The 57,671-nt window shown below is 36.8% G+C and carries 52 protein-coding genes, 2 other RNA genes and 1 pseudogene (1 of these 55 running past the window's edge); 29 read left to right on the top strand and 26 right to left on the bottom strand.

The genetic code is table 11. From position 1 onward, the window contains the following. The first annotated feature begins 1,201 nt into the window (after positions 1-1,201). A complete protein-coding gene (trhA, locus tag BXY75_RS04905) occupies positions 1,202-1,828 on the top strand; it encodes a PAQR family membrane homeostasis protein TrhA (RefSeq protein WP_121906615.1) in 627 nt (208 codons plus the stop codon). Positions 1,829-2,028: 200 nt separating this feature from the next. Here the strand turns inward: trhA and BXY75_RS04910 are convergent, their stop codons facing one another. After that, the gene (locus BXY75_RS04910; protein ID WP_121906616.1) at positions 2,029-2,697 is read right to left on the bottom strand and encodes a ZIP family metal transporter; all 669 of its coding nucleotides are present in this window, start codon (positions 2,695-2,697) and stop codon (positions 2,029-2,031) included. Further along, on the bottom strand, positions 2,697-3,428 hold the full coding sequence (locus BXY75_RS04915) for a class I SAM-dependent methyltransferase (RefSeq protein ID WP_121906617.1): 732 nt from the start codon (positions 3,426-3,428) through the stop codon (positions 2,697-2,699). The genes BXY75_RS04910 and BXY75_RS04915 overlap by 1 nt, the downstream gene beginning before the upstream one ends. A gap of 58 nt (positions 3,429-3,486) precedes the next feature. Between BXY75_RS04915 and BXY75_RS04920 the strand changes: the two genes are divergently transcribed. Next, positions 3,487-4,644, top strand: a complete 1,158-nt coding sequence (locus BXY75_RS04920; RefSeq protein WP_121906618.1) for a THUMP domain-containing class I SAM-dependent RNA methyltransferase — start codon at positions 3,487-3,489, stop codon at positions 4,642-4,644. Positions 4,645-4,786: 142 nt separating this feature from the next. On the opposite strand, the gene BXY75_RS04925 is transcribed toward BXY75_RS04920, so the two are convergent. The 3 genes from BXY75_RS04925 to rlmD are packed head-to-tail and all read right to left on the bottom strand — an operon-like array spanning position 4,787 to position 7,391. Continuing rightward, a complete protein-coding gene (locus tag BXY75_RS04925) occupies positions 4,787-5,494 on the bottom strand; it encodes a DUF6048 family protein (RefSeq protein ID WP_121906619.1) in 708 nt (235 codons plus the stop codon). Next, entirely contained in the window at positions 5,460-5,948 is a 489-nt protein-coding gene (locus BXY75_RS04930; protein WP_121906620.1) for a DUF6452 family protein, read from the bottom strand. The genes BXY75_RS04925 and BXY75_RS04930 overlap by 35 nt, the downstream gene beginning before the upstream one ends. Positions 5,949-5,978: 30 nt before the next feature. Beyond that, the gene (gene rlmD / locus BXY75_RS04935; protein ID WP_121907353.1) at positions 5,979-7,391 is read right to left on the bottom strand and encodes a 23S rRNA (uracil(1939)-C(5))-methyltransferase RlmD; all 1,413 of its coding nucleotides are present in this window, start codon (positions 7,389-7,391) and stop codon (positions 5,979-5,981) included. A gap of 179 nt (positions 7,392-7,570) precedes the next feature. Between rlmD and rocD the strand changes: the two genes are divergently transcribed. After that, entirely contained in the window at positions 7,571-8,815 is a 1,245-nt protein-coding gene (rocD, locus tag BXY75_RS04940; RefSeq protein WP_121906621.1) for an ornithine--oxo-acid transaminase, read from the top strand. Between the two features lie 149 nt (positions 8,816-8,964). Here rocD and BXY75_RS04945 read toward each other — a convergent pair whose 3' ends face one another. Next, positions 8,965-10,815 carry a T9SS type A sorting domain-containing protein gene (locus BXY75_RS04945; protein WP_121906622.1) on the bottom strand — a complete coding sequence of 617 codons (1,851 nt, stop codon included), beginning with the start codon at positions 10,813-10,815 and terminating at the stop codon, positions 8,965-8,967. A gap of 175 nt (positions 10,816-10,990) precedes the next feature. Here BXY75_RS04945 and BXY75_RS04950 point away from each other — a divergent pair, with 175 nt between their 5' ends. Next, positions 10,991-11,539 carry a Smr/MutS family protein gene (locus tag BXY75_RS04950; RefSeq protein WP_121906623.1) on the top strand — a complete coding sequence of 183 codons (549 nt, stop codon included), beginning with the start codon at positions 10,991-10,993 and terminating at the stop codon, positions 11,537-11,539. Positions 11,540-11,551: 12 nt separating this feature from the next. Here BXY75_RS04950 and BXY75_RS04955 read toward each other — a convergent pair whose 3' ends face one another. Then, positions 11,552-12,448, bottom strand: coding sequence for a hypothetical protein (locus BXY75_RS04955; RefSeq protein WP_121906624.1), 897 nt, complete (start codon positions 12,446-12,448; stop codon positions 11,552-11,554). Between the two features lie 92 nt (positions 12,449-12,540). Here BXY75_RS04955 and BXY75_RS04960 point away from each other — a divergent pair, with 92 nt between their 5' ends. After that, positions 12,541-13,689 (top strand): cysteine desulfurase family protein, encoded by a 1,149-nt coding sequence (locus tag BXY75_RS04960; protein ID WP_121907354.1) that lies wholly within the window; start codon positions 12,541-12,543, stop codon positions 13,687-13,689. A 135-nt stretch (positions 13,690-13,824) separates the two neighbouring features. Here the strand turns inward: BXY75_RS04960 and BXY75_RS04965 are convergent, their stop codons facing one another. Both BXY75_RS04965 and BXY75_RS04970 read right to left on the bottom strand, forming a co-directional pair. Then, positions 13,825-16,287: a TonB-dependent receptor gene (locus BXY75_RS04965; protein WP_121906625.1), complete on the bottom strand. Its 2,463-nt coding sequence runs from the start codon at positions 16,285-16,287 to the stop codon at positions 13,825-13,827. Positions 16,288-16,296: 9 nt separating this feature from the next. Continuing rightward, a complete protein-coding gene (locus BXY75_RS04970) occupies positions 16,297-17,988 on the bottom strand; it encodes a M23 family metallopeptidase (RefSeq protein ID WP_121906626.1) in 1,692 nt (563 codons plus the stop codon). Positions 17,989-18,140: 152 nt separating this feature from the next. Here BXY75_RS04970 and BXY75_RS04975 point away from each other — a divergent pair, with 152 nt between their 5' ends. The 4 genes from BXY75_RS04975 (at position 18,141) to rny (ending at position 20,513) form a co-directional block, all read left to right on the top strand. Beyond that, on the top strand, positions 18,141-18,431 hold the full coding sequence (locus BXY75_RS04975) for a hypothetical protein (RefSeq protein ID WP_121906627.1): 291 nt from the start codon (positions 18,141-18,143) through the stop codon (positions 18,429-18,431). 8 nt (positions 18,432-18,439) lie between these two features. Further along, positions 18,440-18,730 (top strand): cell division protein ZapA, encoded by a 291-nt coding sequence (locus BXY75_RS04980; protein WP_121906628.1) that lies wholly within the window; start codon positions 18,440-18,442, stop codon positions 18,728-18,730. A 53-nt stretch (positions 18,731-18,783) separates the two neighbouring features. After that, a non-coding RNA gene (gene ssrS / locus BXY75_RS04985) (6S RNA) lies at positions 18,784-18,891 on the top strand. Positions 18,892-18,947: 56 nt separating this feature from the next. Further along, positions 18,948-20,513: a ribonuclease Y gene (gene rny / locus BXY75_RS04990; RefSeq protein WP_121906629.1), complete on the top strand. Its 1,566-nt coding sequence runs from the start codon at positions 18,948-18,950 to the stop codon at positions 20,511-20,513. 74 nt (positions 20,514-20,587) lie between these two features. On the opposite strand, the gene BXY75_RS04995 is transcribed toward rny, so the two are convergent. Together BXY75_RS04995 and xerD are read right to left on the bottom strand one after the other, a co-directional pair. Beyond that, on the bottom strand, positions 20,588-21,685 hold the full coding sequence (locus tag BXY75_RS04995; RefSeq protein WP_121906630.1) for a T9SS type A sorting domain-containing protein: 1,098 nt from the start codon (positions 21,683-21,685) through the stop codon (positions 20,588-20,590). Positions 21,686-21,728: 43 nt separating this feature from the next. Then, positions 21,729-22,625 carry a site-specific tyrosine recombinase XerD gene (gene xerD / locus BXY75_RS05000; RefSeq protein ID WP_121906631.1) on the bottom strand — a complete coding sequence of 299 codons (897 nt, stop codon included), beginning with the start codon at positions 22,623-22,625 and terminating at the stop codon, positions 21,729-21,731. Between the two features lie 112 nt (positions 22,626-22,737). Here xerD and BXY75_RS05005 point away from each other — a divergent pair, with 112 nt between their 5' ends. The 4 genes from BXY75_RS05005 (at position 22,738) to aroQ (ending at position 25,376) form a co-directional block, all read left to right on the top strand. After that, the gene (locus tag BXY75_RS05005; RefSeq protein WP_121906632.1) at positions 22,738-23,283 is read left to right on the top strand and encodes a porin family protein; all 546 of its coding nucleotides are present in this window, start codon (positions 22,738-22,740) and stop codon (positions 23,281-23,283) included. Between the two features lie 168 nt (positions 23,284-23,451). Next, on the top strand, positions 23,452-24,021 hold the full coding sequence (locus tag BXY75_RS05010; RefSeq protein WP_121906633.1) for a porin family protein: 570 nt from the start codon (positions 23,452-23,454) through the stop codon (positions 24,019-24,021). Between the two features lie 157 nt (positions 24,022-24,178). After that, entirely contained in the window at positions 24,179-24,784 is a 606-nt protein-coding gene (locus BXY75_RS05015; RefSeq protein WP_121906634.1) for a porin family protein, read from the top strand. 172 nt (positions 24,785-24,956) lie between these two features. After that, a complete protein-coding gene (gene aroQ / locus BXY75_RS05020) occupies positions 24,957-25,376 on the top strand; it encodes a type II 3-dehydroquinate dehydratase (protein ID WP_121906635.1) in 420 nt (139 codons plus the stop codon). 161 nt (positions 25,377-25,537) lie between these two features. Here the strand turns inward: aroQ and lpdA are convergent, their stop codons facing one another. The 3 genes from lpdA to BXY75_RS05040 form a co-directional block, all read right to left on the bottom strand. Then, a complete protein-coding gene (gene lpdA, locus BXY75_RS05025; RefSeq protein ID WP_121906636.1) occupies positions 25,538-26,914 on the bottom strand; it encodes a dihydrolipoyl dehydrogenase in 1,377 nt (458 codons plus the stop codon). Between the two features lie 423 nt (positions 26,915-27,337). Next, positions 27,338-27,823: a peptide-methionine (R)-S-oxide reductase MsrB gene (msrB, locus tag BXY75_RS05035; RefSeq protein ID WP_121906638.1), complete on the bottom strand. Its 486-nt coding sequence runs from the start codon at positions 27,821-27,823 to the stop codon at positions 27,338-27,340. 3 nt (positions 27,824-27,826) lie between these two features. Beyond that, the gene (locus tag BXY75_RS05040; protein ID WP_121906639.1) at positions 27,827-28,354 is read right to left on the bottom strand and encodes a collagen-like protein; all 528 of its coding nucleotides are present in this window, start codon (positions 28,352-28,354) and stop codon (positions 27,827-27,829) included. 179 nt (positions 28,355-28,533) lie between these two features. Here BXY75_RS05040 and BXY75_RS05045 point away from each other — a divergent pair, with 179 nt between their 5' ends. From BXY75_RS05045 to BXY75_RS05055, 3 genes are all read left to right on the top strand, one after another. Continuing rightward, the gene (locus tag BXY75_RS05045) at positions 28,534-29,352 is read left to right on the top strand and encodes a M48 family metallopeptidase (protein WP_121906640.1); all 819 of its coding nucleotides are present in this window, start codon (positions 28,534-28,536) and stop codon (positions 29,350-29,352) included. Positions 29,353-29,464: 112 nt separating this feature from the next. After that, on the top strand, positions 29,465-30,787 hold the full coding sequence (locus BXY75_RS05050; protein WP_121906641.1) for an MFS transporter: 1,323 nt from the start codon (positions 29,465-29,467) through the stop codon (positions 30,785-30,787). A gap of 52 nt (positions 30,788-30,839) precedes the next feature. After that, positions 30,840-32,258 carry a DUF6252 family protein gene (locus BXY75_RS05055; protein WP_121906642.1) on the top strand — a complete coding sequence of 473 codons (1,419 nt, stop codon included), beginning with the start codon at positions 30,840-30,842 and terminating at the stop codon, positions 32,256-32,258. A gap of 80 nt (positions 32,259-32,338) precedes the next feature. Here BXY75_RS05055 and BXY75_RS05060 read toward each other — a convergent pair whose 3' ends face one another. The 4 genes from BXY75_RS05060 to BXY75_RS05075 are packed head-to-tail and all read right to left on the bottom strand — an operon-like array spanning position 32,339 to position 35,285. Continuing rightward, positions 32,339-33,067, bottom strand: coding sequence for a head GIN domain-containing protein (locus BXY75_RS05060; RefSeq protein WP_121906643.1), 729 nt, complete (start codon positions 33,065-33,067; stop codon positions 32,339-32,341). A gap of 55 nt (positions 33,068-33,122) precedes the next feature. Next, positions 33,123-34,205, bottom strand: a complete 1,083-nt coding sequence (locus BXY75_RS05065; RefSeq protein WP_121906644.1) for a hypothetical protein — start codon at positions 34,203-34,205, stop codon at positions 33,123-33,125. Continuing rightward, a complete protein-coding gene (locus tag BXY75_RS05070; protein ID WP_121906645.1) occupies positions 34,189-34,734 on the bottom strand; it encodes a hypothetical protein in 546 nt (181 codons plus the stop codon). The genes BXY75_RS05065 and BXY75_RS05070 overlap by 17 nt, the downstream gene beginning before the upstream one ends. Next, complete coding sequence (locus tag BXY75_RS05075; protein WP_121906646.1) at positions 34,731-35,285, bottom strand: RNA polymerase sigma factor; 555 nt, start codon at positions 35,283-35,285, stop codon at positions 34,731-34,733. The genes BXY75_RS05070 and BXY75_RS05075 overlap by 4 nt, the downstream gene beginning before the upstream one ends. 392 nt (positions 35,286-35,677) lie before the next feature. On the opposite strand from BXY75_RS05075, the gene lon reads away from it, so the two are divergent. From lon to cmk, 3 genes are all read left to right on the top strand, one after another. Beyond that, positions 35,678-38,128, top strand: a complete 2,451-nt coding sequence (gene lon / locus BXY75_RS05080; protein ID WP_121906647.1) for an endopeptidase La — start codon at positions 35,678-35,680, stop codon at positions 38,126-38,128. 246 nt (positions 38,129-38,374) lie between these two features. Then, positions 38,375-39,397 carry a type IX secretion system protein PorQ gene (porQ, locus tag BXY75_RS05085; protein ID WP_121906648.1) on the top strand — a complete coding sequence of 341 codons (1,023 nt, stop codon included), beginning with the start codon at positions 38,375-38,377 and terminating at the stop codon, positions 39,395-39,397. Next, the gene (gene cmk, locus BXY75_RS05090) at positions 39,397-40,089 is read left to right on the top strand and encodes a (d)CMP kinase (protein WP_121906649.1); all 693 of its coding nucleotides are present in this window, start codon (positions 39,397-39,399) and stop codon (positions 40,087-40,089) included. The genes porQ and cmk overlap by 1 nt, the downstream gene beginning before the upstream one ends. Before the next feature lie 396 nt (positions 40,090-40,485). Here cmk and BXY75_RS05095 read toward each other — a convergent pair whose 3' ends face one another. Further along, positions 40,486-40,935, bottom strand: a complete 450-nt coding sequence (locus tag BXY75_RS05095; RefSeq protein ID WP_121906650.1) for an META domain-containing protein — start codon at positions 40,933-40,935, stop codon at positions 40,486-40,488. A 307-nt stretch (positions 40,936-41,242) separates the two neighbouring features. Here BXY75_RS05095 and rpsA point away from each other — a divergent pair, with 307 nt between their 5' ends. From rpsA to BXY75_RS05140, 9 genes are all read left to right on the top strand, one after another. Beyond that, positions 41,243-43,270, top strand: a complete 2,028-nt coding sequence (gene rpsA, locus BXY75_RS05100; protein WP_121906651.1) for a 30S ribosomal protein S1 — start codon at positions 41,243-41,245, stop codon at positions 43,268-43,270. A gap of 399 nt (positions 43,271-43,669) precedes the next feature. After that, positions 43,670-44,209: a bifunctional pyr operon transcriptional regulator/uracil phosphoribosyltransferase PyrR gene (gene pyrR / locus BXY75_RS05105; protein WP_121906652.1), complete on the top strand. Its 540-nt coding sequence runs from the start codon at positions 43,670-43,672 to the stop codon at positions 44,207-44,209. Positions 44,210-44,297: 88 nt separating this feature from the next. Next, positions 44,298-45,236, top strand: coding sequence for an aspartate carbamoyltransferase catalytic subunit (locus tag BXY75_RS05110; protein WP_121906653.1), 939 nt, complete (start codon positions 44,298-44,300; stop codon positions 45,234-45,236). Then, positions 45,226-45,561, top strand: coding sequence for a ribonuclease Z (locus tag BXY75_RS05115; protein WP_121906654.1), 336 nt, complete (start codon positions 45,226-45,228; stop codon positions 45,559-45,561). Before BXY75_RS05110 ends, BXY75_RS05115 begins: the two co-directional genes overlap by 11 nt. Positions 45,562-45,710: 149 nt before the next feature. Continuing rightward, positions 45,711-46,616, top strand: a complete 906-nt coding sequence (locus BXY75_RS05120; RefSeq protein WP_121906655.1) for a ribonuclease Z — start codon at positions 45,711-45,713, stop codon at positions 46,614-46,616. A gap of 140 nt (positions 46,617-46,756) precedes the next feature. Beyond that, entirely contained in the window at positions 46,757-47,401 is a 645-nt protein-coding gene (gene pdxH / locus BXY75_RS05125; protein ID WP_121906656.1) for a pyridoxamine 5'-phosphate oxidase, read from the top strand. Between the two features lie 68 nt (positions 47,402-47,469). Continuing rightward, entirely contained in the window at positions 47,470-47,955 is a 486-nt protein-coding gene (locus tag BXY75_RS05130; protein WP_121906657.1) for a SixA phosphatase family protein, read from the top strand. Then, positions 47,955-50,066, top strand: coding sequence for a polyphosphate kinase 1 (gene ppk1 / locus BXY75_RS05135; RefSeq protein ID WP_121906658.1), 2,112 nt, complete (start codon positions 47,955-47,957; stop codon positions 50,064-50,066). Before BXY75_RS05130 ends, ppk1 begins: the two co-directional genes overlap by 1 nt. Further along, positions 50,053-50,964: a Ppx/GppA phosphatase family protein gene (locus BXY75_RS05140; protein ID WP_121906659.1), complete on the top strand. Its 912-nt coding sequence runs from the start codon at positions 50,053-50,055 to the stop codon at positions 50,962-50,964. The genes ppk1 and BXY75_RS05140 overlap by 14 nt, the downstream gene beginning before the upstream one ends. Here the strand turns inward: BXY75_RS05140 and BXY75_RS05145 are convergent. The 4 genes and pseudogenes from BXY75_RS05145 to BXY75_RS05160 all read right to left on the bottom strand — a co-directional run bounded on the left by BXY75_RS05145 (position 50,948) and on the right by BXY75_RS05160 (position 55,374). Next, positions 50,948-51,889: a sterol desaturase family protein gene (locus BXY75_RS05145; RefSeq protein ID WP_121906660.1), complete on the bottom strand. Its 942-nt coding sequence runs from the start codon at positions 51,887-51,889 to the stop codon at positions 50,948-50,950. The two genes, BXY75_RS05140 and BXY75_RS05145, sit on opposite strands and share 17 nt — an antisense overlap. 125 nt (positions 51,890-52,014) lie before the next feature. After that, positions 52,015-52,875, bottom strand: a complete 861-nt coding sequence (locus tag BXY75_RS05150) for an RluA family pseudouridine synthase (protein ID WP_121906661.1) — start codon at positions 52,873-52,875, stop codon at positions 52,015-52,017. A 26-nt stretch (positions 52,876-52,901) separates the two neighbouring features. Continuing rightward, on the bottom strand, positions 52,902-53,483 hold the full coding sequence (miaE, locus tag BXY75_RS05155) for a tRNA-(ms[2]io[6]A)-hydroxylase (protein ID WP_121906662.1): 582 nt from the start codon (positions 53,481-53,483) through the stop codon (positions 52,902-52,904). A gap of 104 nt (positions 53,484-53,587) precedes the next feature. After that, positions 53,588-55,374: pseudogene (locus tag BXY75_RS05160) on the bottom strand (DNA polymerase III subunit gamma/tau). 92 nt (positions 55,375-55,466) lie between these two features. Here BXY75_RS05160 and rnpB point away from each other — a divergent pair. Continuing rightward, an RNA gene (gene rnpB / locus BXY75_RS05165) (RNase P RNA component class A) lies at positions 55,467-55,794 on the top strand. A 263-nt stretch (positions 55,795-56,057) separates the two neighbouring features. On the opposite strand, the gene BXY75_RS05170 is transcribed toward rnpB, so the two are convergent. The 3 genes in view from BXY75_RS05170 to BXY75_RS05180 are tightly spaced (at most 2 nt apart) and all read right to left on the bottom strand, a layout consistent with a single transcriptional unit that may run on beyond the window. Beyond that, the gene (locus BXY75_RS05170; protein ID WP_121906663.1) at positions 56,058-56,450 is read right to left on the bottom strand and encodes a hypothetical protein; all 393 of its coding nucleotides are present in this window, start codon (positions 56,448-56,450) and stop codon (positions 56,058-56,060) included. Between the two features lie 2 nt (positions 56,451-56,452). After that, the gene (rsmD, locus tag BXY75_RS05175) at positions 56,453-56,989 is read right to left on the bottom strand and encodes a 16S rRNA (guanine(966)-N(2))-methyltransferase RsmD (RefSeq protein WP_121906664.1); all 537 of its coding nucleotides are present in this window, start codon (positions 56,987-56,989) and stop codon (positions 56,453-56,455) included. Next, positions 56,989-57,671, bottom strand: the 3' portion of a protein-coding gene (locus BXY75_RS05180) for a DUF3822 family protein (RefSeq protein WP_121906665.1). It continues 142 nt past the right edge of the window; the window shows 683 of its 825 coding nt (coding positions 143-825); its start codon lies beyond the right edge, outside the window — the gene reads right to left on this strand; the stop codon is at positions 56,989-56,991. The genes rsmD and BXY75_RS05180 overlap by 1 nt, the downstream gene beginning before the upstream one ends.

Genomic DNA, 57,671 nt, shown 5'->3' on the forward strand with positions numbered 1-57,671 from the left:
GTGGAAGAGTAGGTCGCCGCCTTCTTTAAGTCCCAATTCGAAAGAGTTGGGACTTTTTTTATGCCCTAAACTTAAATAACACAAGTGATCGTGGTAATAAAAACCGACAAAATTGTACATTTTAGTATACCGTTTTGGTGGTTTTTGTTGTTCCATAACTATTTATGCGTTTTTTCCCTCACCCCAGCCCTCTCCCAGAGGGAGAGGGAGGCAGATTGGAAAGTGCAATAATGAAGTTTACCATAAATGAAGTGGTATCAAAACTTCTAGCTACCTTCTTTAAGACTCGATACATTTATTTGAATCGAGTCTTTTTTTATGCCCTAAACTTAAATGCCACAAGTGATCGTGGTAATAAAAACCGCCAAAATTGTACATTTTAGTATACAGTTTTGGCGGTTTTTGTTGTTCCATTACTATTTATGCGTTTTTGCCCACACCCCAGCCCTCTCCCAGAGGGAGTGGGAGGCAGATTGGAAAGTGCAATAATGAAGTTTAACATAAATGAAGTGGTATCAAAACTTCTAGCTACCTTCTTTAAGACTCGATACATTTATTTGAATCGAGTCTTTTTTTTGCCCTAACCTTAAATGCCACAAGTGATCGTGGTAATAAAAACCGACAAAATTGTACATTTTAGTATACAGTTTTGGCGGTTTTTGTTGTTCCATTACTATCTATGCGTTTTTGCCCACACCCCAGCCCTCTCCCAGAGGGAGAGGGAGGCAGATTGGAAAGTGCAATAATGAAGTTTAACATAAATGAAGTGGTATCAAAACTTCTAGCTACCTTCTTTAAGTCCCAATTCTTTATAGAGAAAGGACTTTTTTTTTCCTCACCCCAACCCTCTCACAGAAGGAGGAAGACTAATAGTATATGAATCAATTATAACCGCAAGGGCCATGGTAACCAAAAAATCCAAAATGTACATTTCAGTATACAGTTTTGGCGGTTTTGGATGTTGTTTACTTTATAGCCGCCTTTTTTATTCCCACACCCCAGCCCAGTCCCTGAGGGAAATGGAGAAATGTAAGCAAATGTTACATTGGAGTTTTTTACAAATTTCTGTGTTTTGCCCATGTTTAGTTTTAAGCTGCTGGTTTGAAGTGGTATTCATAAATGAACCAAATTATTAATGAACTTGAGTCCTTTAACTGTCATTTTTTGACTTATTTTGAGGCAATTTAATAGTATTAAGAAGATGCGATCACAAACTCCCAAAGAAGAATTTTATAATGCACTTACTCATGGAATTGGGTTTTTACTTACTCTCTTAGGCTTTGCACTTTTAATTGTATTTCATAGCTATGAAGCTCCCTTCGGAATACTGGCCATTGTTTTATACGGATTATCTCTTTCAGTATTATATTTTGTTTCCACGCTGTATCATTTTGAGAAAAATGAAAGAAGGAAACAAATCTATAGAAAGCTAGATCATATAAGTATTTATTTGTTGATCGCCGGAACTTATTCACCTGTAGTTTTAATTGCATTACCCGAAAGTCTAGGATGGATCTTGTTCTGGGTTGTATGGGGAATCGCAATTTTTGGAACTATTCTTAAAGTGTTTTTCACCGGTCGTTTCGAAATTCTATCTGTTTTATTGTATCTGGTGATGGGTTGGCTAATCGTTTTTGATTTTAGCGCCTTGCAAGAAAGTGTTGATACCACGGGAATTGTTTTACTAATGGGCGGTGGTTTGTTCTATACCATCGGAATTATTTTTTATGCATTAGATCGTGTTAAATATAGCCATGTGATTTGGCATCTCTTTGTTCTCGGTGGAAGTATTCTGCACTATTTATTTATTTTTCTGAAAATTCTTTAGTCTGAAAAGTGTTGCTTTAATTGATAGGGTCACTTCTGAAGCATATGTTTCTAGTCTACTCAGGTAGCGATAGCAGCGGCATCCCTAAAGTAGTCATGTAGTGAGCCGCGCTCTACTTCATGGCACTACACGACTACTACGGGGATATAGCGGATAGCGCGGACACCAGCGCCCAAAGCGGTGGGGTACCTGCCAAATATTTAAAGAAAATAGGCTATTACTATTGCCATTATAATGGTGAGTAATTTTGTAAGATTGAATTTATGATCTTTACTACTTTCGAATAGAATCGTGGTGGAAACATGTAAAAAGATACCGATTACAACTGCGTTGATTTCCGTTTTATAGGTATGAATTTCTGAATAGTGATTCGCGATCCAATTTCCGAGTGGCGTCATAATCGCAAATAAGGTAAGGAATAGGAGGGTAGTGGTTCTAGGATAATGTGCCTTTATGAAAAATATAGATAAGATAATCGCAATTGGAATTTTGTGGACAATTACACCTATAAGCAGGTTGTTTTCTTCTGAAATAGGGAATCCCTCAAGCAAGGCGTGGATCGATAAGCTAATGAACAGTAACCATGGAAATGCCTTATCGTGTTGGTGAAGATGAACGTGGCCATGCTCTGCGCCCTTTGAGAAAAATTCAAGAACAATCTGAAGCATGATACCTGCCATAATGTAAATTCCAATCTCTTTTGTAGAAGAGGTAAATACTTCTGGTAGGAGCTCGAAAATCGTGAGTGCTAATAAAAACGCACCACTAAACGCTAGAAACAAGGACATTTGCTTCAACTCCTTTTTATTGAGAAGCAAAGCAATAACATAACCAATTGCAACAGCGAGAAAGAGGAGGATATAGATCATTAGTCGAATACCAAAATTAAACGTTCAGATGTTTTAGCATTGAAATTATTTAAATGATAATCACCAAAGCAATGATTTAAAGTCACCCCGGCTTTATCAAAATAAGAATTAAAGTCAGCTAGTGTAAGCGCTTTTACTTTTTCGGTAAAGGAATGTTTTTTAGAATTGACTTCGAAACTTATATTTTTAATAATGTAATTATCTTCAATATAGCGCTCAATTTCGAAATCGATGCCTTCTACAGTTTTAATTTCTGAAGGGACTAAATGCGTTCTAACATAATCGGCATTTAAAAAATCAATTACGCCGTGCCCATTGGGTTTAAGTTCCTGTTTAATTGCCTTTATTGTCCTTAGATTATCGTTTTCACTTTCAAAATATCCAAAACTCGTGAAGAGGTTGAACACTGCATCGAACTTTTTTGGATATGGAAGACACATATCATGTACGGCAAAATGTAGCCTATTATTTTCGTATTGTTTGGCATATGCGATACTCGCCGGAGAAAGATCTACTCCTGTGACATCATAGCCAAGACCATTGAGGTACTTGGAGTGTCTTCCTTTGCCACATGCCAAATCTAGTATTTCGGCATCATTAGAAAGTTCCAGAAAGGAAGTAAGAGCATTCATAAAATAAGCGGCTTCTTGGTAGTCTCTATCCTTATATAAAATATGATAGTAAGGAGTATCGAACCACGAAGCGAACCAATTATCTGTTTCTTTTTGCATTTACAAGATTTTGCAGCACAAAAATACTGTATTTTTGCAGGACTTTAAGAGTGATTGAATGGATAATAATTTTAAAATGGTCGCCAAAACCTTATTTGGCATGGAGGAATTACTAGCACGTGAATTACGGTCGCTTGGTGCTTCAAATGTTGAGATAGGTACGCGAAACGTTTCCTTTGAAGGGGATAAAGGTTTTATGTATAAGGCCAACCTATGTTGTAGAACAGCAATAAAAATTCTCAAGCCTATTACTTCTTTTAATATTTTCAATGAAGATGATCTTTATAAAAAGGTTTATGAGATAAAATGGGAAGACTTTATGGAGGTTGACGGAAGTCTTGCTGTCAACGCTACAGTATTTTCAGATTATTTTACACATTCACAATATATAGCTCTAAAAACTAAAGATGCAATCGTAGATAGGTTTAGGGATAAAGAGGGTAGAAGACCTGATGTAGATTTGGACCACCCAACCTTGCGAATCAATGTGCATATCGATCGTAATATTTGTACCATTTCTTTGGATAGTTCGGGAGAATCATTGCACAAAAGAGGATATAAAGTTGCAAACACAATAGCTCCAATCAACGAGGTATTGGCTGCCGGATTGATTATGCTTTCCGGATGGGATGGACAATGTGATTTTCTGGATCCTATGTGTGGTAGTGGTACTTTTTTGACTGAGGCAGCAATGATTGCATGTAGGATACCACCAAATCTTAATAGAGATGAATTTGGCTTCGAAACATGGCCCGATTTTGATGTTGATCTTTATGAGCTTATTGAAAATGCAGCTTTAAAAAAGATTCGTGAGTTTCATTTTAAAATCTACGGATTTGACAATGATAGTGAAGCAATTTCAAAAGCAAAGGAAAACGTGAAAAGTGCCAATCTGGAAGAGTTTATAGAAATTACGCAAAAGGATTTCTTTGAAAGTGAAAAAGAGAAGGAACGACCTATGTATATAGTTTTTAATCCTCCTTATGACGAGCGGATATCTGTAAATGATATTGAAGAGTTCTACGGAAATATTGGAACAACCTTGAAACATAAATACCCTGATTCAAATGCATGGATGATTACTTCGAATATGGAAGCATTGAAATGTGTTGGACTGAGACCTTCCAGAAAAATCAAAGTTTTTAACGGAAAGTTGGAGAGTCGGTTTGTTCGCTATGAAATGTATGCCGGGAGTAAGAAGGCCAAGAAAAATTAAAATTTAAAAGATCAAAATAGTAGTTGTTATTGGTGTGTAGGTGAATTCTCGATCTTTAATGAACAAATAATTTGGACTCAACGAATTGATAAATAATAATTCTCAATACTTTTAAACCTATTGGCGGGGAAAATCCAAGTAACTAGAACTTTCTTTTATAGATAGGTATTAGATATGAAACTGTATACCCATAACCAACTCCATAAACACTAAAATCATAAGTCCGATTAAAGCCCGGCACATAAAGATTGTCGAAATTTTCTGGCTTGGTGTCGCTAATCATACGCTTTAACTGAAGATTTATTGATAGATAAAGATTGGTAAGCACTTCGGTCTTAACGCCTACAATGAGTTCTGCCCAATGCGCAGATAAGCCAGAATATTCTACAGGATCCACTACAGTAAAAGGAGGGAAGCTTTGGTTGGTAGAATATACTTCATATGCTATAAGTTCTTGTTTAAAACTTGAAAACCCGTATCGCAAACCAGTGAAAATGGCATTATTGAGACCAAACCAATTATTGTAGGCATTGTAGTCGGCACCTAATTTTGCATAACTTCCGGCTGCTCTGGAGTTCAAGTTACTTTCAAATCTATCTTTTTTTTCGTTACCAATTTCAGCAGCCAAATAGATTTTTTTTGAAATCCTAAAATCTCCCATAACTTCAAAACCTGAGTACCCATCCTCCAAAAGCGATCTCATAGGCTTGGCCAGGTCGGCACCCAACCTAAATCCATATTTAGTGAATTTTGGAATGCTGTCGGTGGCTGTAGTGTTTTCCTGAGCGTTCAGAGACACAAACACGAGCTGTAGACTAATGAAAAATAGTAATATGTGCTTGTGTTTCATCTGCAACAGTAGTATTAATTTGTTCAATGCTTTGTATCCAGTTTTCGGGGTTATCGTTTTCCAGTTCTAATGAAAGTGAGTTATACACCGTCTTAAAGCTACAGGCACGATTTATATAGATGTTTTCGCGCGTATAAATAAAGGAATAGACATCAATAAGTTCATTTGTGGTACCAGCGTTTTTAATAAGTCTATATCTCACCGTATCTGCAGCAGGACGTAACGGAATACCTATAGAATCTGTCGTTGTTGTCGTCAACACTGTAGTTCTTGTAAGATAATCTGTTTCTATTTTTAGATTGGTTACTTGTTTTGCTTCGGAAGGGTTCGTAATGTCTTTAAAAGTTATAACAAGTAGGGGTGTAGTTTGGGTTTCGCCCGAGCATAAATCATCTCGAGTACAGCCATTCAGACTTAACACAACAACTAATAGTAAGATCAGTTTCTTTATCATTTAAGGGTAATGGGAATTAATTCAGAAAAACTATCGCTTTTCCAAAAGTACAACATTTTCTACATGGTGCGTTTGTGGAAACATATCGACCGCTTGCACTTTGGTCACTTTATACATTTCGTCTAACAATGCGAGATCCCGAGCCTGTGTAGCACTATTACAGCTTACATATACAATTTTTGGTGCAGCAATGCGCAGAAGTTGTGCAACTACATCTCCGTGCATTCCGTCTCTGGGCGGATCGGTAATGATTACATCCGGAAGCCCATGAGTCTCAGTAAAAGTATCGTTAAACACTTTTTTCATGTCTCCCACATAGAAATCAACGTTATCTATTCCGTTTAATTGTGCATTTTCCTTTGCAGCATCAATTGCTTCAGGAACAGACTCAACTCCAATTACTTTCCCTGCCTTTTTTGCAACAAACTGTGCAATTGTACCTGTTCCTGTGTAGAGATCATAAACCGTTTCATTTCCCGAAAGCCCTGCAAAGTCTCTGGTAATTTTATACAATTCGTGCGCTTGTTCACTATTTGTTTGATAGAATGATTTCGCATTGATTTTAAATCGAAGTCCTTCCATTTCCTCAAAAATATGGTCTGAACCATGATAGCAAATTACATCCTGGTCGTAAATAGTATCGTTTCCTTTGGAATTAATTACGTAGAGAAGAGAAGTGATGGCAGGAAATTCTGAAGCGACTGCATCAAGTAATTCTTTTCGTTTTACTTCGTCTTCTTTAAACAATTGAAGCAATACCATTAAGTCTCCTGTGCTGGAAGTACGAATCATAAGTGTGCGTAAAACTCCTTGTTGCGCTCTGGTGTTGAAGAAAGCTATGTCCAATTCCTGTGCCTTCATCTTTATAAAATCCCTGATTGCATTACTAGGGTCCCTTTGAAGATGACATTTCTTCAAGTCTAAAATCTTGTCCCACATCCCTGGAATGTGAAATCCTAATGCATTACGATTCTCAATTATTTTGTCACTTTTAATTTGGTCTAAAGTCAGCCATTTATTATCACTAAATGAAAACTCCATTTTATTTCGATAAAAGTACTGTTCTTTGGAGCCTAATATTGGTATTATTTCAGGCAGTTCTACTTTACCAATGCGTATAAGATTGTTTTCAACCTCCTTCTGTTTAAAGAAGAGTTGATGATCGTAGCCCATAAATTGCCATTTACAGCCACCGCAGGTTCCGAAGTGTTCGCAAACAGGATCTACACGTCTCTCAGACAATTTAGAAAAAGAAATAGCACTTCCTTCATAATAAGCTTTGCGTTTTTTTGTGGTTTGAATCGTAGCTACATCACCTGGAACGGCATTGTTTATAAATACCACGCGTCCATCTTCGGCTCTAGCGACCGCCTTCCCTTTAGCTCCTGCGTCTATTACTTCAAGATTCTCTAAGATAACTCTGTTCGTCTTACTTCTTCCCATAGGCGCAAAAATAGTATAATTCGCACTCATATTTCTGTGCCTAGCTTCAAAAAAATGTAATTTTTAATTCGTAATTTTGCGCCCGAAGGATGATTTCTCTCCTCCGCTGAATTTTCGAGTCTTCGGAAAAATAAAGGTATAGAAGGAATTTTATATTTTTTCACTTTAAATTTTATTTTATGTCAGTTTTAGAAAAAACAGCTTCGCAGAAAGCGATAGAATTAGAAAATAAGTACGGCGCTCATAATTACCACCCATTACCGGTGGTTTTGAATAAGGGAGAAGGTGTTTATGTTTGGGACGTGGAAGGAAAGAAGTATTATGATTTCTTATCCGCATACTCGGCAGTGAATCAAGGTCATTGTCATCCAAAGATCGTTGCGGCTTTGGTAAAACAGTCGGAAACACTCGCCTTAACCTCAAGGGCTTTTCATAATGATATGCTTGGAAAGTATGAGAAATTTGCCTGTGAATTTTTCGGATTCGACAAACTTTTACCAATGAATACAGGTGCTGAGGCAGTCGAAACGGCTTTAAAACTATGTAGAAAATGGGCGTATGAAGTAAAAGGAATCGAAGAAAACGCGGCTGAGATTGTGGTTTGTGAAAATAATTTCCATGGTAGAACGACAACTATCATTTCTTTTTCGAACGACCCTGTCGCACGAAAGAACTTTGGACCATATACTGCCGGATTTATAAAAATTGCATATGATGATTTGAATGCTTTGGAAGATGTGCTTAAATCTAATAAGAATATTGCAGGGTTTATGGCCGAGCCTATTCAAGGAGAAGCTGGGGTATACGTACCAACTGAAGGATATTTAAAAAAGGCAAAAGCCTTATGCGAAAAGTACAACGTATTGTTTATTGCAGACGAGGTTCAAACAGGAATAGCGAGAACAGGGAAGCTTTTAGCGGTTGATCACGAAGATGTAAAGCCGGATGTGTTAATCCTAGGAAAAGCTATGAGTGGGGGAGCGTACCCAATTTCTGCCGTACTAGCAGATGATGCAATTATGAACGTAATCAAGCCAGGAAATCACGGTTCAACCTTTGGAGGAAATCCGGTGGCTGCAGCAGTAGCCATTGCCGCTTTAGAAGTTGTAAGAGATGAAAAGTTAGCAGAAAATGCTGAGCGTCTAGGAAAAATTTTCCGAAGCGAAATAAATAAATTTATTGAAACTTCATCTATCGCAAATTTGGTAAGGGGTAAAGGGCTTCTAAATGCTATAGTGATAAATGATTCCGAAGAAAGTGATACCGCGTGGAATATCTGTTTAAAGATGCGTGATAACGGACTTTTAGCCAAGCCTACTCACGGTAATATTATTCGTTTTGCACCTCCATTGGTTATTAATGAAGAGCAATTAAGAGATTGTGTGTCCATCATTATAAACACTCTTAAAGAATTTGAAGTTTAGATATACGATTATAAAAGAATTAAAAAAAGGTATTCTATTAAGGGTACCTTTTTTAAGTCTTAACCAATAAAAATGCCGCAACTTTTAAAGTTGCGGCATTTTATGTTTTCTTAAACCTATTGTAAAAGCATTACACTTTTCTATATGTATTAGTTCTTTACTGTAATTTTATAATTTACAGCAATGTTTTCTTTAGTTGTAAGCATCACTAAGTAGATACCATCACTAAGATTTCCAGTTGGAAAAGTGAATCTAGTATTGTTTCCAATGTTACTAGCGCTATATACTAGTTTACCTGACATTCCAAAGATGTTAGCCGATTGGATATCATAAGCTTCTGGGTTACCAACTTCTAATTGTTGTGCTACATTATTTTGGAAGAAGTCAACATTCTCAATAACTTTATTCTTAAGTTCATCATTCGCAATTGCATCACGAGTTTGAAGATCACGGAATCTGATATAGAATCGGTCACTGTATTCTCCTGCTGGTAATAATATTGAAGCAGTTTGGCCATCTGTAATTTGTTGGTGTGCACCTGTAGTATTATCGTATAGATAAGCGTTGCGATCCATCTTAACTTCCTCGATTGCAGTTAGTACAACTTGCGTCTCAATGTCTAATGTAAAGGTTAATGGAATATCCTTTGAAGTTTCAAAAGGAACCGTTTGAATTACATATGGTAACTTATAATCTTGTCCAATAGGGAAGAAAGCCTCAGATGATGCATCCATTGGGCTTCTTGCGTCCAATCCTCTGTCAAATAAGTCTGTAGACTCATCAGAAAAAGCCAATACAAGCTGTCTCATATGTGTCTCATTGAAGAATGTATTCAATCGCAATTGTGGTAGTCTGTTATCTTCAGCAGCTATTTCATTAACACTCGCGGCAGCAAAATGTGCGTCGCTTGGATCGTTCGTGGTAGTTGTTGTCGTAGCACCTTTGTGAAAAATAGATAAGTTAGCAAGACCTTCTTTTACGTATTTTCTATGAGAGTTTTTCATAACAATTGTACTTGATGCAGGAATGCCCATATCACCCCAGATCATAAAACCTTGGCCAATTGGTGAAAATCTTCTTGGAATATCGAAACCAGTTCCGGTATTACCACCAGAAGCAGTACCATTATTGTCATAATTTAGGTACATGGCTTGTGTGTAAATCCCAGGCGTACTTCCACCCGGATCTTCCGGTCCTGGAACCCAAGTACCGTAACCTCCTTTGTTATCAACATAAAAGTGTGAATCTACATTTCTATCTTCATCCCAATACTGGAATTCAAGAATTTCTTCATTTCCCGGTTCGTAAAAGACTGCATTTAAGTCTAAGGCAGAAGGGTAAGGGTTACCAGCTAATGTGTATCCGTCATCGTAAATAGGTACAGATACGTCACCATTATGGGGTCTTCCTCTAAAATCATAAATCTGATCTAATGTTCCAAGACCTAGCCCTTTCATGGTAAATCCTCTACCAGCCGGTAATCCGTCTGTTTCATTCAATCTAACCCATCCCGATGCATCATTATACTTATACAGCCATCTTCTTGAGATTGTCATCGGAGTAGTTAAACCATTATAAGCACCTGTTGTAAGTGTCTGATTTGATTCTGTAAGTGAAGACGCAACTACATCATGTACTCTTAGAATACCGGCGTTCTTATTTCCAATTCCAGAAATATCCTGATTACCTACTGGAGAAGACCAATACGTATAATCGAAAGCATCAGAACCTCCATTGTTACGGTATACTGAAATATATCCATCACCGGTGTTCAGTGAAGAAGCAGCTCCCTGTATTAACTGTGATCCATCTCTTAAATAAATACTCGCTCTAGTTGTACCTGGATTGTTTTCAGCTAAATTAATTGCCTGATTTACATATAATATCTGATCCTTTACATAAATGTAAGAATCTGTTGCGCCGTTAGGTTGAACATATAATTGCGCCAAAGAAGCAAAAGAAACTAACGCCAATGCCACTGGAAGTAGTAGGTTTTTCATAATTTTACGGTTTAAGAAACATCATTTTTTGGGGTTGAAATGCTATAAATTCTGGGATAAAGATAAAAGTTTTTTTTAAAATACATACATTTTTGTAGGAAAAAACACATAAATTAATAATTAAGTGCCTAATTTCTAGGGAAACACTGTTAATGTACGAATAAAATAATTGATTATGAAAATTGGAGATAAAGTTGCAGTACTGGATGATGACATTGCGGGAGTGGTAATAAAAATAAAAGGGATTACTGTGACCATAGATACCAATGAGGATTTCGAGATGGAATTTCAGAAGAACGAACTTGTGGTTATGAATAATGAAGTTTCAAAAAAAGCATTCCTGCCCGAAGATATGACTACAATACTTTCAGAAAAAGCACAGAAAAAAAATAAGCAAACTCAAAGAATAAAACCCAAGGACAGAACTTTGCCACCAATGGAAGTTGATTTACATATTCATCAACTTGTACCACATAGCAAGAAATTATCCAATCATGAAATGCTAAGCATTCAAATAGACACCGCTAAAAGGCAATTGGATTTTGCTATAAACAAGAAGATTCAAAGGGTGGTATTTATTCATGGCGTTGGAGAAGGGGTACTGAGGGCCGAATTGGAATATCTATTCAGGCAATACGGGAATATTTCGCACGACGATGCAAATTTTCAGAAGTATGGTCGAGGTGCGACCGAAATCTATATTTTTCAGAATAAAACAGAATAAAATACGCTGCCTCTAAAATTGAGGTGTAACATTTATTGTTCCAGTACTTACACTTGTCTTCTCTCCAAGATTTATAGATTGCTGCGTAATTTGTTCATTGGATCCAGTAAGTACTAAATTTGTTATTATAAGATTTGCATTACTGGTATAACTGTAAGTATGTTCACGATATGCATCAACAACGTTCGTTATTGCCACATCTCCATTTAAATAGTTTGCAGTTAATCCATCCGTTTTATCATTGGTAGGGTTTCGATCTCCATTAAGGTCTTCATTTCTGGTTAAGACGCCATCTCCATCATCATCTGGGTCCAAATAATCTGGAATCCCGTCACCATCCGTATCTTGAGGATTGGTTGGATCTAGTCCTAATTCGGCCGAAGTAAGCACATTGTCACCATCATCGTCAAAATCGTAATAATTCGGAATTCCATCTTCGTCATTATCTGCGGTTCCTTCAACATTAATTTCATCACTAATATTACCATTGCTGTCGAATATGGTTGGAAGATTGTCACTATCACTTAATGTAGCCTCTATCGTTAAGGAAGCTGTCCCGGAATTACCAAGATAATTTATTACAATTTCCGGATCGGTAGGGGGGACACTACTGCAAAAATAGGAGCTGGTGAGGCTAGCTGTGTAAATCCTGTAATTGGCAAAGTTAGTCGTTCCATCAAAATTATACTCAGTAGTGCCGTTTTCATAGAAAATCGTTTGAGGCAAATTGAGTTGTACAGAAAGGCTTTCTAAGGCATCATTGTTAATCTTAAAAAAAACATAGGTATCCTCTGTATTACAGACTTCGAGATTAATATCATCAAAATTAAATGAAGTCACAATAATATCGCCATCATCACAAGCCGAAAAAGCAATCAACGCACACAAAAGCCACAATAGTTTTTTCATTTTTTTCTGAAATTAATTCTATGCTGCAAAGTAACATAATTCTTTAGTATTGAATTACAATTGAAACGGATATTATGCTTATTTTTGGGCCTATGAAAAAAGTATATTTCGATAACGCTGCGACGACTCAGCTAAGAAGTGAGGTGATTCATTGTATTTCTGAAGTGCTAAGAACAGAATATGGAAATCCTTCTTCTACACATTCTTACGGTAGATCATCTAAATCTTTACTTGAAAATGCAAGAAAAGAAATTGCAGGACATTTAAACGTATCAGCCTCCGAAATTATATTTACTTCCGGTGGAACAGAAGCAGATAATTTAATACTAAATAGTTGCGTTCGTGATTTAGGTGTTACCAGAATAATTTCAAGTAAAATCGAGCATCATGCAGTATTGTATACAATAAATGAACTACAAAAATCACATGGAATACAAATAGATTTTGTTGATTTAGATGAGTTTGGTCATGTCGATTACGGTCATCTTGAATCATTAGTAAGAGATACTACTCAGAAAACGCTTGTTAGTTTAATGCATGTTAATAACGAAGTTGGTTGCATTTTAGATATTGATAGAGTTGCCAAACTTTGTAAAGCTAATAACGCCTTGTTTCACAGTGACACCGTACAATCTGTAGGACATTATAAACTAGATTTTTCTGAAATTCCAATAGATTTCGCCTGTGTAGCAGCTCATAAATTTCATGGTCCTAAGGGGGCCGGTTTTGCCTTTGTGAGGAAATCCAGCGGATTGCAACCTTTAATCTTTGGAGGTGAACAGGAGCGAGGACTAAGAGCCGGGACGGAAGCAGTTTATGCAATTGCAGGAATGGCTGAAGCATTGAAGATTTCTTATCAAAATCTAGATAAAGAAAAGGCTTATATATCGTCAATAAAATCCTATTTCAAAGATGAAATTTCTAAAGCTATTCCAGGTGTTAAGTTTAACGCTAGTTGTGGTGATCTTGAAAAAAGCACTTACACTGTTTTAAACATATGTCTTCCAATGCCTCCCGAAAAGGCACTAATGCTTTTGTTTCAATTAGATCTCAATGGTATTGCTTGTTCACGCGGAAGTGCCTGTCAGAGTGGTAGCTCCAAAGGATCGCATGTTCTTAGCGAAATCCTTTCCGAAGAAGATCTTCAAAAACCATCTATTCGATTCTCTTTTAGTATTTTTAATACTAAAGAAGAAGTAGATTATGTCGTGGAATTTCTTAAAGATTTTATTGAAAAATAGTAGCTAAATGGCTATTTGTTTGGTTGACTTCGGAAAAATCTGATTGTCGTGTCTCGTGTTTGTATATTAAACCAATTAAGAACGAATTGTATTCTATATATTGCGGTTATGTCTTAAAAGTTTAATCTGAAGTATTTAAAACCGCATCGTTGCTCTCACATTAAACACTCTTGGCGTCAAGTAATTTGGAATCGAGTATTGCACCTTCGTATAGATATCTCTTACAAATGTATTCGTGATTGAATTTTGCACATCAAAAATATTGAAGATCTCTGCGCCAATTGTTAGTTCGTTAAAGGCACTAAGCCAACCACTTTCTCTAAGGTTGTTTTCGTCAACAATAACATACGAAACCCCAAGATCGGCTCTTTTGTAGTCTGGAAGCCGCTGCTGATAATCGTATGGATCTGCATAACTCGGTGATCCTCCTGGTAGTCCTGTGTTATAAGTAAGATTTAGGTATCCCTTAAGATTCGGAATTACCTTTACATAATCCTGAATTAATACTCCAAATTTTAATCGTTGATCTGTTGGCCTAAATATGTTTCCGCGATTATCTATGTTCTCTTCAGTTTTCAAATACCCAAAACTCACCCAACTTTCAGTTCCAGTAACAAATTCTCCTGCCATTCGAAGATCCAATCCATAGGCGTATGCTTCAGCATTATTACGCGCTCTATAACGAATACGTACGTTTTCGAGCGTATATGGATTTACATCAGTAAGTTTTTTATAATAGGCTTCAGAATTAAGTGTAAATGGACGATCCCATAGTTTAAAACTGTAATCATTTCCGAAGACAATATGCACAGATTGCTGGGCCTTCACTTCAGGTCGGACAGCGCCGGTAGAATCTCGTAGTTCGCGATAGAAAGGCGGCTGATGATAAACTCCACCAGAAAGACGGAATAACATATCCATCTCCCAATTCGGTTTCAATGAAACTTGTGCTCTAGGGCTAAAAACAGTCTGAGTGGTACTTGTTATTCCCTTTCCGCTTACATTCCAATTATGTGCTCTAACACCTGCATTTGCCCACAATTTACTGTTTGAAAGTTCGAATTGTCTACTTACTTGCGCGAAACCGGAAATCCTGTTGATCTGCACATCATTAATAGCTCTTATATCTGTATACGGAACTATAGGTGAAGCATAAGGCTCGTAAGGTTGATTGTTAACATAATCAATAATTGGAGGGCGAATTGAAAATCCTGCCGAATCGATAATTTCATATTCTTGAACACGATCGCGAATATCTTCACGGGTGTATTTTAAACCGTATTCGATGGTGTTTTCTTCTAAAGTCAGAGTTCCTTTATGCTCCAGATTAATAATAAGCGCATCCAGATCATTACGGGCATGTGTTAGTTGCCCACCAATTCCTTCAGTAAATTCAACTTCACCAAGATCTTCATCACCAATGTTAGTGTTTACCTCACCAAGCCTGTACTGTGCAAGAATATCGAAGTGTTCCTGTTCCTGAGTCTGATAAATAGATCCAATTAATTTTGCAGTATAGTTTTCGGAAAGTACATAGGTTCCCTTTAATGCTCCGAAATACGTATTGTAACGGTCTTCTTCCTGTCCTTCATAAAATACTAATAAAGCGATAGGGTCGGCAAGAGTACCAAAATTAGTTTGACGTGTTAGTGGCTGATAGCTATAATCATTGATCGATACGTTTCCTAAAAAGCTAAGCTCAAACTTATTGTTAAACTTATAAGTTAAATAGGTCTGCGCATCGGCAAAAGTTGGTTTGAAATTGGTTTCCGTTTGTTTTGAATTTACAAACAGACTATTGTTTCTATAACGAAGTCCTAAAACTCCCGTTAGTTTTCCATCATTAGAGATTCCTTCAACAGATCCACTAGCACCTAATAAGCTAAGATCCAGACTAGCACCAAACTTTACAGGCTGCCTATAAGTAATATCCAAAACTGACGATAATTTATCCCCGTATTTAGCTTGAAACCCTCCGGCAGAGAAATCTACATTAGATGTTAAGTCACTGTTTACAAAGCTTAATCCTTCCTGCTGACCACTTCGAATTAAGAATGGACGATATACTTCTACTTCATTTACATAGACTAGGTTTTCGTCATAATTTCCGCCTCGAACTGCGTATTGCGTACTCAATTCGTTGTTTCCGTTGATTCCGGGAAGTGATTTTAATAGATTTTCGACACCTGCATTGGCGCCGGGCATTTTACGAATAACTTCTGGGCTTATAGAAACGATTCCTTCAACTTGTTTGTTTCTTCTGGTAGATAATTCGATAGTACCAATTTGAACAACATCCACTTTCATTACAGGATTAAACTCATAATCAGCATTTGGCTTTAGTGTAATGTCAATTTCAACATTTTCTAAGCCAATATAAGAATAGACAACCTTCACACTTTGATTTGAAGGGATTTCAATAAGATAATATCCATTGAGATCAGATTGCACACCTTCGTTCCCGGTGGTGACATTCACTCCTGCTAAAGGTTGGTTGGATGAATCGAGTAAAACTCCTCTTACGGTAGCTTTTTGCGCGAACAAGAGACTCGATGTTATAAAAAAGAAGATAATGAAGGGTAAAGTTGTTGTTTTCAAAAGCCGTTTTTAAGTGTTTTTTCTGAAAAAGGTCGCTTCAAATGTAGCACTATTTCCTACATTATCGATAACAATTAATTTCAAATTATTTTCGCCTTCTTCTGAAATGTTGTCATCAAAATCATAAGTTAGAACGTCTGTTTTGTAATTATATTCCATCAGAATAAATTTTCCATTCACTGTAGCTCGATAGGATTTTATACCGCTTAGGTCGTCTTCAATTTTAAGCTGAAGGGTCTCATTTTTCGATATCCACTTGTCCGAGCTAAAATTAAATGGCTTTATGGTAGGTACAATGGTATCCACAACAAGTGCGTAATCACCAAAAGTTCTCGTTCTGGCAGTGAGCTTATCTCCCTTACGACTGGTACTATTATAGTAGGGTTCTCCTCGATAATTAAGTCTTCCGAGGAAAAGCTTATCCTTATCACTTTCATTATAATTTGAAGCATCCACACTTAAGGTAATGTTTCTATGAATAGGTATTACGTCTTCATGGAAGGTTAAAGTATCACCTTTGGCTTCAATTTTTAAAAAAGTATCTTCATACAGGCTATTCGCCGGAATATAAATACTGAATTTCCCTTTGGTAATAGAAGTAGCGTGATCTGCGTAAATGAAATCTTCGGTAGTTGCGTCTATCTTCGGCTCCAGAATCTCTAAATTTTTTCCTTCGATTGGGATAGAAATAATAACGGTATTTCCTTTATAATCTTTGACTTCAATGGAGTAAGTAGAAGTGAAGCCATCCTGAACATCTAAATAACCACTGTCGTTTTCATATTTAATTATGCTCAACGGATTATTACTTTCTCTAAACAGTTTTTGGATTCTACTTTTGTTATTCTGAAAGTATCCGTAATCGATATAGCGGTTGAGATAGCGAGTTTCGTCGAAGGAAAATTTTTCAAAAAGCACTTCGAATTTTTCTTCACCATTATATGCCGTTTTTATTTCATACACGCCATTCTTGTTTGAAGCACCATCTTGTTGGTCATTGGTTGCAATTCCGAAGCCAATACGTCCGAAGGCAATAATATTCTCGACCTTATATGTTCCGTCCTTTTGAAGGATTAGTCTTAGTTTAACGGGATTCTGCGACTGATTGATCTGCGCACTCTCACCAATTGGATAACCCATAATCGTATAGACTAAAGGGTGTTTAGTATCGGGAATTTCTACACCAAATAGCATAGGATTCATAGGGCGTGAAGCTCCATCTCGTATTTCATAATGCAAATGTGGTCCGCCACTGCTTCCAGAGTTTCCTGTATAACCTATAATATCACCTTTGGACACATTAAGGGTTGAAGCGTCCGGGAACAGCTCGATCTCGTAGGATTCGTTATCATACTGACTCTTTTTTACATAAGCTTCGATGGCACCGGCATATTTCTGAAGATGTGCGTATACCGTAGAGTAACCGTTGGGATGTTTTATATACAAGGCTTTTCCGTAGCCATAATGGCCTACTTTAATTCGCTTCACAAAGCCATCTGCAGGTGCATAAATAGGAATACCTTCTTTTTGCTGCGTTTTAATATCGAGCCCGCTATGGAAATGATTGCTCCTAAGCTCACCAAAGCTACCTGCCAAGATCAGCGGAATTTCGAGTGGGTTACTAAAATAATCGGTAGGAACGGTATTTTGTCCGTTGGCTGCAACTCCCAATAAAAGCAGCCCAAGAATTATGTTTCTCATAGTGTGTAAAAATAAGAATTAGGTAAATAATAAAAGGGAGTGATGTGCTTTTATTGTGCTTGTTTTTCAATATTACAAAAAATAATAGAAAAGAGTTGCCTTATTAACAACGGTATGTTAACTTTGTGAAAGAAGTATTGAATTAATTACGAATGAGCCAAATTTCAGAAATTGTTGATTCTCTTGAAAATAGAATTAGCAAGTTGCTTCACAGCCATCAAAAACTGAAGCAGACTAATGCGAAATTAGAAGAAGAAAACGAAAATTTAAGATCGCAGCAGGAACAATTTCAAAATGAAGTTGAAAAGTGGAGAGAAGAAAGCAGCTCATTAAAATTAGCAAATTCGATGCTCGGCAGCGACGAATACAAACGAGATACAAAACTCAAAATAAATGCTCTGGTTCGGGAAATTGACCAATGTATTACACAACTTTCCGAATAATTTAAATAATGTCAGACCAATTAAAAATAAAACTATCAATTGCAGACAGGGTATATCCCTTAACAATTAATCCCACTCAGGAAGAAGGGCTTAGACTAGCAACTAAGAAGATAGAAGAAATGATTAAAAGGTTCGAAAAAAGTTATGCTGTGCGCGATAAGCAGGATGTGTTAGCCATGTGTGCTTTACAATTCGCGGCGCAGGTGGAGCAAAAACATATTGATAAAGATAGTGATACGCAACATATTGAGGAGAAATTAAAGTCCTTGAACGATTTGTTGCTGGAACATTTATCTTAACGTTCTTTTAAATAAAATAAGGTTACTGCCTACATTAATATTTTTTTTGGTAAACTCAACGTTACACTTTTGAAAAGGGTGAGTTCAAGTTGCTAAAGCGGGCCGTCTTCGAACGGATACTTGACCAGCTTATTAGCCCTAAACTTGTTTTTATGGAGTTTTATTCAAAATGTATATTATTAATGTAGGCTTTTTTATACATAAATATTAGATAAAAATGGATAACATAGTTATATTAATTATTGTAGGAATAGCGGGACTTGCCGTGGGTTTTGCTATCGCTAAATACCTGGAGAAGAACAACGCTTCCCAACTTATAAAATCGGCAAAAAAGAATGCTGCCTCCTTATTGAAAGAGGCTAATACTGAAGCAGAATCTGTTAAAAAAGATAAAATGCTTCAGGCGAAAGAAAAGTTTATTGAACTTAAATCTGAGCACGAAAAGGTCATTATGAGTCGGGAGAAGAAGATGTCTGACGCCGAAAAGAGAACCAGAGATAAAGAATCGCAGGTTTCAAGTGAAGTAGCGAAATCGAAAAAGTTAAATTCTGAACTGGAAAATAAGCAAAAAGACTATAATGACCGGATTGCATATTTAGAGAAAAAGCAAAGCGAACTAGATAAAATGCACCGAAGTCAGATAAATCAGCTGGAAGTAATTTCTAGCCTATCGGCAGATGATGCTAAGGCTCAATTGATGGAAAGCCTTAAGGAAGAGGCAAAATCCAGTGCGATGGCCTATATACAAAACTCTGTTGAGGAAGCTAAAATGACAGCGCAACAGGAAGCCAAAAAGATTATCATTACTACCATTCAGCGTATTGGAACAGAAGAGGCTATCGAAAACTGTGTGTCTGTCTTTAATCTTGAAAGTGACGATGTAAAAGGACGAATTATAGGTAGAGAAGGCCGTAATATCCGCGCTATCGAAGCTGCAACCGGTGTTGAAATCATTGTAGATGATACGCCAGATGCAATAATTCTTTCCTGTTTTGACTCTGTTCGTAGAGAAATTGCCCGTCTATCACTTCATAAATTGGTAACCGATGGTAGGATTCACCCTGCCAGAATTGAAGAAATTGTAAAGAAAACAACCAAACAGATAGAAGAAGAGATCATCGAAGTTGGAAAACGGACTATAATTGACTTGGGAATTCATGGCTTACAGCCCGAACTTATCAAGGCTGTAGGGCGTATGAAATACCGTTCATCTTATGGACAAAACTTATTACAACACTCCAGAGAAGTAGCTAAATTATGTGGTGTTATGGCATCCGAACTTGGATTGAATCCGAAATTAGCGAAACGTGCAGGTTTACTTCATGATATTGGAAAAGTTCCTGAAACAGAAACAGAAGTGCCACATGCTATTCTCGGAATGCAATGGGCAGAGAAATATGGTGAAAAACCTGAAGTGTGTAACGCGATTGGAGCTCACCATGACGAAATTGAAATGACAAGTTTACTTTCACCTATAGTACAAGTTTGTGATGCGATAAGCGGTGCAAGACCTGGTGCAAGACGACAAGTACTCGATTCGTATATTCAACGTCTTAAGGATCTTGAGGATATCGCTTTCGGATTTGGAGGTGTAAATAAAGCCTATGCGATTCAAGCGGGTAGAGAACTGCGAGTGATGGTAGAAAGTGAAAAAGTTACCGATGAAAAAGCAGCCCAGTTGTCTTTCGAAATTTCACAAAAGATTCAGACCGATATGACCTATCCTGGACAAGTGAAAGTGACCGTAATACGGGAAACCAGAGCTGTGAATATTGCGAAATAAAGATTGAATTGATACATATTAAAAAAGGCTCCTAATTAGGAGCCTTTTTGCATTTTAAAAAGATGTAATTGAAATTAATTTTTTATTATTTTTTTTACAAAATTTTCACCTTCTACTGAAATAATAACGATATAAACGCCTTTTGGTAAAATCGAAAGATCGATTCTAGAGTTTGATTCTTGCTTTATCAATTTCCCGTCTAAAGAATAGCATTTAATTTTCTCAATTGATTTTACGGAATTAACGTCCAATACATCAATAACCGGATTCGGACTCAAACTGATAGAATTCTCTTCGTGATCATCAACACTCAAAACACAATCTTCACTATATGCTGCCCACGCATCTTTACACCATCCATGTGGAAAAGTTGCAGTACACACTAAATTAGCATCTTCATCATCCACGTTAATGCAAAAGAGATTAGGATTAAACCTGGAATCCATGGCAATCATGTTTAGGTTATTTTGATTTTTCAAATTCAAACTCTCAAGTGCATTTTCCTTACATAATAATTGTTCTAAATCCGAATTATTACTTAAATCCAAATTAGCAATCAAATTGTAAGAACAACTCAAACTTTTTAACGATAGATTATTGGAAACATCCAAGCTCGTTATTTGATTTTCTGATACTCCTAGTCCTTCCAAATTATAATTTTGGGATACGTCAATTTCAGTAAATTGATTTAAAGAGATATTAAGTTGTTTTAAATTTGGGTTTTCCGAAATATTGATTGTATTCAATTGATTATTGCTTACACTTAAAAATTCAAGATTTTGATTTGCTGAAATAACGGAAGTCAATTGGCAGTCCCAGCTATTAACCCATACAAGAGATTGGTTTTGTGTTAAATCAAGAGCGGTCAAAGGATTATCTCCACAAAGCAAAGTATGAAGATTTGAAAAAGCGGCAATTCCCTCCAAAGATTGAATACCGTTATTTCCAACAGATAATGCGTATACGGCCTCTGCCTCACTTAGTTGTATTTCACCATCATTGTTAGTATCTACATCTCCATCAAAGTTTAAATTTGCATCAAAAGCTGCGCATGTATAGTTCACTAAAGCATATTTAAAATTAGCATCGGGGATCGTAACAATTTGTGCTTGCGTAAAGGAACATATGAATAATAGTATGATAAGTATTCTCATAATTAATGAAATAAACATTTAAACTATCAATAATAAGTAATTTTTTGGATTGATTCAAATTCTATTTCCTGGGATGATACGCATTCATCACTTCTGAAAGATGCGTTTTGTCAATATGTGTGTAGATTTCGGTTGTTGTAATGCTTTCATGGCCAAGCATTTGTTGAATAGCCCTCAAATCGGCTCCGTTTTCCAGCAAATGTGTTGCAAAGGAATGGCGAAAGGTATGAGGGGATACAGTTTTCCGAATTCCAGCTTTTTCCGCTAGTTGCTTGATAATTGTAAAGATCATTGCCCTCGTTAAAGCTTTCCCTCTCCGATTTAAAAACAAGGTGTCTTTGGCATTGTTATCAATATCTTGATGTACCCGTATTTCCCTTCGGTATAATTCCATAAATTTAATGGTCGACTTTCCGATAGGTACAAATCGCTGTTTATCACCTTTTCCGGTAACTTTTATAAAGCCTTCTTCAAAAAATAGATCAGATATTTTCAAAGTGATTAACTCACTCACCCGCAACCCGCATCCATAAAGCGTTTCAAGTATTGCTCGATTCCGCTCTCCTTGTGGTTTACTTAGATCAATGGCGGCTATAAGTTGGTCGATTTCTTCGGTAGAAAGGATATCCGGAAGTGTTCTAGCGGTTTTCGGACTTTCAATTAGGTCTAATGGATTGGTCGTTCGATACTCTTCAAATACCAAATAGTTAAAAAAGCCACGAAGCCCAGAGATTATCCTACTTTGAGATTTTGGATTGAGCTCCTTAGCAACTTGATAAATAAATTGTTGTATGGTTTCTTCGGAAATCTGAATAGGGGAGATCCCTATTTCATTTTCGTTCAACCATTTTATAAGTTTATTGATATCTAAGGCGTAATTAATTACCGAGTTTTCTGAAAGACCTCGTTCAATCTTCAAATAGTTTTTGTAATCAATAAGGGCACGTTGCCATTGCATATTGCGATATTAGTAAAATAGATTCAGAATAAAAATTAGCTAGGTTATAACAAATTGTAAAATTTTAAGTTTTAAGTATCTTTGATTCACAAAAAGACAAATAAAATAACCTATGAAAAAATCAATTGTTTTAGCATTAACGATATTAATTAGTATTTCAGGATTCTCTCAAGATCTGGATTTAGGGCTTAAAATAGGAGCGAATTTCGCAAATGTTTCTGATTTAAAAGATTCTTCGAGCAAAACAGGCTTTCACGCAGGCGCATTTGTAGGAGCAAAGTTAAGTGATAAGATTGGGATACAGGGCGATTTATTATATTCTCAGCAAGGTTCTAAGATAAAAGGAAGTGAATTTGAGCTTACTTATGTAAATGTACCAGTAGTTCTTAAGTACTATCTAGTACAGGGATTAAATGTACAATTAGGCCCTCAATTTGGTTTTATTGTTGACGATAAGATTAAGACTGTAATTGGTACTATCGAAGCTGAAGCAAAAGCAGAGTCCTTCGATTTATCAGGTGTTGCAGGTTTAGGACTAGACCTTCCTTTTGGACTGCGTATTGATGGACGATATAATTTTGGATTGAGTGAAGTCATAAAGGGCGAAGATGGCAAGAATACGGTTGTTTCCGTTTCAGTTGGCTATTCTTTTCTTTAAATAATTAAAAACTTTAAAAAACCATCTGTCATGAATAGATGGTTTTTTTTTGTGGCTGAAAATCAGATTGTTTTATGTTTTTCACTAAGTATAGGGGTAAAATCCTGTGTGCAAGGTTTATTATTATTTCGTAGCTTCACGATATAAATAATTTACAATACGCAAATTATGAAAAAAATATTCCTACTTATAACGGTGACAGTTTGTATAATCACAACCAGTTTTGCACAGGGTGAATTTCGTATGGGAGCTAAGGCAGGTCCTAATTTAGGGAATAGAATTGGCTTTCATCTCGGGGCTCTAATTGAAGTCCCAATAAGTGATAAAATTTCATTGCAACCTGAAATTTTATACTCTTCGCAAGGAACGAAAATTGAATCTGGTTTTTTTGGTGCACAAGTAGAAACAGATATTAAATTGGATTATCTAAACTTTCCGATTTTAGGAAAATACCATATCCTCAAAGGATTAAGTGCAGAATTAGGTCCGGTAATCGGTGTTTTGGTTAAAGCTGAAAGTAAAGTCGACGGTCGGTCCAGAGACTCGAAAGAATATTACGAGAATATCGATATAGGAATTGGAATTGGCGCTTCTTATCTTACATCAATTGGTCTTTTTGGAAGTTTAAGGTTTAATAAAGGCATTACAAATACCAATACTACTTCGGAAGAAAGTTTATACTATAATTCAAAGAACCAAAATAATATTAGTCAGATTTCAGTTGGATACTCATTTTAAACAATTAGTGCTACATCCGGAAGGTGGGAATTCTATTTCACTATTGTTCTGTTTGCCAACTTGTTAAAAACTTTGTTGATAAATTGGGGTAAAAGCCTGTAGTAAAGGATAAATTTAATTTAGTAGCTTTACTAAACTAACACTTAATACTTTAATTATGAAAAAATTATTTTTATTTATTGCGCTAGGTCTATTTCTAGTAACATCTTCATTTGCACAAGGCGAAATTAGACTAGGTGTTAAAGCCGGTCTTAACTTAGCGTCAATTGGAGGGGATGCTTATTATACTGGTTTTGGAGGGTTTAATTCCAGAACTAGTTTCCACATTGGTGGATTGGTTGAAGTTCCTGTTACTGATAAGATTTCTGTACAACCCGAGATTTTGTATTCTTCACAAGGTAGTAAAACTAATTATGGTTTTGGAACTACCGAAAACTCAAAATTAGACTATTTAAATATTCCTGTAATGGGGAAATACCATATTATTCAGGGCTTAAGCGCTGAATTGGGACCTGTGATTGGGATTTTAGTAAACGCGGAAAGTGTTGATTTTGAAACGGGTCTTGTTGGTGAAACCAAAGACCAGTATAAAGGTTTAGATATAGGGATAGGTATTGGTGCATCATACCGACTTCCAATGGGGTTCTTTGGAAGTTTACGTTATAACAAAGGTGTCACTGACATTAATGATATAAAAGATGAAGATTTTAATGCTAAAAATCAAAACAACGTATTTCAGGTTTCTGCGGGATATTCATTCTAATAGCAAGTAAATTATTTTAAAAAGCGGAAGCAATTGCTTCCGCTTTTTTTATTTGAAATAATGATTAAAACGACTTTGCTTTATTTTGTTTTGAGCTTAGGAATTTGAACCTTTTAAAATTTTATTAGCTCGTGGGCGCAGCTCCGAGGTAGTTTATTTATATCTTTAAGCAATGAAAATTATTATTGTAAACGGCCCTAATTTAAATCTCCTCGGAAAGCGTGAAAATGATATCTATGGCGATGAGACCTTCAACGACTTTTTTGAAACACTGCAGTCTAAATTCAAGAATGTCGAGCTAGAACATTATCAATCGAATATCGAAGGAGAACTTATTGATAAACTTCAGGAAGTTGGGTATACGTACGATGGAATTATCCTTAATGCTGCGGCCTATACGCATACTTCAGTCGGGATTGGGGATACTGTTAAAGCAATTTCAACACCTGTTGTGGAAGTACATATTTCTAATACCTTCTCAAGAGAGAAATTCCGGCATAAATCTTATATCTCAGCAAATGCAAAAGGAATTATCCTAGGGTTCGGACTACAAAGTTATGAGTTGGCATTAATGAGTTTTCTTTCAAAATAAAAACTGGATGTCCATAGATTAGGTCTCGATTTCAGCCTGTATTGTGCGTAATCGAAATGCTTGACCAGATAAATCTATATTAAAGCAATAAAAAAAGAGCTCCGATTAGGAGCTCTCTTTTTGTCTTATATCTAAAATCTAATAGCGAAGCGATCTATTATTTAAAGATGAATCACCTCTCCATAAGCATCTGCAACAGCTTCCATCACTGCCTCACTCATGGTTGGGTGCGGGTGAATCGCCTTTAATACTTCATGCCCCGTAGTCTCGAGTTTACGTCCTAAAACAGCCTCAGCGATCATATCGGTTACGCCGGCACCAATCATATGGCAACCCAACCATTCTCCGTACTTGGCATCGAAAATAACTTTTACAAATCCGTCTTTCGCACCTGAAGCACTAGCTTTTCCGCTGGCAGAAAAAGGAAATTTCCCTACTTTCAGTTCATATCCTGCTTCTTTTGCTTGTTTTTCGGTCATACCAACACTTGCTATTTCCGGAGTAGCATAGGTACATCCCGGGATATTTCCGTAGTCAATAGCTTCAACATGAATACCGGCAATTTTTTCTACACAGGTAATTCCTTCAGCTGAAGCAACGTGTGCAAGTGCAGGTCCAGGAACAACGTCCCCAATAGCATAATAACCAGGAATATTGGTTTGATACCAGTCATTCACCATAATTTTATCTCTGTCGGTAACAATACCTACATCTTCAAGTCCGATGCCATCTAAATTAGAAGCAATTCCAACGGCAGAAAGAACGATCTCAGCTTCAATAATTTCCTCTCCTTTTTTGGTTTTTACTGTGGCTTTCACCATTTTCCCTGAAGTATCAACTTTTTCTACGGAAGAATTGGTCATTACTTTAATTCCGGCTTTTTTCAACGATCTTTCAAATTGTTTTGAAACATCTTCATCTTCCAAAGGCACAAGATTGGGTAAAAACTCAACAATAGTTACTTCTGTCCCCATTGCGTTATAAAAATGAGCAAATTCAGATCCGATAGCACCGCTACCTACAACAATCATGCTCTTAGGCTGTGTTTTTAAGGTCATAGCCTCACGATATCCAATTACCTTCTTTCCGTCCTGCTTCAGATTTGGTAACTCTCTTGAGCGGGCGCCTGTGGCAATTATGATATGATCTGCGGAGTATTCTTTCCCATCAACGTCTACTTTCTTGCCTGGTTTTAATTTTCCGAAGCCATTAATAACGTCGATTTTATTCTTTTTCAATAAGAATTGTACCCCTTTACTCATTCCATCGGCAACACCGCGGCTTCTCTCAACAACTTTAGTAAAATCCTTGTCATATTCTTTTACGGTAAGTCCGTAATCTTCTGCATGCTTCAAATAATTGAAAACATCAGCACTTTTAAGAAGCGCCTTAGTTGGGATACATCCCCAGTTAAGACAGACACCTCCTAGACTTTCCTTCTCAATAACTGCTGTTTTTAAACCTAATTGCGAGGCTCTTATAGCGGCTACATATCCGCCCGGACCACTTCCTAAAACTATTACATCGTATTTACTCATTTCGCTGAATTGTATCTATTAATTGAAGTCACGAAATTACAAAATGTAAGTGGAACGAAACAAAAAAGCATCAAAAAACACGCCTTTTTACCGATCTATTAATAAATAATAATTTTTGTTTTTGCTTCGGAAAGATTTTCAGAAACGAACAACTATATAACCGAATCGAGTTTTGCGGTGATATTGATCGTTCCATTTGTAGTAACGCTTTCCTTTTACGAAGACTACTTTATGTTGTCTGGGTGCTTTTTTAATCACTACGACCTTGGTCGAAGGCGCCGGACTAACAATTCTAGGTGCGCAAGAGGTAAAGGAAAAAAGAAAGATTGCAATAAAAAATAAGTACTTTTTCATGACTATAAAATTTAATGGTTTATAGTTGGACAGAAAAAGTACTTTATAGTTTAATTCTTTGAGTGCTATCTAGTTATCCTGAGGTATAAATGATAAGGCAGCGCCATTGATGCAATGTCTTTTACCCGTGGTCTCTTTAGGACCATCATCAAATACATGACCTAAATGTCCGCCACAAGTTGCACAGTGCTCTTCAACACGTGTATAACCGAGATTGTTATCGGTGTCGAAAGCAACATTTCCTTCAATTACACGATCAAAACTTGGCCAACCTGTTCCACTGTCGAACTTGTCTTTACCTTTGTAAAGCGGTGTTTGACAAGCTGCACACACATAAGTTCCGGGTTCATAAATCTTGTTTAACGGACTGGTAAAAGCGCGTTCTGTACCGGCTTCTCGCAATACATAATATTGCATTTCGGTAAGTTCTTTCTTCCATTCAGCCTCCGATTTTACAATAGGAAATTCAGCCTCCTGTGTGCTTTTTTTATCCTGAGCTGTAGAATTACAGCTTATAAATAAGATGCTTAAAAATAATAATGATAGCTTTTTCATAGATTATATTGAAATTCTTTCAATATCTGTCGGATTAATATCTAAAACTTTCAATAACTCTTCCATAGAAAGGGTCGTTTTCGCGAATTCTGCGGGTATAACAGCAATACGGAAGATTTGATTATCTAGAAAATCTGGGTGTATTGTAGTAAGATCAAAGTTTCCATCTATCACAAATTGAGCATCAAAGTAAGTGTGATTAAAGCTGTATTCGAAAATGTCACTGGTACCATCCTGATAGAATAAACTTCTTGGTAACGGACTCCAAATGTCAACAACTTCTCCATTTACAGTTTCTGTACCTTCAAAGCGGTACGCTAAAATCACGTCGCTTTCGAACACTTCAATCGGAAATGTGACGAAGGGTGATATAAATGTCAGAGATATTGCATCATAATCAAAATCAACATTGGCTTCAAACACCTGCCCGTAGACTAGTCCTCCCGGTTCTCCCGGAGGTCCCTCTGGGCCTTCACATGATGAAAATAAAATAGTTGAACTTAATGCCAGAAATAGAATAATATGTTTCATAGTAATGTTTTTTTTAAAGATATCAAAAGTTGTTCCAGTTTTTTACAAAGCTACAATTTATATTTTGGCTGAGTTTTTGTTAATCTTATCGAAAATACGATTACATCGCTATGAAAAATTAGTATCTTTTACCTGTAAGTTGCGTAAACTATTTACTTTTATACTTTAAAACGAACACAATGATTTTGAAAAAAACACTCTCCATCCTCGCGGTATTTATTTTGGTAGTAGCATGTACTACAAATCCATTTACCGGAAAGCAAACACTGGCATTAGTGCCCAATTCTCAGATTTTACCAATGGCTTTTCAACAGTATGATGAATTTTTGAATACTAATAAAGTTATTACCGGGACCTCTGATGCAAACATGATAACGAATGTAGGACAGAAAATTTCTATTGCCGCAGAACGTTATTTAACAGCAAACGGCTATGCTGGATATCTAAAGGACTATAAGTGGGAATATAAATTGGTTGATGATCCAGCGGTTAATGCATGGTGTATGCCGGGAGGAAAAATTGTTTTCTACACGGGAATTCTTCCAATTACACAAAATGAAGCAGGTGTAGCTGCGGTTATGGGACATGAAGTAGCTCACGCTTTAGCAAATCATGGTCAGCAACGAATGAGTGCTGATCAATTACAACAAGTAGGTGCAGTAGCAGGAAATATTGCCTTGAGTAATGACCCTAAAAACCAAAACCTTTTCAATCAGGCATATGGTATTGGAAGTGCGGTTGGAGTTATGTTACCGTTTAGCAGAAGTCATGAAACAGAAGCAGATAGAATTGGTTTAACATTGATGGCACTTGCAGGTTACGATCCTATTGTTGCGGCGCAATTATGGGAACGTATGAGTCAGCAAGGGGGAGGCGCTCCGCCTGAAATACTAAGTACACACCCTTCTAATCAGACAAGGATTAACAACATTACGCTATGGGTTCCTGAAGCGAAAGCGGAAGCCGCAAAATTTGGAGTAACCAAATTCAAGAAATAAATAGTTCATTTTTATTTAGTACTTTAGAATCCCGCTATTAAAGCGGGATTTTTTTATTCATACCTGATTCTTTCTGAAGTATGTTGAACAGGTTAAATCTTAACTTTTTTATATGAAGCAAAACCTACCTAAAGGAAGCGCAAAATTACTCAATGCATGGGCCTTCTACGATTGGGCGAATTCGGTATATAGTTTAGTGATTGCCTCTGCAATATTTCCTATCTTTTATGGAGCTCTTACTATTGTTAAAAATGAAGATGGGAGTATTTTAAGTGACACTGTTACATTTCTTGGGTTCGACTTCAATAATGACACCTTAATAAGCATCGTTACAGCAGCGGCCTTTTTAGTGGTTTCAATTCTTAGCCCCTTATTAAGTGGTATTGCAGATTACGTTGGAAACAAAAAGATCTTCATGAAGTTTTTCTGTTATCTGGGAGCAACTTCTTGTATAGGGCTTTACTGGTTCAATATGGATCATTTATGGTTTGGTTTACTCTGCTATTTTCTCGCGTTAATTGGATTCTGGGCGAGTTTAGTATTTTATAATTCCTATTTACCTGATATTGCCTTTAAGGAGCAGCAGGATAAGATTAGTGCGAAAGGATACTCACTTGGTTATATAGGAAGTGTGATCTTATTACTTATTTGTTTAGCGATGATTATGATGTACGATAGCTTCGGATTTGAAAATGAAGCACTTCCTACGCGACTTTCCTTTGTGCTAACAGGTTTATGGTGGATAGGGTTTAGTCAATACACTTATTATCATCTTCCGAAGGGAAATAAACAGGAAAAATTCACCAAAAATCTTTTATTTAATGGCTTTAAGGAGCTAAAACTTATTTGGAATAAGATTAAGAGTGATATTAAATTAAAGCGGTATCTCGGAGCATTTTTTGTCTATAGTATGGCTGTTCAAACAATTATGTTGGTGGCGACCTACTTTGGAATTGAAGAGCTGGATTGGGGTGATACTAATGCAACAACCGGACTTATTGTAAGTATCTTGCTAATTCAATTGGTAGCCGTCCTGGGTGCATTTATTACTTCCAGATCGTCAGCTCGATTTGGAAATATAAATACACTTATTGTTCTAAATCTTATCTGGATCTGCATTTGTGTCTATGCTTTCACGATCACAACACCGTTTCAGTTTTATTTTACAGCGGCATTTGTCGGACTTGTGATGGGAGGAATTCAGTCGCTTTCCAGGTCGACTTATTCGAAGTTTATTCCTGAAAACGCATTAGATACGGCTTCGTACTTTAGTTTTTATGATGTTTCTGAAAAGATTGGAATTGTAATAGGAATGCTAAGTTATGGTTATGTCGCTCAAATAACCGGAAGCATTAGATACGCAATCTTATTTTTTATAGTCTTTTTTATTATAGGTGTAATTTTGCTCCTTAGAGTGCCAAGAAATTCGAATTAATAAACAATTTTTCTTTAAGTTTGCGGTTATTACAAAAGTTAACAAACTACTTATGAAGAAACTCAAACTTTTTAATTGGCTATCTATAACTATTTTAGCATTCCTTATTGTGGGATGTGAAGACGAGCCGTTAACAGGAGAATTTATACAAATTGGCGACCCTACCCAGGTGGAACCAGGTCAATTTAAAGCACAAATAGAAGGAGAGGAATTTCTTGCAACTCTTGCAGGAGCAACGCTATCAAGCGAAAATTTACTTACAATTACAGGAACTAATGACGTGACTGGCGAGACGATTACACTAGTGGCGCAAGAAGGTGGTATTGGAGTTTTTAATCTAATCGCAGGAAGTGGAACCGACAATGGTGCAACTTATTACCCGGCTGGTGCGAACAACCCATATATTTCTACAGGTTCTTTAGGAGGTTCAGGTCAATTGAATATTTCTGAATTAAATAGTACCGAACTAACAATTTCCGGAACATTTAGTTTTATTGGAAAAAGAGCTCAATTAGATGCTAATGGAGATCCCGTTTTAGATTCGAATGGCAATCCGATAGTCGATACAATTTCTGCATCCTTAGGTATTTTCAATGCCATTCCATATGTTCTTGACGACACCGGTGGCGGTGGCGGAGGAGGTGGTGGTACCGGCGACCCTCAAGACGAGTTTTTTGCCTTGATCGAAGGAGTAGAATTTGTAGAAGATACTATAACAACTACTATCACAGCAATTTCTGGTGTCGATATGATGAAAATTGTTGCTAAAACGTCTACAAATGCATTAATCCGAATTGATTTCCCATTATTTTCGGGAGAAGGCACCTTTGATATGGTCGCTATTTCGGATGGTACAGATATAATTGGATTGTACAACTCAAATACTGGAGGAGAGAATTTAACATCCAGCCCTGGAACAATTACCATAACTAACATAGATACAGAAGAAGGTATTGTGGAAGCGACTTTCCAATTTACAGGATCTGACCCATTAGGAGGTGATCCAACTGTTGTCTCTGTTACAGGAGGAAGTTTTACCTTATATTTTGAAGGTATTCCTGGTAGTGGTCCAAGTCCGTTTACGGCCGATGTAGATGGTGTAGCCTATGAGCCGGAAAGTGTGACAATAATTAATTCTGTCTTTTCGGGAACTCCGGTTGTAAATATTATCACGAACACTGTTGACAATAAAAATCTATCGATAATTTTCCCAAAGGATATTGCAGTTGGCACTTATGATATGACCCCTACCCCTTCAACCGGGAATGAGAAAATTGGATCTTATAACCCAGATTTAACTGGTGGTGGGCTTCCATTTTGGTCTAATACGGGTACTCTTACTATTACGAGCTATGATACATTAACTGGTGACATTGAAGGAACTTTTTCATTCACGGCTACGGATCCTTTTGGTGTAAGTCAAGATATTTTTGAAATTACAAACGGAACCTTTTCATTGACGCTTCCGTAGGTATTTACACAATTAAAAAAAGCCTTCTCTATTCCGATACTTGGAATGAGAAGGCTTTTTTGTTTTAAATATAACTTAGCTTATATCGCTTTTATATCTCCTGAGCCTCTTACTTTTTTATCATTAGTTGTTGGGTTTCCAGAGTATTTAATTGTCCCGGAACCGTTTACTCTTGCTTTAAGAGAACTTGATGCGTCGACACTAATGTCACCCGATCCTGAAACATAGGCCTGGGTGTTTGAAGACTTAAGAGATTTCCCTTCAAAATCACCACTTCCGGTTACTTTTACTTCAAGTATATCTGCAGTACCTGAAAGGGTCATATCACCGGAGCCTGTTACTTTTGCATTTACATTGGAACTATCGATAGATAAAACAATATCACCGGAACCTGTTAAACTTGATTCGAACATGTTACTTTTAATAGTATCCTTAGACGACACATCGCCCGATCCAACCAAACTTACGGCGCTTATTTCTTTAAACGGAACTGTTACATGAATCCCTTTTTTTGAATTAAACGAAACATTGTTTATAATTTTGATGATGAGTGTATTCCCATCGGAAGAAATTTCTACTATTTCGTGCAGATTGTCATCGGTGGTTACACTTATAGATCCCTCCGATCCGCTTTCGAGATGTACATCCATAGAGCCTACAACGTTAATTTTGTCGTAATCTGAAGTAGATGTCGTTTCAGTTGTTACATTGCCACTTCCAGTGATAAATTTTCCTTTTTGTGCGGTTGCTTCAGAAAAACTGATTAGTGTGAGCGCTACCGCCATTGTTATTTTTGCTATTGTTTTCATTGTTTGATGGATTTACCGGATACAAATTACTTTGTTTTCCGAAGTTAGTTAAACATTAATTTTTATAAAAAGTGACGCCCCCGTAATTCGATTTAATTCGAATCGTATTGCCGCTATTTTTTTTCCCGTGATATCCAGCATAGTCTTTTCTTGAACTATGCTTATCCGATTTTGTAACGATTACGTCATCCTCTCCGCTAAATCCGGCATAGGTAAGATCTACATAAAAATCAAAATTATAATCGTGAGAAAAACCAAGTTTGATTCCTGTGTATTCGGCATTTATGGTTACATTTTTTGCACTGCCCATAAGCCGTTCAATCTTTATTGAACCATAATCGGTATTTAAATTTACGCCACCCTTGACACTTCCAATACGATTCGTTACATAGTCACCACGTCCTATAATGTCATTCGCTTTTCCGATAGACACCTTCCCATAATCACAATTATAATTGATGTTTCCCACCTCGAAAATTTCTGATTGTGTATAATCTGCCGTCAATTCAAGATTGCCTGCTTTTTCTAAGGTGAAGTCTGAATAATCTGCGTTTATCTTTCCATTTTTAAGATAGGCAATAGTGGATTTATTAGTATAGTCGAAATTAAGATCGTTATTATCAGACATTAATTCTCCGATCAGTAATTGACCATAGTCACAATCAATTCGCGCATCTCCTTCTAGTCTGTTGATGCTTACTACACCATAATCGTTATCCAAATCAACCGAATTAGTAACAGGAAGTTTAATGGTGTAATGTACTTCCATGGAAACATGCGATTTACTATTTCCCCAAATTTTCCATGAATCTTTACTTGTATTGAAAATGGTTTTAGCAGAAACCTGCGATGAAGATGCCGTAAACTCTATGGTAATATCATCCAGTTTCTTTTGTGCTTTTTCCTCACTGTCTGATGATGTTTTAATACGAACCTCAATGACAGTTCGGTTTTCGCTCCAAGTGACAATGTCAATATTACCATAACTGTTATTTACCAACAAGAGCGCATTTTTATTCACCTTAAATTCTTTTTTAATGGTTTTTTCCTTAGAATAACCATCACCTCCTTTCACAGAATTGGCCATAACCAAGACCGGAAGTAAGATTAAGATACAAGTGTTATATAGTAGTTTCATTTCGATAAGTGTTTAGAATTTTAATTTCTTCTATTTTTTCAATAACCTGCTCCAGAAGTTCAATTCTGCTTTGAAAGTTGGAAATCATAGCGTAGATCACTCGCTTATCATTCCCGCTAGCTGCAAGGTCCTTTTTAAGTCCTTCATAATTTGATTCAAGGATTTCGATTTGTCGAAGCGCATCTGTAACTAATTCTTTAGAATGTGGATCTTCAAAACTTTTTAATTTTGCCAATTCATCGTTGATGGTTGTGGTAAAGAAGGATTGAGTTTGCTTCATTTCGGCCGAAACGCTCGCCAAATCTGTTTCTACAGCTTCTGTTTTCATAAACATAGAACCGATGGCAAGAATTACAGCGATCGTTGCTGCGATGGAAAGTGGTTTCCACCAGTTCAATTTTCTTACAGTAGGTTCTTGCTTCTTATTCAGTTTCTCAAGAAACCTTTTTTGATGATTATTAGGAGTTTCATGTACATCAAAACTTCCTTCCAATCCTTCAAATAGCTTTTCTATAGTATTTTTTTTCATGTTGTTACAATTAATTTTTTTCGCAAACTTTCCTTAGCCCTTGAAATCATTGTTCTGCAATTTGCATTTGTAATCTTTAAAATGTCACAGATCTCTTCATAATCAAACCCCTCAATAAAATGTAGCGTTAAAACAGCACGATAATTTTCATTTAAGGATTCCATACATCGCATTACTTCTGAAGCTTTAGTGTGTGTGTAATCTTCGTCTGTTAAGCCGTCATAGCTTTCGTCAATTTCATCTTTTATTCCTTCCTCAGGCCATCCCACAAATCTTTTCGATTTCTTGTATTGAGTGATGGCGTTGTTAACTACAATTCGCTTTAACCAAGACCCAAAAGTTGCGTCTCCTTTAAAAGAACTCAACTTTGCAAATGCAGTAATAAACGATTCCTGCATAACATCTTCAGCTTCAGCACTATCTTTTACTATACGTACTGCGACATTGAACATAGCTTTTTGATAGCGGTTATACACTTCCAATTGAGCCATTTGATTTTCATTCTGGCAAAGAACAAGTAACGATTCGATATTCTGTTTGGTTAGTGTCAAAAAATCTGTTGTTTGGTATAAAGATACTCCTTGCTTCGATTTGTTACACTTTATTGTTTTTTTTTCTGAAGTTATTCTGAAGTGGTTGCTAAATCCTGATATTCGCAGATTAATTAAATGCTACAAAGCGTCTGAAGCATTCGTAAAAGTGATTTGTCTACTTCTGAAACTTCTATGACTTTACAATCCTTTGTGAAAAAAAGTGCTTTCTTATATATGAAGCTTCAGCTATAAAAGAATGTAGAGATAGGGTGGCATAAATGTTGACTTATATACTATAGTACGATATAAAATAGCTGTGTTTCAGCTGTTTTCAGAAAAGAAACTATTATAAATTAAAAGTATAAAGGTTGTGTTGCACTAAATTGTGACACAATGTCTTAAATCAATATATGGCTAAATCAAAATTAACTTCAATAGACAGTTTGTCATTACAAGATCTACAGGATGATGCAGAATTTATTCCTTTAATGACTACAGAAGATGAAGAAGCAATGGATAATGAGGAGTTACCAAAAGTTTTACCAATTCTTCCCTTACGAAATACTGTTTTATTCCCAGGTGTTGTTATTCCAATTACGGCTGGACGCGATAAATCGATAAAACTGATTAATGAAACAAATAAAGGAAACAAGATTATTGGTGTAGTTTCCCAAAAAGAAGAGGAAAAAGAGGAACCGGGAATTGAGGATATCAACGCTACAGGAACAGTTGCTAAGATTCTTCGTGTACTAAAAATGCCAGATGGTAATACAACCGTCATTATACAGGGGACAAAACGTTTTCAGGTTTCTGAAGTAATTACAACCGAACCTTACTTAACGGCAACGATCGTTGATGTAGCAGAGGCGAAACCAGCAAGAGAGAGTGCTGAGTTTAAAGAAATTATAATTTCCATAAGAGAATTAGCGCTAAAGATCATAAAAGATAGTCCGAATATCCCTTCGGAGGCTTCGTTCGCAATAAAGAACATTAAAAGTGATTCTTTTCTAATCAACTTTGTTTCTTCGAACCTCAATATTTCAGTTAAAGAGAAACAAAAACTCCTTGAAATAAACGACTTGAAAGAGCGTGCCATGGAAACACTTCGTTATATGAATCTCGAGCTGCAAAAGTTGTCACTTCGCAATGATATTCAGTCGAAGGTACATAGTGATATCAATCAGCAGCAGCGTGAGTACTTCTTGCATCAACAAATGAAGACTATTCAGGAAGAGTTGGGCGGGAACAATTCTGAAGCAGAAATAGAAGAAATGCGTGCTCGGGCGAAATCCAAAAATTGGAATAAAGAAGTCGAAACTCACTTTACTAAAGAGCTCGCAAAATTACAACGCATGAACCCACAGGTGGCCGAGTTTAGCATTCAGAGGAATTATCTGGATCTGATGCTCGAGCTTCCATGGAATGAATACAGCGTTGATAAATTCGATTTAAAACGTGCCAGAAAAATTCTGGATAGGGATCATTATGGTCTTGACGATGTTAAAAAGAGAATCATTGAGTATCTGGCAGTTCTAAAGCTTAGAAACGATATGAAATCGCCTATTCTCTGTCTTTACGGACCTCCGGGAGTTGGAAAGACATCATTAGGTAAATCTGTAGCTGAGGCTTTAGGTAGAAAATATGTTCGTATGTCGCTAGGTGGATTGAGAGATGAAGCAGAGATTCGCGGGCATCGTAAAACCTATATTGGTGCTATGCCGGGACGTATTATAAAAAGTCTTAAAAAGGCAGGAACAAGCAATCCTGTTTTTGTATTGGACGAGATAGATAAGTTATCGGTAGGTAGTCAGGGGGATCCTTCGTCTGCAATGCTTGAAGTTTTAGATCCAGAGCAGAACAATTCGTTTTATGATAATTTCCTTGAACTTGGTTTCGACCTGTCGAAGGTAATGTTTATAGCTACTTCAAATAGTTTAAGTACCATTCAGCCGGCGTTGAGAGATCGTATGGAGATCATCAACGTTTCTGGATATACGATTGAAGAGAAGGTAGAGATCGCAAAACGACATTTACTTCCGAAGCAATTGGAAGAACACGGTCTTAAAAAGAAACATCTGTTAATCGCTAAACCACAACTAGAAAAGATCGTGGAAGGCTATACTCGTGAAAGCGGAGTGCGTAGCTTAGAAAAGCAGATTGCAAAAATGGTGCGATATGCTGCCATGAATATTGCGATGGAGGAGGAATATGTAGTGAAAGTAACTAACGATGTAATTATTGAAGTATTAGGCGCTCCAAGATTGGAACGTGACAAATATGAAAATAATGATGTAGCGGGAGTTGTTACTGGCCTTGCATGGACTCGTGTTGGAGGAGATATACTGTTCATCGAATCGATCTTATCTAAAGGAAAAGGGTCGTTAAATATGACCGGGAACCTCGGTAAGGTGATGAAAGAATCAGCGACAATTGCACTTGAGTATATTAAATCGAATGCTGATGTGCTAGGGATTAATCCGGAAGTATTTGAAAAGTACAATGTACATATTCATGTACCGGAAGGAGCTACGCCGAAAGATGGTCCGAGTGCGGGAATTACCATGTTAACCTCTCTTGTTTCCTTGTTTACGCAAAGAAAAGTGAAGAAAAGCATCGCCATGACTGGTGAAATTACGTTAAGAGGAAAGGTACTACCTGTTGGCGGAATCAAAGAGAAAATTCTTGCTGCCAAGCGTGCCCGAATTAAAGAAATCTTATTATGTGAAGACAACCGACGAGACATTGAGGAAATTAAACCCGAATATCTCAAAGGCTTGAAATTTCACTATGTAAAGGAGATGAGCGATGTATTGACATTAGCACTTACAAAGGAGAAGGTGAAAAATGCTAAGAAGCTTTAATATTTAATTTAAATGAGGAAATCTTAAATATAAGTTTTTCTGTCTGTTCGAGCGCAGTCGAGAACTCTAAGCTTATTTAATAGTAAGTGGGTGTCTATTGCGCTCGATCTGACATTTAATATGATTTATTTTAATAGATAGCTTCTCTACACATCGTTTTTATTCAATACTGTAAACTCTTTTTAGTACGCTGAAAATAAATTATACTTGCATTCGTTTTAACTCAGGAATACGTATATCGTCCCAATGAACCAAAAGGTTTTGTTCTTTATTACCTCACTTTTACTCGCTACTTCAAGTATAGCGCAGATTGGTGGACGATCTACTTATCAATTTCTGAATCTGGTAAATTCCCCAAGACAAGCTGCTTTAGGTGGAAAAGTGGTGACAAATTACGATTACGACCCAACTCAGGGGCTTTTTAACCCTGCATCGATTAATCCTGAAATGGATAATCAGTTGTCGCTTAATTACACTAATTATATTGGTGATGTAAATTATGGAACCGCTGCCTATGCTTATTTATGGGATAGACGAACGCAGGTTTTACATGTCGGAGCCAATTATGTGAACTACGGAAACTTTGCAGGCTACGACGAACAGGGAAATGCTACAGATAGCTTTAGTGGGAGTGAAGTGGCACTTTCTGTTGGACATGCACGAAATATCGCGTTTACAGATTTTCATGTAGGAGGAAACTTGAAGATTATTTCATCCACTTTAGAAAACTATTCTTCTTATGGAGTTGCGCTGGATATTGGTGTGATGTATGTTTATGAAGATTGGGATCTAAATATTACCGGTGTTGCACGAAATTTAGGGACTCAAATAAAACCTTATGAAACTCAAATTGAGAATCTTCCTTTTGAACTTATCTTCGGAATCTCCCAAACACTTGAGAACATCCCTATCCGTTGGCATTTCACTTTAGAGAATATGCAGCAATGGAATATCGCTTTTGCCAACCCGAATAGGGCACAGGTAGATTTGGAAGGTAATGTAACTGATGAAAAAATTAATTTTATCGACAATGCATTTCGCCATATGATCCTCGGAATTGAAATATTTCCAGAAAGCGGATTTAACCTTCGTCTTGGGTATAACCTTCGTCGCGGAGAGGAACTTCGAATCATAGAGAAACGCGCGTTTGCAGGTCTTAGCGCAGGCTTTTCCATAAAATTTAATTATTTAAGATTGAGTTATTCTTATTCAAAATATAGTTCTGCAGCCACTTCTAGTTTTTTCGGATTAAACATAAACCTTCAATAATGAGCAAAATTACCATTGCTATAGACGGTTATTCTTCCACAGGAAAAAGTACGGTAGCACGTCAATTAGCCGATTGGTTGGAATATGTATATGTGGATAGTGGTGCGATGTACAGGGCAGTTACGCTTTTTGCACTTCGGAAGGGATTCATTTCGGAAACACAATTCGATAAACAGAAGTTAATTGATAGTTTGCCGGAAGTTACGTTGGAGTTCAGAAAAAATGCCGAAGGAAAAGCCGAGATCTTTCTGAAGGGTGAAAATGTTGAAAAACAGATAAGAACCATGGAAGTTTCGGAGTATGTAAGTCCGATTGCAACTGTTTCTGAAGTAAGAAGAAAGCTGGTGGAACAGCAACAACGAATGGGAGAGGGGAAAGGCGTTGTTATGGATGGTCGTGATATAGGGACCGTCGTTTTTCCAAATGCCGAATTAAAAATATTTATGAATGCTTCAGCCGAAACCCGGGCTAGCCGTCGTTTCAAAGAACTTCAAGATAGAGGTGACAAAGTAACTTTTAATGAAGTGCTTGAAAACGTAAAGGAACGCGATCATATAGATTCCACTAGAAAAGATTCTCCTTTACGCAAAGCAGGCGATGCCATTGAAGTCGACAACAGCGAGATGAACCTGGAAGATCAGTTTCACACCATACTGCAATTAGCGAAAGACCGTATTGCTGGTAGAATCTAAAAAAATGTTCAATTATCATTGATAAATACTCAATCTCTGTCAGTTTGAGTGACTTCTCGATACAATCCGCCGCTGGCGGATCACTCGAAGTGACACTTGTATTATATTTTATAGATTAGCTTAACGACCTTCGTCAGTTCGAGTAATCCGCAGCGTATTCTAAGCATTAATTTGGACCATAGTCAGTTCGAGTGAATTGTAAGCTGCGATAGCGAGCTTGGAATTTGTATCGAGAACAACATCCCCCAACCCCCTTCGAAGGGGGCTTTTATTTGATTATATAATTACGAAATAAACTTATACGTTTCCTCCCCTTATTTCAAGGGGAGGTGCCAACAGCGGAGGGGTTTTTTAAAGTAATAATGCAATATCTTTTAGCACTAATATGTAAATAAGTTAATCCACTTTCAAAAACTTCAACACCTCGTCTCCTTCCGCATTATAAAGATGTAGTTGAAGATTTTCAATTTTATAGGAAGTAACAGCACCCATAGCTTTCATATAGGCACTTGGAAGTTTCATATCAGGGCACATCATTTTGGTGCCACCCATTTTTCCGAAGGAAATAGAAGTAGCATCTAAGCTTTCAATACTTCCGAAGATCGCATTACAACCATCATTACCGCCAATACGCTTTTCAGAAACAAAGATTTCAAGCATGGGAAAACTCTGACGGTCATTAGATTCTTCACGCTTAATTTCTTCACCGTTCAACGCGTTTAAAGCCCAAATATCATGGAGTTGAGTGGAGGGGTTTGTGTCGGGCTTTGTCATGCTTTTATTAGAATTACAAGAAAAAGTAAAGGTTGCTATAAGTGCAATAGATAGTATATATTTTAAAGACATAAGAATCTGATTTTTATATAAAAGTAAAGAGCAAGAAACGATCCAAAAAACATTTATCAAAAATTTAAGCTTTCCGAAGATAAACCCTTTGAAAATAGAAAGATAAATAGTATTTTTGCACCCCTCTTAGGCAGAAATGCTTTCGAGTTTCAAGTCCTTTTAGCAACAAGACCGGATTAAAAGGCAGTCAAAACAAAAACTATAAAAACCCTTCTGTGGGATAGTTGCAGTAAAATCTGGTAAGAACACAGAATACAAAACCGTCCGAGACGATTTTATTTTAAATTGAAAGGACGCAATTTACAAAATGGCTGATAAAGCAAACAAAGAAGAAGCTACAGTAGAAAAAAAAGCTACTAAAGCAAAAAAAGAAACAACCGCTAAGAAACCTGCAAAGGAGAAAAAAGTTGAAGAAACTGTAGCTGTTGAAGAAGTTGCAACTGAAACAGTTGAAAAAGACTCAAAACCTAAGGAAGAAGTTGCAACTGAAACAGTTGAAAAAGACTCAAAACCTAGGAAAGAAGTTGCGACTGAAGATGTTGAAAAAGACTCAAAACCTAAGGAAGAAGTTTCTCTTAAAGAGAGCAATCCTGAAAAATTCTTAACAGATTTTAACTGGCACAACTACGAAGAGGGAATCGACCCTGTAGATGATGGTAAGTTAGAAGAATTCGAAAAATTAGTTGCCGCAAACTTTGTAGATACTTTAGATGATGAAGTAGTAGATGGTACTGTAGTATTTATCACAGACCGTGATGCTATTATCGATATCAACGCAAAGAGTGAAGGTGTAGTTTCTCTAAATGAGTTCCGTTACAATCCGGATCTTAAGGTTGGAGATACTGTTGAAGTATTAATTGATGTACGTGAAGACAGTACAGGACAATTAATCCTTTCTCACCGTAAGGCTAGAACAATAAAAGCTTGGGATCGCGTAAATGCGGCTCACGACGAAGCTACTATCGTTAATGGTTTTGTGAAATGCAGAACTAAAGGTGGTATGATCGTAGATGTTTTCGGTATTGAAGCATTCTTACCGGGATCGCAAATCGATGTGAAGCCTATCCGTGATTACGATATCTATGTTGGAAAAACAATGGAATTCAAAGTGGTTAAAATTAATCACGAATTCAAAAACGTTGTTGTATCGCATAAAGCGCTTATCGAAGCAGATATCGAAGAGCAGAAAAAAGAAATTATCGGACAGCTTGAAAAAGGTCAGGTACTTGAAGGTGTGGTTAAAAATATCACTTCTTACGGAGTATTCGTTGATCTTGGTGGTGTTGATGGTTTGGTACATATTACAGACCTTTCTTGGTCTCGTATCAATCACCCGAATGAGATCGTTGAGCTTGATCAGAAACTGAATGTTGTAATCCTTGACTTCGATGAAGACAAGACACGTATTCAATTAGGTCTTAAGCAATTGAACGCTCATCCTTGGGATGCTTTAGGTGAGGAACTTAAAGTTGGTGACAAAGTAAAAGGTAAGGTAGTTGTAATCGCTGATTACGGTGCATTTATCGAAGTTGCTGAAGGTGTTGAAGGTCTTATCCACGTTAGCGAAATGTCTTGGTCTACGCACTTGCGTAGCGCTCAGGATTTCGTAAATGTTGGTGATGAGGTTGAAGCAGTTGTATTGACTATGGACCGTGAAGAGCGCAAGATGTCTCTTGGTATCAAGCAAATGACTCCAGACCCATGGACTGATATTACTAAGAAGTATCCAGTAGGATCTAATCATAAAGGTATCGTTCGTAACTTCACTAACTTCGGTGTATTTGTCGAGTTAGAAGAAGGAATCGACGGTCTTATCTATATTAGTGATCTTTCTTGGACTAAGAAAATCAAGCATCCAAGTGAGTTCACAAATATTAGTGATACACTAGAGGTTGTTGTGTTAGAATTGGATGTTGAAGGTCGTAAGCTAAGCTTAGGTCACAAGCAAACAATGGATAACCCTTGGGATAAGTACGAAGCTGAATTCGGATTGGGAACTAAGCACACTGCTGCTATCGACGAGATCGTTGATAAAGGAGCTGTGATTAACTTCAATGAAGATATTTCTGCTTTCGTTCCAACACGTCATCTTGAAAAGGAAGACGGGAACATGCTTAAGAAAGGTGAAGAAGCAGAATTCCAAATTATTGAGTTCAACAAAGAATTCAAGAAAGTGGTAGCATCTCACATGGCAATCCATAAAGAAGAAGAAGCGAAGATTGTGAAGCAAGCTGCTAAGAAGCAAGCTGCACAAGCAGATGAAGCAAAACCTACATTAGGGGATGCTAACTCAGCACTTCAAGCTCTTAAAGATAAAATGGACGGGAAGAAGTAATTCTCATACATTTTAAATAATTTGAAAGCCTTTCAGAAATGAGAGGCTTTTTTTATACAATACTTCGAAGCTTTAGCGCAGAAGTATTTGGGCGTTCCGTAAAGTAGCCGTGAAGTAGAGCAGAGCTCACTTCACGACACTTCACGACCGGGCTTTCGGTCATACGCGGTATTTCCCTCTATCCCTAACGCGGGAAACCCCTCCGCCTTCGGCACCTCCCCTTAAAATAAGGGGAGGAAAGTTTTAATCTAAAGTCAAATTAAATAATGATATTTCCTCCCCTCAATGAGGGGAGGTGCCCAAAGGGCGGAGGGGTCTTTTAAGTCACCCCCAATCTTTTACTGTAATTACTTAAAAAAATAGTAAATTTGTATCCTGAATAATCATTCAGACTACCCTATGAGCCAAAAAGTGTTATTAAACGCAACCGAAGTGCACATTGCGCTTCAACGTCTGGCTTGTCAATTAATTGAAAATCACGATACTTTCGAAAATACCGTTTTAATTGGAATCCAGCCCAGAGGCGTATTCCTGGCAGAAAGACTGAAAAGTATTCTTGAATCCGATTATAAAATGAAAGATCTCAAGTTAGGGTATTTAGACATTACTTTTTACCGAGATGACTTCCGAAGAAGTAATAAGATCCTTGAAGCAAACAAAACAAAAATTGATTTTGTTATTGAAGATAAAAAACTAGTGTTTATCGATGATGTGTTGTACACTGGGAGGAGTATACGCTCTGCATTAACAGCCGTGCAATCATTTGGGCGCCCGATGGAGATTGAGCTCTTAACGCTGATCGATAGGCGATTTAGCCGTCATTTACCCATTCAACCGGATTATAGAGGAAGACAGGTAGACGCCATAGGAGATGAAAAAGTAAAAGTGTGTTGGAAAGAACAAGATGGAGAAGATGCGGTATACTTGGTAAATAACTAAGGTTATTACGCCATAGGCTTTGGGCTATAAGCTATAGGCGCCTAAAGCATAAAGCATATCGCCTATAGCGTTTTTTAGAAAAAAACTAATGAAAGAACTAAGTGTAAATCACTTATTAGGAATTAAATACATCACCGAAGATGACATTCATCTCATTTTCGAAACGGCAGATCATTTTAAGGAAGTGATCAATCGTTCCATTAAAAAAGTTCCATCACTTAGAGATATTACAATCGCCAATCTCTTTTTCGAGAACAGTACAAGAACCCGTCTTTCGTTCGAATTAGCAGAAAAAAGACTATCGGCAGACGTCATTAATTTCTCTGCTGCTTCATCATCTGTAAAGAAAGGGGAAACACTTATTGATACCGTAAATAACATCCTGTCTATGAAAGTAGATATGGTTGTAATGCGCCACCCAAATCCGGGAGCCGGGGTGTTTCTTGCAAAACATGTAAATGCCAGTATTGTAAATGCCGGAGATGGCGCACATGAGCACCCAACCCAAGCCTTGTTGGATTCGTATTCGATTCGTGAAAAGTTAGGAGATGTGGCAGGAAAAAAGGTGGTGATTGTTGGCGATATATTACATTCAAGAGTAGCATTATCTAATATTTTTGCACTTCAAAAGCTTGGAGCAGAAGTTAAAGTATGTGGGCCTAAAACACTATTACCTAAATATATAGATAAAATTGGAGTAGGAGTGGAAGGCAATTTACGTAAAGCGTTAGAATGGTGTGATGTTGCTAATATGCTTCGTGTTCAAAACGAACGGATGGACATCAGTTATTTCCCAACAACTAGAGAATACACCCAACAATATGGAGTGAATAAAGCACTGCTCGACTCCTTAAATAAAGAAATTGTTGTAATGCACCCCGGGCCTATAAATAGAGGGGTGGAGATTACAAGTGACGTTGCCGATAGCAAACAGGCTATCATCTTGGATCAGGTGCAGAATGGAGTGGCTGTAAGAATGGCGGTATTGTATTTGCTCGCTTCTAAAATAAAACCCCATGAAGATTAAAAAACACGATAATTACATCATACTACAAGATGAAAGAGATGATATTAACGATTTCGTTTCTTATCTGGAGCGCATCGTGCCTGCCAAATACGCCGATGACAATTTGGTAATCGATCTAATAAAATATACATCACTGGAATTAACGCAATTGCTGCTCTTATTGAAACTATCCAACTATCATAGATCCACAAAACATTCGTTTGTAATAGTAAACGATACTATTGACGTTGATGACATCCCTATGGAGATGATCGTTGTTCCAACATTATTGGAAGCAGGGGATATCGTTGAAATGGAGGAGATAGAACGGGATCTGGGCTTTTGAGCTTTCAGTTTGCTGTCAAAAAATTAGTTTACAGTCTCAATTTTCAGTTTACCGATAAAATATTTAAATTTACTTTTAAATACTGACCACTGACCACTGACCACTGCGACTGACCACTAAAAAGCTAAAGTAATTTTAGAATAAAAATCATGAAGTTGACGATTCTTGGCTGTCATTCTGCTACTCCGCGCTGGGATGCTCATCCAACGTCGCAAGTATTGGAAATCAAAGGGCATTTGTTTTTGATTGATTGCGGGGAAGGAACTCAGGTGCAATTACGAAAATGCAAGGTAAAGTTCGCTCGAATCAGACATATTTTTATTTCACATTTGCATGGAGATCATTTCTTCGGATTGGTAGGCTTAATCTCTACCTTTCGATTGCTGGGGAGAGAAGCAGAGCTGAATGTTTATGGCCCAAAAGGCATCAAGGAAGCAATTACACTTCAGTTGAAGTTAGGTAATTCATGGACCAATTACCCTTTATTATTTCACGAATTAGATAGCAAAGAACCGGAACTTTTGTTTGAAGACGATAAAGTTTCCGTAGCGTCTATTCCACTAAAACACAGAGTTTATACCAACGGATTTCTTTTCAGAGAAAAACCAGGAGAACGAAAGCTGGATATAAATGCGGTGAAAGAGGCTAATGTTAATATGAGTTATTACCACAAAATAAAACAAGGCTTTGATGTTGTTAATGAAGATGGAATTACGATCGATAACAGTAAGATTACTCTGGATCCGGAACCTTCTAAATCGTATGCATTCTGTAGTGACACCGTGTATTTTCCGGAAATAATTCCGCAGATAACAAATATCACAACCCTGTATCATGAATCTACTTTTTTAAAAGAACATCAGGAATTAGCAATTAAAACCAAGCATAGTACAGCATTAGAGGCTGCTACGATTGCTTCTGAAGCGAATGTGGGCACTCTTATTCTAGGACATTATTCGGGGCGCTATGGGAACTACGAACACTTCAGAAAAGAGGCAAATGAAGTCTTTGAAAATGTAGAATTAGCAGAAGACGGGAAGGTTTTTAAGCTGTAGTATATTTTATTTAGATTCTAACGTATGGCTTTTTCGATAATTTCTTTCCTGAAAATAAGTACAATTAATTTAACTCAAATTTAAATTCCTACTTTTTTAAATCTTTACGCAAAACTCGTAACTTGCAATAAACTTACCCTATGAAGGAGAATTTGCATCAAGACCGAAAATCGTACGAAAAAGGAACGCTTTCGGAAGCAACAGTGGATATAAATCCGTTTCAGCAGTTTCGTTCCTGGTTTCATGAGACTAAGAATTCTGGTGGCGTTGATGAGGCAAATGCAATGACGCTAACGACGATTGATCTGCATGGTTTTCCGAGGGGAAGAGTAGTATTGTTAAAAAAATATGACGAACTCGGATTCTATTTCTACACCAATTACAACAGTGAAAAAGGAAAATCAATAGCTCTAAATAATAAAGTATCTATATCCTTTTTTTGGCCTAATTTAGAGCGACAAATCATTATAAAAGGAAGGGCTTTAAAAACTTCGGAAGCAGATTCTGAAAACTATTTTCATTCACGTCCTAAAGGGAGTCAGTTGGGAGCAATAGTGAGTCAGCAGAGTTCGGTGGTAGCAAATAGGGAGGTTCTTGAGGTAAAGTTGAAGGAATTGGAGGAGGCCTATGAAGGCAAAGAAATTCCGAAGCCGGAAGATTGGGGAGGATTTCTAGTAAAACCCATGGAATTTGAATTCTGGCAAGGCCGCCCAAACAGATTACACGACCGAATACGATATCGGCTAAAGGGACATGATTGGATTATTGAACGACTGGCACCATAGATTTAGCTTTAAGCTTTAAGCTGTAGGCCAAAAAAACACATAAATTTATCCTTACTTAAATTGAGCACATGAAAACACTTTACATGGTTCGTCATGCTAAATCCTCTTGGGAACATGACGTCATTGATCATCAAAGACCTTTAAAAAAAAGGGGGGAAGAAGATGCAACTCTGGTTTCAGAAAAAGTGAAATCAGAAATTGTGGCTCCTGAGAAGATAATTAGCAGTGATGCAACGCGAGCTCTCACTACAGCCCTATATTTTAAGGAAGCTTTAAATGTAGGAGTAGACAATTTTATTACAAATCATGATCTGTACGATTTTGGAGGTGAAAATGTTATGCAAATAATAAATGGATTAGATGATAACTGGGAAAAGGTAATGATCGTGGGGCATAATCATGCTTTTACTTCTATTGCAAATATGTTGGGAAACAAGTATATTGATAATCTACCAACCTGCGGATTTGTAATGATTGAATTCGATGCAGAAAAATGGGAGAATGTAAAAAGAGGGACTACTGTTAAAACAATATTCCCGAGAGATTTAAAATAATGACAGAAAAAATAGAACCGGAAAGCAATACAAAAAACCAGTACCAAAATCGAGAATTGAGCTGGTTACAGTTTAATGCCAGAGTACTTCAGGAAGCGGCAGACGAATCGGTTCCCTTGATTGAAAGACTGCGATTTATTGGTATTTTTTCAAATAATTTGGATGAATTCTTTAAAGTACGTTATGCTACTCTTAAACGAATCGTGGAAGCTGGTAAAGGTGGTAGAAGCTTTTTGGGTGGTATTTCAGCAAAAGAATTGATGGAGGAGATCACTAAGACGGTGATCGATCAACAAAAGAATAGTTTGCGAATACTAAGACAAATTAATCATAAGTTAAAAGAAGAGAATATTTTTATTATTGATGAAACTCAGGTAACTGAGAGTCAGAGTGAATTTATTTCAGATTATTTTATTAGGAAAGTGAGCCCTGCCATGGTAACTATCATGATAGGAGAACTGGAAGCTTTTCCAAGTTTAAAGGATAGTGCCGCTTATCTGGCTGTAAAAATGGTGATGAAGAAGGAAGATGAGACTTTTATAACCAAATATAATTACGCCCTTATTGAAATTCCGAGATCTATTGAACGTTTCGTTGTACTTCCGAAAGAAGGTGACAAACAATTCATCATAATTTTAGATGATCTCATTAGATACTGTCTTGATAATCTCTTCAGTATCTTTAATTATAAGAGTATTACAGCTCATATGATTAAAATCACTAGAGATGCCGAGCTTGATATTGACAGTGATTTAAGTAAAAGTTTTATTGATAAGATATCCAAAAGTGTTAAAAATAGGAGCGTGGGTGATCCCGTTCGTTTTGTATATGATAAAAAGATAGAAGATTCTACACTTAAATTCTTACTTCATAAGATGGGAATTGACAAGACCGACAGTCTTATTCCTGGTGGTCGCTATCACAATCGGAGAGATTATATGTCTTTTCCAAGTATGGGACGTCCCGACTTACAGTATGAGCCAAAGAACCCGGTTCCTATTGCAGGTTTAAGTTTAAAAGGAAGTCTTCTCGATAAAATTGCCGAAAAGGATTATTTGCTTCATGCACCTTATCAGACGTTTTCTTATGTAATCAAATTCTTACGAGAAGCAGCTTTAGATCCAAACGTAAAGACTATAAAGATTACTATTTACCGTCTTGCACAAGTGTCGCACATTGCTAGTTCCTTGATAAATGCCGTGAAAAATGGGAAGCAAGTAACAGTTCAAATTGAATTACAGGCACGATTTGATGAAGAGGCAAATATATTTTATGCCGAACAGATGCAGAGTGAGGGTGTTCAATTAATCTTTGGAGTTTCAGGATTAAAAGTACATTGCAAAACTTGTCTAATAGAGCGTTTAGAAAATAAAAAGATTAAACGATATGCTTTGGTTAGTACAGGTAACTTTAATGAATCAACTGCCAGAATCTATACAGATTACACTTTGTTTACTTCAAATCAAAAAATTTGCAAAGAGATTAACAAGGTATTCGATTTCTTTGAGGTGAATTACAAGGTAAAAAAATATGAACATCTCATTGTTTCACCACATTATACCAGGAATGCAATTTATCATCTGATACACAACGAAATAGAGAATAAAAAACGTGGGCTACCTAATGGAATTAAATTAAAACTAAATAGTTTATCCGATTTTAAAATGATCGATAAACTATATGAAGCAAGTAGAGCCGGGGTTTCAATAAAATTGATTGTAAGAGGTATCTGTTGCTTGATCCCAGGTGTAAAGGGTATGAGTGAGAATATAGAGGCAATCAGTATTGTGGGGAAATTTTTGGAACACCCTCGATTGTTTATCTTTGAAAACGCAGGGGATCCTAAAGTTTATATCTCGTCTGCCGATTTTATGGGGAGAAATCTCGATAATAGAGTTGAGATTACCTGTCCGTTATACGATGCCGATATTAGACAACAGATTCTAGAGATGTTTGAAATTGGTTGGAGTGACAATGTAAAAGCAAGGGTTATTACAAGTGCTCACGACAACGCATATCGCAGCAATGATAAGATTAAAGTGCGTTCACAACTCGCGATGTACGACTATTATTTAAATAAACTTCAAAGTAAAGAACTTGTTGAAAATTGAAAAATACGGCGCAGTAGATATTGGTTCGAATGCCATTCGTTTACTAGTAGCAACGGTTATAGAACAAAAAGGAAAAGACACACTTTTTAAGAAGACATCATTGGTTAGAGTGCCAATTCGATTAGGAACGGATGTGTTTATGACCGGTAAAATTTCATTGAAAAATGCCGCCAGAATGATCGATGCTATGAATGCTTTTCGATTATTAATGAATACACATAACGTGACAAGATATAAAGCATGTGCTACTTCAGCCATGCGTGAAGCCGGGAATGGAGCTGAGATAGCAGAAATTATAGAACAAAAAACAGGTATTAAAATAAATATCATTGACGGCGACGATGAAGCGACTATTATAGCATCGACCGATCTTAAATCTCTTATTCAAAAGGACCGGGTTTTTCTTTACGTAGATGTTGGCGGCGGAAGTACCGAACTAACCGTATTTGCTAACGGTCATAAAGTGGATTCTCATTCATTCAAAATAGGTACTGTACGTCTTTTGAACGATATGGTTGAGGAAACGAAGTGGCAGGAAATGGAAGAATGGATCAAGGAAAAAACGAAACCTTATAAAAAAGTTGAAGTTATTGGTTCAGGAGGAAACATAAACAGTATCTTCAAAAACAGTGGAAAAAAAGCAGGTTCAGCACTTAGCTATTTTTATTTAGTTTCCTTCTATGAGCTTATAAAATCATATACTCAGGATGAGCGAATTGTAGAAATGGATATGAATCCAGACCGGGCCGATGTAATTGTACCGGCTACTAGAATATATTTGTCTGCCATGAAATGGAGTCACTCCAAGAACATTTACGTGCCTAAAATTGGTCTTTCAGACGGAATTATTAAGAGTTTGTATAATGAGAAATTAGAGGAGATTACACTGCAGAAGTAGCAACTTCTCGCTCCAACCTTACTTGAGCTCTCATCTGCTTTATTGTTAGTGTACTGCCGTCATGACTCCAGCCTGGAGGCCCGAAGATATACATGAATTTATGATACCAGTTTTTCGATTTTTTGGTGTCGTTCCATATGTCACGGTACTCATGTGTTAAAATTACCCATATGTTATAAGAGTTTGGCGGGTGAGATACTCCGTATTCAATATCGATATCATCATCAAGTTCTTTCCAGGTCCCAAAAATCTTATCGAATATATTAAGAAAACCACCATGATTTTTATCCATATATTCCAGGTTTTTGGCATGATGTACTTGGTGCATGGTATGAGTATTAAAGATTTTTTCTATGATTCCCATCTTCGGAATAAACACCGAATGCAACTGAAATTGCCATAAAGCTTCAATTCCCAAACATACTACAAGCATTTCCGGCGGAAAACCTATAGCGCAAATCCACATATAAAAGAATGGTTTGTATAATATGGTAAACCAACCGTTTCTAACAGCAGTTCCTAAATTGAAATTATCTGAAGAATGATGAACTATATGAGCAGCCCAGAAAAATCGAACCATATGGTTCTGACGGTGAAACCAATAATAACTGAAGTCATCTAATAACTGACAAAGAATCCAAACATACCAAGCATATCCAAAAGACTCCCATCCCATGATATTTGTTCGTATACCGTTTACTTCTGGATTAAATACCTCATAAACAAAATTGAAAATTACAATTGCAGAAACTGTTTTTAAAAGTGGGGCTAATATGGCAGATCCAAGACCCATCGATAAACTGGATCTCAAGTCTTTCCATTTGTAAAGTTCTTTGTGATCGTGTGTTTTGCTGTACGTAAGCTCAAGTAATATAAATCCTAAAAAACAAGGAACTCCATATACCAGCGGGTTCGTAAAATCCATGCAAAAATCAAATTAAATTAAAAAAATAGGCCGCCATAATAAAAATTAGGAGTCCCGCAAGATACCAAAATAGAATGGGATTGTTAAGATTGATTAAAAATATTGAACAAAAATTCATCCATTGATTAGTATCCTTGAAAAATTCTTGTAAACTTCAATGGTAATTTCGATTTAACTTCTAGCTCGCTATTTAGAATAGGATGTAGAAATCTCAAAGTGGATGCGTGTAAATAAAGACCTTTGCCTTTTAATAATGTTTCCTCTTTTCCGTAAAGTGGGTCACCTAAAATAGGATTTCCTAATTCCGATAAATGTATGCGAAGTTGATGTCTTCGGCCGGTTTCGGGGTGAAGTTGTACTAAACTGAGATCTGTGAAACGTTCTGAAAATTGTGTTGAAAGCACATTATAGTTTGTGATAGCCTGCTTTTGATCAATTTCTGATGTGATTTGTCCTTTTTCATCATCAAGCTTCCCGATAATTACAGCGTGATAGGTTTTTTCAACAGTTCTTTCGCTAAACATGTTTCCTAATTTCACAACTGCAGCCTGTGTTTTAGCAATAAGTAACAATCCACTTGTTGGATAATCTAATCGATGTACAGGCAGTGGAGTTAGTAATACATCCGCTTGATTACTTGGCTTCAGATTACCGGAAAGTGCATTGGCAACGGTTCTATGCTTATTACCGCTTACCGGAATACCGGCAGGTTTGTTTATAATCGCCAAATAATCATCTTCATAACAAATTTCCAGATCTAGACCTAAAAGCTTCTTTGTTCTAACGGCTTGATCCCTTTTAAAAGTAATAATTTCACCACCCTCGATATAGTCGGCAGTACTCGCTTTTCTATCATTGATGGTAATAAGCCCTTTTTTAATTGCCTTTTTTAAACTGCTTTTAGTTGAAATTAATGGGAAGATACCTACGCCATATTCCTGAAATCTAAGTCGCGTTTTTAGTTCCGGGACGATATGACGCTCCATTTGTTTTTTTTTAGTTTTATTAAAAGTTATCCGTGAATGGATTCTCCTTTGCTAAGGTTTTTCATTACTTCTGCTTCAAATGCTAAGAGATCATTCCATTTTTGATCAACTTCCTTACGTTCGCCATATTGCCTTGCAAAACCAAGGAACATGGTATAATGATTTGCCTCACTCACCATTAAATTGCGATAGAATTCTGCCAAGGTTTTATCTTCTAATTCTTCGCTTAAGAGCCTAAATCGTTCACAACTTCTGGCTTCAATAAGGGCTGCATACAATAGCCTATGAACTAACTGCGTAGTTCGGCTGCCACCCTTCGGAAAAAACTTAACAATTTGAAGTACATAATTATCTTTTCGGTCTCTTCCCATTACCCAACCACGTTCTAAAATCTTGTCGTGCACCATTTTAAAATGACTTATCTCTTCCTTTACAAGCGAGACCATTTCCTGAACAAGCGCTGTGTATTCGGGAAAACTTACAATAAGAGAAATTGCAGTAGAGGTAGCCTTTTGTTCACAATAGGCATGATCTGTCAATATCTCCTCGATATTCATTTCTACAATATTCACCCATCTTGGGTCTGTCGGTAGTTTTAGGCCTAACATGTTTTTTTGATTTTCTGAAAAGTTGCTTCGATAGTTCTAATTGTTATTTATTTTACAAAGTTGAAAACAAATTGACAGCTAAACCAATCAACAACATTAAATATCTATATATCCAAATCGAAATCCTTTCGTAGTTTCTCGATCAACGGATTCTTCTCTTTTAGTTTTTCAAATTTCTCTCTTGTCGTGTAGGCGTAGCGTTTAACTGCGGTTTCATTCACCTCAATTGAGAGGTCGATGTCGTAATTCTCTAGTTTTTCTCTCAAATAACCGAGTAATTCATGTCTCGCTCTTTCAACTTCCAGTTTTATGGTGTTGTTTGGAAACTCCAGATGAATCGTCGTGCCTTCCAGTTTTGGGACTCCCATGGACAAATGAGATAGCAAATTGTATTTCCCTTCTTCTTCAATGATAGTCGAATAGTCGTTCCAGATTTGTACCATGCTCTCTTCGGAAAACTCTTTCGTAGGCAAATTCTTAACATCCGGTTGTAATGCAACAAATTCCTGTTTTAATTGTTGCTTTTTCTGAATACTCTTCAATGATAGCGCAGATACTTTTTTAGCGTTTCTTTCGGCAAGTATTTGAGGTCTATTTATAATTTTTTCAGAAGGTACTTCGGAAACTTTTGCTGATTCTGGAACTGGCAAGTCCGTTTTGTTTGTCGCTACTTCTGAAGGTTTAACGCTTTCGTTGGGACTGTCAATCTTTTCCGAAGAACTGCTTATTTCTAAAGCATCTTGCGAAACCTCGATCTTTTCCGAAGCTAATAAACTTTCAATTTTTTTAAAATGGGAGGGAGGTATTACGTACCGACTAGAGTTTTTTTTTCATCCACGAAAGTAAGGGATGCTAATTGTAAAAGACATAGCTCCACTAACAATCGCTGATTACGGCTGCTTTTGTATTTTAAATCACAGTTATTTGCTAGTTCAATTCCAGCTACTAAAAATTTATGTGTAGTCTTTTGAGATTGCTCAAAATACATGGTTTTTACCTGTTCACCTACTTCCAACAAAGCAATAGTTTCCTGGTTTTTGCAGACTAAAAGATCTCTAAAATGAGACGCAAGGCCCATAATAAAATGATGCCCGTCAAATCCTTTAGAGAGAATAGCATTGTAGGCTAACAAAACATTAGGGATGTCATTCCTCAATAATAGGTCGGTGATCTCAAAATAATAGGTGTAGTCCAAGACATTGAGATTCTCGGTAACCGCTTCGCGAGTAAGTGTTTTTCCACTAAAACTAACAACTCTATCAAAAATTGAAAGTGCGTCACGGAGTGCTCCGTCTGCCTTTTGAGCAATCACGTGCAATGCATCATCGCTAGCTTCAATATTTTCAGCTTTGGCAACTTCTGCCAAATGTCCTTTAATGTCATTTACAGTAATCCTTCTAAAATCAAATATTTGACAGCGAGAGAGAATAGTAGGAATGATTTTGTGTTTTTCGGTGGTTGCCAGTATAAAAATGGCATGTTTTGGCGGCTCTTCTAAAGTTTTCAGAAAGGCATTGAAAGCAGCAGAGGACAACATATGTACCTCGTCAATAATATATACTTTATAATTTCCAACCTGCGGCGGAATTCGAACCTGATCAATTAGATTTCGAATGTCATCTACCGAATTGTTCGATGCAGCATCCAATTCGAAGATATTAAAAGCAAAATCTTCATCTTCCTTCTGGGTGCCATCCTGATTGATTTGCTTGGCAAGAATACGGGCACAGGTGGTTTTACCAACCCCTCGTGGACCAGTAAATAACAAAGCCTGAGCCAGATGATTATTTTCTATGGCGTTTTGTAAGGTATTGGTAATCGCTTGTTGCCCAACAACGTCTTTAAAACGCACGGGTCTGTATTTTCTAGCTGATACTATAAAGTGTTCCATAGATGAGAAACAAATATAAAGATGTGAGCGAAGTTATTAAAAAATAGGGGCTTCTATTTTACGGTATTTATTAACATTGAATTACTTTTGTCGAAGCAGGCCGCCTTATCGCTGTTCCGATATCTATCGGGATGGAGGAAAGTCCGGACACCATAGGGAAGCATAGCGGCTAACGGCCGTCGCTGTGTAGCACGCGCTACATGGTAGGACAAGTGCAGCAGAAAGGATGTACAGGTAATGCTGTAGTGAAATCAGGTAAACTCTATGCGGTGAAATGCCACGTATACCTGCGTTTAAGGGTTCCCGCCCAATGCAGGAGGGTGGGCAGATAGAGCGTTTCGGTAACGGAAAGCCCAGATAAATGATAAGGTCGAGGAATTATTCCTCGAACAGAATCCGGCTTATAGGCCTGCTATTTTTTTAATTTAAGGATTTAGAATGTCCTTTCGAGTGATTTCATGTAGTGAAACGTAAATAAATAGTATCTAGAAGAAGAAAGAGGAAAGAAGAAAGACCTTATATTATCTTAAAAGCAGTTTTTTTGCCAACTGCCTCTTCTCGATATTATTTTTATTCTATTGGTCTTTAAAAATCACTCGAAGTGATAAAAGTTTCTTAATTTACTGCTTACTGCTTACTGCTTACTGCTTACTGCTTACTGCTTACTGCTTTCTGCTTATTGTTTACTGTTTACTGTTGTCTTTAGTAATAATAGACTCTGCCCAGCTAATACATTCTTTTAAACTGTAAAATGCACTGAAATTACCTTTAAAGAATTTTTGTTCAAAGAGAGAAATATTATAAGAAGCTTCAGAATAGCAAATTACACCAATCCCAACCAGAGATGGAAACTTCTGCTCCATATACATATTTGGCTTTATGGTATAATCATTTTTTCTATCTGCAATAGAAACAAAGGGCTTTCCTGTATAGTAGGTTTCAAAAATTTCGTGAAACTTTGCTAGGTGTTTTTTTTCAAAGACTATTCCTTCTTTTATCTGGGAAATAACATAGTGTTCGTAGATCTTTACGGTGGCAAAATCAATATCTAATGTTGCGAGGGGAGTTGATTTCATAATTATTTTTCAAAAAAACTAAAGACTGAACCTCCGTATCTTCTGGCTTCATTAAAACCGGAAATTGCAGAAAGGTCGTTATGCTTTGAATGTTCAATTATAATCATTCCTTCATCATTCAGTAACTCATTTTTGAAGATAATTTGAATCATTTCGTCGAATTGTTCGAGCGTAAAATTATAAGGAGGATCTGCAAAGATAACATCGAAAGTGGTAGGGCCTGCCGTGAGATATTTAACTACATCAGATTTTATAGTTTTTATAGGAAATTCAAGTTCTTCGGCTGTCTTTTGAATGAATTTAATACATCCAAAATCGGCATCTACACAGCTTATATTTTCAGCTCCACGAGAAGCAAATTCGTAACTAATATTTCCGGTACCGGCGAAGAGATCCAGGAGTGATATCGATTCGAAATGAATACGATGATTTAGTATATTAAACAGCGCTTCCTTCGCAAAATCGGTTGTTGGTCGAACGGGCAAAGATTTAGGAGCCGTTAAACGTTTTCCTTTATGTGTTCCAGAGATTATGCGCATTATGGTGTAGACTGTATTAAATAGTTGATGTGAGACGCTTCTGATGTTGTTACCCCATCCTGATTAGAAATTTTGTTTTCAATAAATGAAATGGATCTTATATATGTGTAAAGCTGCTTGTAAATGTCGTCTCCTTCCTCTATTTCTCCACTTAGAAATACAGGAACGGTTTCAGGATTAATACCTAATTGTTCAAAAGAAAATAATATGTAATAAATAAAATCTTCAGGGCTTCTATAGGAATAGGTATTACACAATTGAAGCGAACTACCTTTCAGAATAATACAATCAAATTGGCCTTCTCTTACATGAAGATACACCTTTGAGACAATTGCGTATTTCTCAAGATTCATTATGTTCTTTAATAGAACCGAAACTCCGTGATAATATTTAAAACTTCCATATTTTTCAAAGAAGTAATTATTGATGTTAACATAGGGGATGTAAACAACAACAAGCTTTTGATCTTTGATTAAATCATTTGCAATATAATCGTTCGATAATATTTTGGAATTAAATTTTAAATACTCACTTGCCCGGGATTCGTCAAAAAGGATTTCAGGAACAATGGCGTAAATTTCATTTGAATAGATTACTACAATCTCACCAAATTCTGTTTGGAGCTCTATATTTTCAGAAAAAACTCGCTGAATTGACAACAATACCTCCTCAGGATTGCTAA

This window comes from Ulvibacter antarcticus, from assembly GCF_003688405.1.
GTDB lineage: Bacteria > Bacteroidota > Bacteroidia > Flavobacteriales > Flavobacteriaceae > Ulvibacter > Ulvibacter antarcticus.

What these genes read in the sequence shown, in the direction of transcription:
- BXY75_RS04920 (WP_121906618.1), top strand. Translation starts at nt 3,487, where the DNA reads ATGGATAATAATTTTAAAATGGTCGCCAAAACCTTATTTGGCATGGAG.
- BXY75_RS05045 (WP_121906640.1), top strand. Translation starts at nt 28,534, where the DNA reads ATGATTTTGAAAAAAACACTCTCCATCCTCGCGGTATTTATTTTGGTA.
- BXY75_RS05130 (WP_121906657.1), top strand. Translation starts at nt 47,470, where the DNA reads ATGAAAACACTTTACATGGTTCGTCATGCTAAATCCTCTTGGGAACAT.
- BXY75_RS05120 (WP_121906655.1), top strand. Translation starts at nt 45,711, where the DNA reads ATGAAGTTGACGATTCTTGGCTGTCATTCTGCTACTCCGCGCTGGGAT.
- BXY75_RS04980 (WP_121906628.1), top strand. Translation starts at nt 18,440, where the DNA reads ATGTCAGACCAATTAAAAATAAAACTATCAATTGCAGACAGGGTATAT.
- BXY75_RS04960 (WP_121907354.1), top strand. Translation starts at nt 12,541, where the DNA reads ATGAAAAAAGTATATTTCGATAACGCTGCGACGACTCAGCTAAGAAGT.
- BXY75_RS04945 (WP_121906622.1), bottom strand. Translation starts at nt 10,815, where the DNA reads ATGAAAAACCTACTACTTCCAGTGGCATTGGCGTTAGTTTCTTTTGCT.
- BXY75_RS05050 (WP_121906641.1), top strand. Translation starts at nt 29,465, where the DNA reads ATGAAGCAAAACCTACCTAAAGGAAGCGCAAAATTACTCAATGCATGG.
- BXY75_RS04910 (WP_121906616.1), bottom strand. Translation starts at nt 2,697, where the DNA reads ATGATCTATATCCTCCTCTTTCTCGCTGTTGCAATTGGTTATGTTATT.
- BXY75_RS05005 (WP_121906632.1), top strand. Translation starts at nt 22,738, where the DNA reads ATGAAAAAATCAATTGTTTTAGCATTAACGATATTAATTAGTATTTCA.
- rpsA (WP_121906651.1), top strand. Translation starts at nt 41,243, where the DNA reads ATGGCTGATAAAGCAAACAAAGAAGAAGCTACAGTAGAAAAAAAAGCT.
- aroQ (WP_121906635.1), top strand. Translation starts at nt 24,957, where the DNA reads ATGAAAATTATTATTGTAAACGGCCCTAATTTAAATCTCCTCGGAAAG.
- BXY75_RS04930 (WP_121906620.1), bottom strand. Translation starts at nt 5,948, where the DNA reads ATGATAAAGAAACTGATCTTACTATTAGTTGTTGTGTTAAGTCTGAAT.
- BXY75_RS05110 (WP_121906653.1), top strand. Translation starts at nt 44,298, where the DNA reads ATGAAAGAACTAAGTGTAAATCACTTATTAGGAATTAAATACATCACC.
- BXY75_RS04975 (WP_121906627.1), top strand. Translation starts at nt 18,141, where the DNA reads ATGAGCCAAATTTCAGAAATTGTTGATTCTCTTGAAAATAGAATTAGC.
- BXY75_RS05040 (WP_121906639.1), bottom strand. Translation starts at nt 28,354, where the DNA reads ATGAAACATATTATTCTATTTCTGGCATTAAGTTCAACTATTTTATTT.
- BXY75_RS05010 (WP_121906633.1), top strand. Translation starts at nt 23,452, where the DNA reads ATGAAAAAAATATTCCTACTTATAACGGTGACAGTTTGTATAATCACA.
- rny (WP_121906629.1), top strand. Translation starts at nt 18,948, where the DNA reads ATGGATAACATAGTTATATTAATTATTGTAGGAATAGCGGGACTTGCC.
- cmk (WP_121906649.1), top strand. Translation starts at nt 39,397, where the DNA reads ATGAGCAAAATTACCATTGCTATAGACGGTTATTCTTCCACAGGAAAA.
- pyrR (WP_121906652.1), top strand. Translation starts at nt 43,670, where the DNA reads ATGAGCCAAAAAGTGTTATTAAACGCAACCGAAGTGCACATTGCGCTT.
- miaE (WP_121906662.1), bottom strand. Translation starts at nt 53,483, where the DNA reads ATGTTAGGCCTAAAACTACCGACAGACCCAAGATGGGTGAATATTGTA.
- msrB (WP_121906638.1), bottom strand. Translation starts at nt 27,823, where the DNA reads ATGAAAAAGCTATCATTATTATTTTTAAGCATCTTATTTATAAGCTGT.
- rocD (WP_121906621.1), top strand. Translation starts at nt 7,571, where the DNA reads ATGTCAGTTTTAGAAAAAACAGCTTCGCAGAAAGCGATAGAATTAGAA.
- BXY75_RS05115 (WP_121906654.1), top strand. Translation starts at nt 45,226, where the DNA reads ATGAAGATTAAAAAACACGATAATTACATCATACTACAAGATGAAAGA.
- lpdA (WP_121906636.1), bottom strand. Translation starts at nt 26,914, where the DNA reads ATGAGTAAATACGATGTAATAGTTTTAGGAAGTGGTCCGGGCGGATAT.
- BXY75_RS05145 (WP_121906660.1), bottom strand. Translation starts at nt 51,889, where the DNA reads ATGGATTTTACGAACCCGCTGGTATATGGAGTTCCTTGTTTTTTAGGA.
- pdxH (WP_121906656.1), top strand. Translation starts at nt 46,757, where the DNA reads ATGAAGGAGAATTTGCATCAAGACCGAAAATCGTACGAAAAAGGAACG.
- BXY75_RS05065 (WP_121906644.1), bottom strand. Translation starts at nt 34,205, where the DNA reads ATGAAACTACTATATAACACTTGTATCTTAATCTTACTTCCGGTCTTG.
- BXY75_RS04925 (WP_121906619.1), bottom strand. Translation starts at nt 5,494, where the DNA reads ATGAAACACAAGCACATATTACTATTTTTCATTAGTCTACAGCTCGTG.
- BXY75_RS04955 (WP_121906624.1), bottom strand. Translation starts at nt 12,448, where the DNA reads ATGAAAAAACTATTGTGGCTTTTGTGTGCGTTGATTGCTTTTTCGGCT.
- BXY75_RS04950 (WP_121906623.1), top strand. Translation starts at nt 10,991, where the DNA reads ATGAAAATTGGAGATAAAGTTGCAGTACTGGATGATGACATTGCGGGA.
- porQ (WP_121906648.1), top strand. Translation starts at nt 38,375, where the DNA reads ATGAACCAAAAGGTTTTGTTCTTTATTACCTCACTTTTACTCGCTACT.
- lon (WP_121906647.1), top strand. Translation starts at nt 35,678, where the DNA reads ATGGCTAAATCAAAATTAACTTCAATAGACAGTTTGTCATTACAAGAT.
- xerD (WP_121906631.1), bottom strand. Translation starts at nt 22,625, where the DNA reads ATGCAATGGCAACGTGCCCTTATTGATTACAAAAACTATTTGAAGATT.
- BXY75_RS05095 (WP_121906650.1), bottom strand. Translation starts at nt 40,935, where the DNA reads ATGTCTTTAAAATATATACTATCTATTGCACTTATAGCAACCTTTACT.
- BXY75_RS04970 (WP_121906626.1), bottom strand. Translation starts at nt 17,988, where the DNA reads ATGAGAAACATAATTCTTGGGCTGCTTTTATTGGGAGTTGCAGCCAAC.
- ppk1 (WP_121906658.1), top strand. Translation starts at nt 47,955, where the DNA reads ATGACAGAAAAAATAGAACCGGAAAGCAATACAAAAAACCAGTACCAA.
- BXY75_RS05060 (WP_121906643.1), bottom strand. Translation starts at nt 33,067, where the DNA reads ATGAAAACAATAGCAAAAATAACAATGGCGGTAGCGCTCACACTAATC.
- BXY75_RS04915 (WP_121906617.1), bottom strand. Translation starts at nt 3,428, where the DNA reads ATGCAAAAAGAAACAGATAATTGGTTCGCTTCGTGGTTCGATACTCCT.
- rsmD (WP_121906664.1), bottom strand. Translation starts at nt 56,989, where the DNA reads ATGCGCATAATCTCTGGAACACATAAAGGAAAACGTTTAACGGCTCCT.
- BXY75_RS05150 (WP_121906661.1), bottom strand. Translation starts at nt 52,875, where the DNA reads ATGGAGCGTCATATCGTCCCGGAACTAAAAACGCGACTTAGATTTCAG.
- BXY75_RS05070 (WP_121906645.1), bottom strand. Translation starts at nt 34,734, where the DNA reads ATGAAAAAAAATACTATAGAAAAGCTATTTGAAGGATTGGAAGGAAGT.
- rlmD (WP_121907353.1), bottom strand. Translation starts at nt 7,391, where the DNA reads ATGGGAAGAAGTAAGACGAACAGAGTTATCTTAGAGAATCTTGAAGTA.
- BXY75_RS05055 (WP_121906642.1), top strand. Translation starts at nt 30,840, where the DNA reads ATGAAGAAACTCAAACTTTTTAATTGGCTATCTATAACTATTTTAGCA.
- trhA (WP_121906615.1), top strand. Translation starts at nt 1,202, where the DNA reads ATGCGATCACAAACTCCCAAAGAAGAATTTTATAATGCACTTACTCAT.
- BXY75_RS05170 (WP_121906663.1), bottom strand. Translation starts at nt 56,450, where the DNA reads ATGAAATCAACTCCCCTCGCAACATTAGATATTGATTTTGCCACCGTA.
- BXY75_RS04995 (WP_121906630.1), bottom strand. Translation starts at nt 21,685, where the DNA reads ATGTTTATTTCATTAATTATGAGAATACTTATCATACTATTATTCATA.
- BXY75_RS05015 (WP_121906634.1), top strand. Translation starts at nt 24,179, where the DNA reads ATGAAAAAATTATTTTTATTTATTGCGCTAGGTCTATTTCTAGTAACA.